We start from the raw sequence: 57,671 nt of genomic DNA, 5'->3' as shown, positions 1-57,671 counted from the left end.
GCATGTTGTCTCTGTTATTTTAGATGGTGAAAATGCTTGGGAATATTATCCCGAAAACGCAAACCATTTTTTAAGTGCTTTATATGACAAACTATCTAGTCACCCACATATTGAAATGACAACCTTTTCAGAGTCATTAGAGAAAGGAGCTAAAGTTCGTCATTTACCTGTGCTTAAAGCCGGTAGTTGGGTGTATGGTTCTTTTTCTACCTGGATTGGTGACGAAGATAAGAATAAAGGTTGGGATTTACTGGTTGAAGCAAAACAGTGTTTTGACGAGGTGCTGGCAACAGGTGAATTAACTGCAGAAGAGTGCAAACAAGCAACAGAGCAATTAGCAATTTGTGAAGGCTCAGACTGGTTTTGGTGGTTTGGTGGATATAACCCATCAGACAGCGTGCAAGACTTTGATAAGCTTTACCGAAGACACTTAACTCGTTTATATGACCTATTAAAACAAACACCACCTGTGAGTTTAGATGTTCCAATCTCTTATGGCGGTGGCGAGATGGAAAACTCAGGAACTATGCGTCGTAATTGATGTTGAGTTGACCATGAAACTAATTAAACCGGCTGTAGAGTTGAGTTCTTTGTTTCGTGGTGAAGCTTTTAAATATATAGAGAAGAGATAACTGTGTGAATAAAAGACAAGCAGGTGTGTTACTTCATCCAACTTCATTACCAAATGAAAATGGTTTGCCAGGCCAATTAAATGACCAGGCCTGGTTGTTTTTAGACTGGATGCAAACTGCTGGATTGTCTATATGGCAAATGCTTCCACTCACTCAGCCACATGATGATCTTTCGCCTTATCAGTCTGTTTCGGCGTTTGCATTAAATCCAGCATTACTTCCTGAAAATTGGTCTGCTAATTTTGATGAAGTTGGTTTTGCTGATTATTTAAGCCAACCACCACACTGGCTTGAAGACTACGCACTATTTATGGCGATTAGAGAGAGTCAACAACACGCTTCTTGGGTCTCTTGGCCGCATAGTTTAAAGTACAGAGAAACAGAGGCTTTAACCGAATTTGCAAAGACATATCATGTACAGTTAACTGAACTCAAAAAACAACAATTTGTCCTTAAAATGTTGTGGAAAAAATTGAAACAAGATGCCAATCAAAGAGGGATAAAACTATTCGGTGATATGCCGATTTTTGTGGCTTTTGACAGTGCTGACGTGTGGGCAAATCCAGAGCAATTTAAGTTAGATGAGCACTTGAACCCAACTGTTGTAACGGGGGTACCACCAGACTATTTTTCAGAAACCGGTCAGCGTTGGGGAAACCCGCATTACAACTGGCCAGTTATGCAAACAGACGGTTTTAGTTGGTGGCGTAAACGGGTTGCAGATGCATTAGAGCAGTTTGATTTAGTAAGAATCGACCATTTTAGAGGTTTAGAAGCTTCCTGGGAAATTGACTCTAAAGAAGAAACGGCGATTAATGGTAATTGGGTAAAAACCCCTGGTGATGAATTGTTAAATGCATTGAAAACGGATTTTCCTGATTTACCTTTAGTTGCAGAAGATTTAGGGATTATTACAGATGAAGTGGTCGCTCTAAAAGAAAAGTATGACTTGCCAGGTATGTCCGTTTTACAGTTTGGCTTTAATGGCTTGCCAGATAACCCGCATTCTTTAAACGAACAGGTAGAACATTCCATTGCTTATACAGGTACTCATGATAACGATACCTCTTTAGGTTGGTTTCAAAGTGAAAACCCTGGTACTCAAGATTGGGTTTTACAACAATTAATGCCATTGGTTGAGCATAAACTGGCTGAAACTTCACTGGATGAAGAGTATGCTAATCCTATGCCTTGGCCGTTGATTATTGCCGCATTTGATTCTGTTGCTCAACGAGTGATTGTGCCAATGCAAGATTTTTTAAAGTTGAATGGTGAACACCGTATGAATGTACCTGGTGTTTGTGAAGGTAATTGGCAGTGGCAATTTGATTGGACACAAGTGCCGCAGGACTTGGCACAAAACATTCATATATTATTAGAAGCCTCTGGCCGTTTAAATAAATAACGTAAAAAAATCAGATAATTACATAAACTAGAATAGAGGCAAATTGCCTGTTTTTTATTTAGAATTCTGCAGAATTTTTGAGTAGAAATAATACATAAAGTTGGTAAAACGTAGATGCAAATAAGTTGGCAAACACTTGGTAAATTGTTACAAACAAATATTCGGGTACTGGCTGAAGGTCGACACCATGATCCTTTTCACTTTTTAGGTTGCCATCCTGTTGACCCGGCTGAAAAAGATATCCATAAAGAAAATGGTTGGACATTAACCGCTTGGTTACCTACCGCAGAAAAGGCAAGTATTGAAGGGATTGAACTACATCGTGTTGAAGGCTCTGATATGTTTATGGCCTTTATTACCGATAAGCAAAAAGAGGCCTTGCCAAAACATTTCTCGGTTAAGTGGATTGAAGACGATAACTCAGAGCATACAGCGGTTTCGCCGTACACTTTTTTACCTCAATTAGGCGAGTTAGATTTACATCTGTTTTCAGAAGGCCAGCATTGGCGTTTATATGATGTTTTAGGAGCTCACCCTAAAAAAGTCGATGGTATTGCTGGTGTGCAATTTGCCGTTTGGGCTCCAGCCGCTGAGCGTGTTTCTGTGGTTGGTGACTTTAATGGTTGGCATGGTCTTCGTCACCCAATGCGTGTAAACGGTGGGTCTGGTGTTTGGGAGTTGTTTATCCCTGGTTTGCAGGCTGGTGATATTTATAAGTTTGAAATACGTAATCGCCAATCAGGTCAAAGCTTTACCAAGACTGATCCTTACGCCGTTTCTATGGAATATAGACCAAAAACAGGTTGTATTGTTTATGACTCTGAATATACATGGAAAGACCAGGCCTGGAGAAAAAACTTATCTGAATTTGATTGGCAAAAATCACCAATAAACATCTATGAGGTGCATTTAGGTTCCTGGCAGAGAGGTGATGATGGTGGTTTTTTAAACTACCGAGAGATAGCTCATCGTTTGGTTGAATATGTGAAGTGGATGGGTTACACCCATATAGAGTTACTGCCAATTTCAGAGCACCCATTAGATGAATCTTGGGGTTACCAAACTACCGGGTATTTTTCGCCAACCAGTCGTTTTGGAACACCAGATGATTTTCGTTATTTTGTAGATCATTGTCATCAAAATGAAATAGGCGTATTTTTAGATTGGGTACCCGCTCACTTTCCTAAAGATGAATTTGCAATTGGTCGTTTTGACGGTAGTGCTCTTTACGAACATGAAGATCCTCGAAAAGGAGAGCATCAAGACTGGGGAACGTACATCTTTAATTTTGGCCGCAATGAAGTGCGTAACTTTTTAATCAGTAATGCTCTTTATTGGCTTAAAGAATTACATATTGATGGCTTGCGTGTAGATGCGGTTGCTTCAATGCTGTATTTAGATTATTCACGCGAAAATGGCGAGTGGGTACCCAATGAATATGGTGGGCGCGAAAATATAGAAGCCATAGATTTTTTACGTGCTTTAAATGAACAAGTACACGCTCAATGCCCTGGTGCTGTGGTGATGGCAGAAGAATCCACTTCTTGGCCAATGGTTTCTAGACCAACTTGGATGGGTGGGTTAGGTTTTTCAATGAAATGGAATATGGGGTGGATGAATGACACTCTAGACTATTTTGAAAAAGCTCCAATTTTTAGGCCTTATCACCACAATCAACTGACGTTTAGTCAAATGTATGCATACACTGAAAACTTTGTTTTACCACTGTCTCATGACGAAGTGGTGCATTTAAAAGGTTCTTTAATCGCCAAAATGCCAGGTGATAACTGGCAAAAAGCGGCTAATTTACGTTTATTGTTGGCTTATCAAGCATTGCACCCAGGTAAAAAACTATTGTTTATGGGGTGTGAATTTGCTCAATGGGGTGAATGGAGTGAGTCTCGCTCTTTAGACTGGTATTTATGTGATCAGCCGTTAAATAGAGGCATACAGTTATTGGCTAAATCAGTGAATGAGTTGTATAAATCACACCCAGCACTTTATGAACGAGATTTTGAATCTAGTGGCTTTGAATGGGTTGATTGCCATGATTATCAACAATCTATTTTGAGTTTTATACGTCATTCAGATAACCAAAAAGTCATCTGTGTCTTTAATTTTACTCCTGTGCCTAGAGAGCATTACAGAATTGGATTACCACAAGCGGGTAATTACATTGAAGTTTTAAACTCAGACTCTGAAATCTTTGGCGGAGCAAATATTGGTAATGCAGGGCTAGTGGTGAGTGAAGAACAACCTTGGATGAATCAGCCATATTCAGCTGAACTAACCTTGCCACCGTTAAGTGTTTTGGTTTTAAGGCTTGAGTAAGTTAAGCAAAGCTAAATCAGAATAAAAAATAGTTACGTTTATACTTCAATATATAAAATTTTAAGAATTAGGAAACTGCATGAAAATTCTTTTTGCCTCATCTGAAGCCCATCCTTTTGTTAAAACAGGTGGTTTAGCAGATGTTTCGGGTAGCTTGCCCAATGCATTAGTGGCGTTAAAGCATAAAGCTCGTTTGGTGTTACCAGCATACCAATCAGTATTAAAAAAAATCCCACCAAAATCCCTTAAAAAGGTGGCGAAGTTAAGTGTTCAAGGTTGTGGAAAGGTTTTAAATGTACAAATTTTGCAACTGAAAGTAGGTGCAATTAAAGGTGTTGATTTTCCTGTTTGGCTAGTGGATATTCCAGAACTTTTTGATAGGCCTGGTAATCCATATTTAGCTGCAGATGGAACCGACTGGTGGGATAACGGAGAACGTTTTGCAGTATTTTCAGCGGTGGTAACTGAAATTGCTATGGATCGTTTAGGGTTAAAATGGAAGCCAGATGTTGTTAACGCAAATGATTGGCAAACAGGTTTAGTTCCAGCACTGTTAAGTTTAGAAAAAGAAGCCCCAAAAACTGTTTTTACAGTTCACAATATGGCATATCCAGGTAACTTCCCTAAATCTTTATTTGATAGTTTACGTTTACCTTGGTCGCTTTGGGATGTTGAAGGCGTTGAGTTTTATGGCCATTTTTCAATGCTCAAGGCGGGCTTAATTAAAGCGGATTGGGTCTCTACGGTAAGCCCAACTTATGCAAAGGAAATCTGTTATCCAGAGTTTGCTTATGGGCTTGAAGGCGTATTGCAAAAACGTTATGAAGAAGGGCGTTTGGTTGGTATTATTAATGGTATTGATGATCATGTTTGGAACCCGGAAACAGATAACTTAATTGTGCAAAATTATTCGGTTAAAAAAGGCCGAATAGCAGGAAAACTAGCCAATAAAGAAGCCTTGCTGAGCGAGTTATGTTTGTTAAGAGGTGAGAAAGAGAAAAAGTCAACGGCTCGTTTAGCCAACTGTTTAGATAAACCCTTAATTGGATTTGTAGGTCGAATGGTTAGCCAAAAAGGCATGGATTTAGTCTTAGATGTCATGCCCGAAATTATTCAGCAAACCAATGCAAACTTTGTGATAGTAGGGACGGGTGAAAAGAGTTATGAAGCCCAAGTTAAACTATTAGCACAAAAGTTCCCTAGCCGTATTTGGGCATTTATAGGGTATTCAGAATCATTAGCACACAGGGTTGAAGCGGGAGCAGATATGTTTTTAATGCCGTCTCGTTTTGAGCCTTGTGGTTTAAATCAAATGTATAGCTTAGCGTATGGCACGCCTCCGATTGTCCACCATACGGGTGGACTGGCTGACACCGTTGTTAATGCCACGGATGAAAATATCAAAGCAGGAACGGCAACCGGGTTTGTGTTTTATGACCCAAGTCGTCACGCTCTTAAATCAACCATCTTGCATGCTTTGCACCTTTTTGGCAAGAAACGTACCTGGCAAAAAATTCAAAAAACAGGTATGGAACAGTCATTAGATTGGAAACATAGTGCAAAAAAATATGTAGAAATGTATTCGGAGAAAAAGTAAATGCCTACGCAGACAGAAGCAAAAAGAATGGACGTCATAATTGATATGTTGCAGCATATTGGTATGGAAAAAGAAGATATTGAAAGTGATTTTTTACGCTACCTATGTCACACATTAGGAAGAAATATCACTTCTGATGATTATTACCTTTATAAGGCATTGTCTTATACCATGCGAGATAGATTAATGACGCATTGGAAAAAGACGTGGGAAGCTTACAATGATAAAAAATTAAAGAAAGCCTATTACCTTTCTATGGAGTTTTTGATTGGTCGCTCTTTAACAAATAACTTGCTAAATTTGGGTGTGGAGTCTGAAACCCAACAAGCGATGTATGACCTAGGCATAGATTTAGAAGAGCTTGAAGAAGCAGAACGCGATGCAGGTTTAGGTAATGGTGGTTTAGGACGATTAGCGGCTTGTTTTATGGATAGTTGTGCCACCTTACAGTTACCTGTTATGGGATATGGTCTACGTTATGAATATGGAATGTTTCGCCAATTAATTCAAAACGGTTATCAAATTGAAGAGCCAGACCATTGGTTAGGTGTTGGCCCATATCCGTGGGAGATTGAGCGAGCCGAATATACCAGAGTGATTAAGTTTGGGGGTGAAACGCGTGAGTATATTGATCCTCATAACGGTCAGCTTATTGTGCATTGGGAGCATGCCGAAGTGGTTGAAGCGGTGCCGTTTGATGTGCCTATTCCAGGGTTTAAAAATAATACGGTAAATACACTTAGACTTTGGTCTGCACAGGCTCAAGAAGGATTTAATTTATCAGAGTTTAATGCTGGTTCATATCATGAAGCTGTGGCAGAAAAAGCTGAAGCAGAAAATATAACTATGGTGTTATATCCAAATGACAGCAGTGAAAATGGTAAAGAGTTACGCTTGAAACAACAATACTTTTTGGTTTCAGCCAGTCTGCAAGATGTTGTTGAGCAATGGAAGCTAAAGTACAGTAATTTTACCGACTTTGCCAAATATAATGCTTTTCAGCTTAACGATACTCACCCAAGTTTAGCTGTGGCTGAATTGATGCGTCTTTTGGTTGATAAAGAGGGCATAGAGTGGGACGAAGCTTGGACAATAACAACTCAAACGATGGCTTATACGAACCATACATTGTTACCTGAAGCTTTAGAAAAATGGTCTGTTGGCTTGTTTGAAAAGCTATTGCCACGCCCATTAGAAATTATTTATGAAATCAATCACCGTTTCCTAAGTCAAGTTTCTATGAAATGGCCAGCAGATGTTGATAGACAGCGTCGTATGTCGATTATTGATGAGCATAATAATGTTTGTATGGCTTATTTAGCGATAGTAGGTAGCCATTCTGTAAATGGAGTTGCGGCTCTGCATTCAGAGTTATTAAAAGAAGGTTTGTTTAATGATTTTTATCAGTTGTGGCCTGAAAAATTTAATAACAAAACCAATGGTGTTACTCAGCGTCGCTGGCTAGCAGGTTGTAATCCAGAGTTAAGAGCCTTGTTAAAAGAAAAGATTGGTGAGAATTGGATTACCGAACTTACTGAACTTGAAAAAATTGAACCTTTGGCAACAGATGCAAAATTTCAGCAGGCCTGGTATCAAGTTAAGCAAAATAATAAACAACGTTTAGCCGAGATGGTTGCCAAAGAAACAGGGGTTAAATTGGATATTGAATCAATGTTTGATGTCCAAGTGAAACGTATTCATGAATACAAGCGACAATTATTAAATGTATTGCATGTAATTCACCTGTACGCACGCATTAAAAGTGGTGATACCCACAACTGGACAAACCGTAGTGTGATTTTTGGTGGTAAAGCTGCGCCAGGTTACGCAATGGCAAAAAATATTATTAAGCTAATTAACAATGTTGCACAAATCGTTAATGCCGATCCAGATGTGGGCAATAAATTAAAAGTGGTGTTCTTCCCTAATTATCGAGTGTCTGCAATGGAAGTAATTTGTCCCGGTACAGATTTATCTGAACAGATTTCTACCGCGGGTAAAGAAGCTTCTGGCACGGGGAATATGAAGTTTATGATGAATGGGGCTTTAACTATTGGTACTTTAGATGGTGCTAATGTAGAGATTCGGGATGCGGTAGGTGATGAGAACTTTTTCTTGTTTGGCCTACAAACTCCAGAAGTCGAAGAGTTACGCCACCATTATCAGCCGCAAAATTACATCAATGAAAGTCATGCGTTGCAGTCAGTAATGTCTCTATTAGAGTCTGGTCATTTTAATCAATTTGAACCAGGCATCTTTAACGATATGATCAATTCAATCAAAAGCCCAAGTGATCCTTGGATGACATTAGCAGATTTCCAAAGCTATATTGAAATTCAAGAGCAAGCGGCACAGGCCTATCAAAATCGTAGTAACTGGACAAGAATGAGTATTGTTAACTCAGCTCGTAGTGGTATTTTTTCAACAGATAGAACCATGAAAGAATATAACGACGATATTTGGAAACTGGAGCCCATTACCATTAAATCTTAAACTCAGTTTTTAAAATTTTTTTGCACCTTAATTTTGCTAAGGACTCATTAAAATGCCGTCAATTTAAGTTAATCACTTACTTTGGTGGCATTTTTTTATTAGTTATTTTTTATAAAAATCACTAATTTTGAATAAAATATCTTATTGTGTTAGATTAAATGCGTATCCATGCTGACTTAAATCAAGGGGAAAGTATGTTACGAATGCAATCTGGATTCACTTTAGTAGAGTTAAGTATTGTACTTGCCATTATTGGGTTGTTATTCGGCGCAGTCTTAAAAGCACAGGCAATAATTGAAAACGCTGAGATACATGATGATATTAAAAAGCTCAAAGAATTTGAGATAATCACTCTTCTATATAAAGATAAGTTGTCTAAAATTCCTGGTGAAGATGCTAATAAGCCTGGAAGACTCAAAACGGTTCTATCTTCAGATGCTTCTCCAACAGAAGGTTTTTTCTACGATATTTATCAAGCAGGCTTTACCAAAAATGTAAATCCAATGCCATCAATAGGGACCGCCTTTAAAGCTACTTGGGGAGGCAGTAGTGGTGCAAACTATGGATTGATTGCAGGTGAAAATCAGTTGTGTATTACTGATATTGATGTGAATTTAGCCAAGGCAATAGAATCGCAATTAGATGAAGGCTCAAGATCAAGCGGAGATATTGAATACACATTAAATGGTTCACAACTTTGTATGAAGTTAGAATGATAAAGCAAGTTTTTATCTAAAAAAGCACACATTTTTTGAAAAAAGTTTTGTTTAAGTTTTCATAAATTTTCCTAAATATTCACAAAGTATCTATGTGTTGTTTACGTAATTCCCATCATTATTTCTAATTAGTTTTCTATAAACAATAACCAGGTAATGTTATAATTCGCGTCTTAATTATTGATGAATTAGTAGATGTTTTATGTGCGGAATTGTTTGTGGTGTAGCAGAAAGAAATATTGTTCCCATTCTTTTAGAAGGACTTAAACGTCTTGAATACCGTGGTTATGACTCTTCTGGTATTGCTCTTTTAGATTCTCATGGACATATTCAACGAGTCCGCTCACTTGGTAAGATTGTTAATCTTGAGAAAAATATCAAATCTCAAACGAATGAGTTTAGCGGCAGTATTGGAATAGCACATACCCGTTGGGCAACACATGGTGTTCCTGCCGAAAATAACGCCCATCCTCATATTTGTAATAATCAAGTCGCTGTTGTTCATAACGGAATTATTGAGAACTACCAAAGTTTAAAAGCCTCTCAAATTGAAGAAGGCTATCGTTTTACCTCTGAGACTGATACTGAAGTTGTTGCTCACTCTATTCACGGTCAACTTCAATCAGCAAGCTCACTATTTGATGCTGTTCAAAAAGCAGTTGCCCATTTTGATGGAGCTTATGCATTAGGAGTGGTGTCACCAGAGTTTCCAGAAACGCTGATTGCCGCAAGAAAGGGCAGCCCATTAGTCATTGGAGTCGGGATTGGTGAGCACTTTATTGCCTCTGATGTCTCAGCTCTATTGCCAGTTACCCAAAATTTTATCTTTTTAGAAGAGGGTGATATTGCAGAAATCACTCGTGAAAGTGTCAAAATTTACGATGTAAATGGGGATTTGGTAGAGCGACCAATTAAACAATCACAATTATCTGCTAATTCAGTAGAGCTTGGCGAACATCGCCACTATATGCATAAAGAGATTTTTGAGCAACCACAAGCGGTAATGGATACTCTTGAAGGGCGAATTACAAAAGAGGCTGTATTAACTTCTGCTTTTGGTCATAATGCCAAAGCAATTTTTAAAACGATTAAACAAATTCAAATTATTGCGTGTGGAACCTCTTATCACTCTGGTTTAGTCGCAAAGTATTGGTTTGAAGATATTATTGGCTTGCCGTGTCAGGTAGAGGTCGCTAGTGAGTATCGCTACCGAAATCCAGTAGTTCAAGACAATACCTTGTTTGTCACAATCAGCCAGTCAGGTGAAACAGCCGATACCCTTGCAGCACTGCAACAAATTAAACAACTTAAAAAGACAAGCAACGTCCCAACATTGACCATCTGTAATGTTCCAGAATCGAGTTTAACCAGAGAGAGTGATTTAACTTTTTTAACTCATGCGGGTCCAGAGATTGGTGTTGCATCGACCAAAGCCTTTACCACTCAATTAGTAGCGTTATCTTTATTGCTAACTTCTGTTGGTAAAACGTTGGGATTAATGGATAAAGAACAAGAGCAAAAAATTGTCCACGGTTTAATCAAATTACCAGGCCTGGTAACTAGTGCTTTAGAGCATGAAGATCAAATCAAAGAGATTGCTAATACGTTTGCAGATAAAAACAATGCATTGTTTTTAGGGCGTGGAACAATGTATCCAATTGCGATGGAAGGAGCCTTAAAGCTAAAAGAAATTAGCTATATTCACGCCGAAGCTTACCCGGCAGGTGAACTAAAGCATGGCCCGCTAGCTCTTATTGATGAGCTTATTCCCGTTGTCGCGATTGCACCAAAAGATGATCTATTAGAAAAGTTAAAATCCAATCTACAAGAAGTTAAAGCCCGCGGTGGTCAAATGATTGTCTTTGAAGATGAAGAATCCGATATCAGTTCAGACAAAGACTTTAAAGTAGTAAAAACCACCACAAACGTAGGCCGAATCACCGCCCCGATTACCTTTAATATACCGCTACAATTATTGAGTTATCATGTAGCTTTGATTAAAGGTACAGATGTGGACCAACCAAGAAATTTAGCAAAATCAGTTACAGTAGAATAAATATGAAAAAGAAAGCATTAATCACAGGTGTAACCGGCCAAGACGGCTCTTACTTAGCCGAATTTTTATTAGAAAAAGGCTATGAAGTTCACGGCATTAAAAGACGTGCTTCTTTGTTTAACACTCAACGTGTTGACCATATCTACCAAGATCCCCACGTCGACAATAAAAACTTTATTCTGCATTACGGTGATTTAACCGACTCCTCCAACCTAACGCGTATTTTGCAAGAAGTGCAACCTGATGAAGTTTATAACTTAGGTGCTCAATCTCACGTAGCCGTATCGTTTGAATCACCAGAATATACCGCTGATGTCGATGGTATGGGAACTTTACGTTTATTAGAAGCAATTCGTCTTTTAGGGCTAGAAAAGAAAACAAAATTCTACCAGGCCTCTACCTCCGAATTGTATGGTGAAGTACAAGAAATCCCTCAAAAAGAAACCACCCCTTTTTACCCACGTTCACCTTATGCGGTTGCAAAAATGTACGCATATTGGATTGTTGTAAACTACCGTGAATCTTATGGTATGTATGCCTGTAACGGTATTTTGTTTAACCATGAATCACCTCGTCGTGGTGAAACCTTTGTAACCCGTAAAATCACCCGTGGTTTAGCCAATATCGCCCAAGGTTTAGAACAATGCTTATATATGGGTAATATTGATGCCTTACGTGACTGGGGGCATGCAAAAGACTACGTGCGTATGCAGTGGATGATGTTGCAACAAGATAAAGCTGATGATTTTGTGATTGCAACGGGTGTGCAATATTCGGTTCGTCAGTTTATCTCTTGGTCTGCAGAAGAGTTAGGCATTACCTTAGAATTTACCGGTGAAGGTATTGATGAAATTGGAACCATTACTGCGATTAAAGGCGATAAAGCCCCAGCCCTAAAAGTGGGTGATGTAATTGTTAAAATTGACCCAAGATATTTCCGCCCTGCAGAAGTTGAAACCTTATTAGGTGACCCATCTAAAGCCAAAGCCAAACTGGGTTGGACACCAGAAATTACCGTACAAGAAATGTGTGCTGAAATGGTCGCCGCAGATTTAAAAGTAGCACAACGCCATGCGTTACTTAAAGAACACGGGCATGATGTCCCGGTGTCTGTGGAGTAAGCAATGAGTTCACCTGCTCAATCAAATAGCAAACGTATTTATGTTGCAGGCCATAGAGGAATGGTAGGCTCTGCTATTGTCCGTCAATTACAGCAAGATGCTAATAATACGATTATTACCGCTACCCGTTTTGAATTGGATTTAACCAATCAACAAGCGGTAAACCGTTTTTTTGCCGAAAACAACATTGACCAAGTTTATTTAGCCGCCGCTAAAGTGGGCGGTATTCATGCTAACAACGAATACCCTGCAGAATTCATTTATGAAAATCTGATGATGGAAGCCAATATTATTAATGCGGCACACTTAAATAATGTTCAGCAACTGCTGTTTTTAGGGTCGTCTTGTATTTACCCAAAGCTAGCCCCACAGCCAATGAAAGAAGATGCGTTATTAACGGGTGAGTTGGAATGTACTAATGAACCTTATGCCATTGCTAAGATTGCGGGGATAAAATTGTGTGAAAGTTATAACCGCCAATATAGTCGTGATTATCGCTCCGTGATGCCTACCAACCTGTATGGTGAGAATGATAACTTTCATCCAGAGAATTCGCACGTAATCCCTGCATTATTAAGACGTTTTCATGAAGCGAAGCTGAATAATGATCCTGTTGTCATGGCTTGGGGTTCAGGTAAACCAATGCGCGAATTTTTACATGTCGATGATATGGCTCAAGCCTCTATCTTTGTGATGAACTTAGATAATGTAACCTATCAACAAAAAACCTCACCCATGCTGTCTCACATTAACGTAGGAACAGGTGTGGATTGCACCATTAAAGAGTTAACGGAAACGGTGGCTAAAGTAGTAGGCTATCAAGGCAAAATTGAATGGGATACCAGTAAACCCGATGGTGCACCAAGAAAGCTTATGGATGTCTCTAGATTAGAGCGTTTAGGCTGGAAAGCAAACACCAGTTTAGAAGCAGGTTTAACTGCGACTTATGAATGGTTTTTAGCTCATCAAGATGACTACAGAAAATAATTTTTGTCTTTAGATGAATTATTTGAGTGGATAAAATATTAAAAGGTTTTTAATGAATGAATAATAACAGATTAACCCATCTTAGAAAACTTGAAGCAGAATCCATTCATATTATGCGAGAAGTGATTGCAGAGTTTGAAAATCCTGCAATGCTTTATAGTGTAGGAAAGGATTCATCGGTTATGCTACATTTGGCTCAAAAAGCCTTTTATCCTGCGCCACCTCCTTTTCCTTTAGTGCATGTTGATACTACATGGAAGTTCAAAGAGATGATTGAGTTCCGTGACCAACGGGCTAAAGATGTTGGCATGGAATTAATTGTGCATATCAATCCTAAAGGGGAAGACTTAGATATATCTCCATTTACCCACGGATCTGCTATGCATACCGACATCATGAAGACTGAAGGGCTTCGTCAGATGTTGGATATTTATAAGTATGATGCAGTATTTGGTGGAGCACGTCGTGATGAAGAGAAATCACGTGCAAAAGAACGTATCTACTCTTTTCGTGATAAGAATCATCGTTGGGATCCAAAGAATCAACGTCCAGAATTGTGGGAAATCTATAATGGCCGCCATCAAAAAGGCGAATCAATCCGAGTCTTTCCTCTATCAAACTGGACAGAGCTTGATATTTGGCAGTATATCTATTTAGAAAGAGTCCCAATTCCAGACTTATACTTTTCTAAAGAACGTCCAGTGGTTGAGTATGGTGGTACAAAGATTATGGTCGATGATGACCGTATGCCAGAAGAACTTCGTAAAACTGCTAAAATGGAAAAAGTGCGTTTTAGAACTCTAGGTTGTTACCCATTAACAGGGGCTGTGCCTTCTGAAGCCGCAACGCTTCCAGAAATCATTCAAGAAATGCTTCTTACCAAAGTCTCAGAAAGACAAGGTCGCCTAATTGATCATGATGAAGCAGGCTCAATGGAAAAGAAAAAAATTGAAGGGTACTTCTAAAGGATTACGGTTATGGCAGTAGAGAAAACAGATTTATTAGAAACCGATATCGAAGCGTATCTTAAGCAACATGAGAATAAAGAATTATTGCGCTTTATCACTTGCGGAAGTGTGGATGATGGTAAAAGTACTTTGATAGGTCGTTTACTGCATGACAGCAAAATGATCTTTGAAGATCAATTAGCGGCAATCAATAAGGATTCTAAAAAACATGGTACGACAGGTGAAGACGTTGATTTGGCATTATTAGTTGACGGTCTTCAATCTGAGCGTGAACAAGGTATTACCATTGACGTCGCCTACCGCTTCTTTGCAACCGATAAACGCAAGTTCATCATTGCCGATACTCCAGGTCATGAACAATACACTCGCAATATGGCAACAGGTGCTTCTACTGCTGATTTAGCTATTATTTTGATTGATGCACGCTATGGTGTTCAGACTCAAACTCGTCGACACAGCTATATCACTAGCTTACTAGGCATTAAAAATATAGTGGTGGCAGTTAATAAAATGGACTTGGTCGATTTTAGTGAACAGCGTTTTAATGAAATTAGAGCAGAATACTCTGAGTTTGCCAAAGAGCTTGGTATTGAAAATCCAATCTTCAGTCCTGTATCAGCCTTAACGGGTGATAACGTTGTAAACCCAAGTGAAAATATGCCTTGGTTTAAAGAAGCACCCCTAATGCAATTGCTCGATACGATCGAAATCGGAGATTCAATTGACCATGAACACTTCCGTTTTCCTGTTCAGTATGTTAACCGACCTCACTTAGACTTTCGTGGATTCTGCGGCACCATTGCCGCGGGGAGTATTGCTGTAGGTGATGGGATTACGGTTTTACCTTCAATGAAAACATCAACTATTAAACAAGTTATACAGCCAGCAGTTTCAAAGGACACAATGGAAGTAGAAACAGCATTTGCACCCATGGCAATAACGTTAACTCTAAATGATGAGGTTGATATCAGTCGTGGTGACATGATTGTTAAGAGTTCTGATATACCTGAGGTTGCGGATAATTTAGAGGTCATGTTGGTATGGATGGATGAAGTTGCCATGCGTCCTGGAACAGATTACCTTATTAAACGTGCAACCAATGTCACCACGGGGCGTTTTAGTGAAATTGACTTTAAAGTCGATGTGAACACCTTGGAAAGAGGAGCTGCTGAAACTTTAGAGCTTAATGAAATTGCTCAGTGTCAATTGTGTTTGAATCAAATAATTTCTTTTGATCCGTACTCGGCAATTAAAGGCACGGGCTCTTTTATCGTGATTGATAAATACACCAATGCCACTTTAGCAGCGGGTATGATTGTTAAGAAATCACAAGATGTCACATTAAATGCAGCAAGTCGTGAATACACGCCTTTTGAAAAAGACTTAAACTCATTGATTCGACAGCACTTTCCTGAATGGGAATGTAAGTCGATTAACGATGTATTAAATGCTTGATTAATATTGTGACGACTTGGTTAGTATTTGGATCACTCATCGCCTTGCTCGCATTATTGGCAAGAGGGAAAACACAAGCTTTTAAATTGTTTGGTGGATTAGTATTTATCTACTACCTAACGGGTTTAATTAGTTTGGAAAGCTTACTTGGTAACTTTGTAAATCCAGCTTTAATCACGCTTATAGCCTTGTTGCTGGTGAGTTTTGTCTTAGAGAGAACAAGTTGGATTAACGTAATCTCAAAGTTACTTTTTGTTAAAAGCGAAAAACACTCCTATTTACGAATGGGAGCCTTAGTTGGATTAAGTTCCGCTTTTTTAAACAATACGGCTGTTGTCGCTACGCTACTATCATCGGTTAAAAATAACTCATATCATACTGCGTCAAAGTTATTAATCCCCCTATCCTATATTGCGATATTGGGTGGAACATTAACGTTAGTCGGTACATCAACAAATCTAATCATTAATGGTTTTGTTGTTCAAGCAGGTCTGCCAGAGTTAGGATTGTTTGATTTCCTTTATGTTGGGTTACCTTTGCTACTAATTGGTATCCTTGTTATTGCCTTTGTAAGTAGTCGATTTTTACCAGAGATAGAGGTGAAGCAAGCTATTGCCGAACAGTACTTTATTGAATCAAAAATAGTGCTTGATTCAAAAATGATTGGTAAGACAATACAGCAGGCGGGTTTAAGGGAATTGGGTAGCCTGTTTTTAGTGCAAATTTATCGAAACGGAAACTTAATTAGCCCAGTGGGTCCCGAGCAAGTAATTGAAGTCCAAGATCGACTATTGTTTACGGGGGATATAAAAGAAGCTCCTGAGTTATTACAGCAAGCAGGGCTTGCTTTAGCAGGAGGCAGTAGCAATATACAGCAACCTAACTTAGTTGAAGTGATATTAGCACACACCTCAAGCCTGATTGGTAGCACCATCAAAGAAGCCGGATTTAGAAATAAATTTGATGCAGCTGTGGTGGCGATTAAACGGGGTGGCGACCAGTTAAATAAAAGATTGGCTGATATTGAGTTACAACCAGGCGATACCTTAGTGCTGGCAACTGGGAGTGATTTTTATAAACGTGAAAACCTAAAACAAAACTTTTATTTTTATTCACAAATAAAATCCTTTGCCTCACTAAGTAACCTACAAAGCTTATTGGTTGGTGGCGGTTTCATTACAGTATTAAGTTTGGCTGCATTGAGTATAATTCCCTTGTTAAAAGGGTTAATGATACTGCTGGCGGGTTTATTTGCTTTTAAACTCATTACTTTTGCAGAGGTTAAAAGACGTTTTCCCTACGAACTCATGATTGTAATTGGTTCTGCCTTAGGTATTGCCAGTGTGATGATGAGTACAGGCGTATCTGAAATGATTGCGGGTTGGGTCATGAGCCTATTCTCTGCTTGGGGTGTGATGGGGAGTTTAATAGGCGTGTTTTTACTGACATTGTTATTAACCGAAATCATTACCAATAATGCCTCTGCAGCAATTGGCTTTCCAATCGCTTTAGCAACCGCAGAAATTTTAAGTGTAAGTCCATGGCCATTTATTATGGTCGTGGCTTATGCGGCCAGTGCAAGTTTTATGACACCTTATGGTTATCAAACAAATCTAATGGTATATGGACCTGGAAATTACAAGTTTAAACACTATATACAAGCAGGTTTGCCTTTGACCATTTTGTATTCTTTAATAGTGTTGGCTCTAGTTCCCATGTTTTTTCCGTTTTAAGTAAGATTGAATAAAAATGAATGAAAATATAGTGTGGCATGACCATCACATTACTCAAAAAGAAAGAGCCCAGCTTAAAAAGCAAACTCCTTGTATTCTCTGGTTTACAGGATTAAGTGGTAGCGGAAAATCTACGGTAGCTAATGCCGTTGAAAACCTTCTGTTTAAAATGAACAAGCATACCTATCTTCTAGATGGCGATAATGTTCGTCATGGCTTAAATAAAGGGCTGGGGTTTTCAGAAGAAGATCGTGTTGAGAATATTCGTCGTGTCGGTGAAGTAGCTAAACTCTTTTGTGATTCTGGTTTAATTGTTCTAACCGCTTTTATCTCCCCTTTTGAAGTGGACAGGAATATGGTGAGGAAAATATCCAGGCCTGGTGAGTTTATTGAGGTGTTTATTGATACGCCTTTAAGTACGTGTGAACAACGAGACCCTAAAGGTTTATATAAAAAAGCACGTGCAGGTGAGATTAAAGACTTTACTGGAATTGACTCGCCTTACGAAGTGCCGAGTAAGCCTGAAGTTCACATAAAGAATGATGGCATTACCATTGAGGCCGCCGCCCAAAATGTCATCAACTACTTACAACAACATAATTATATTTAAAGAAAAATGTTCATAATGCTCAATAAAATTAACATACAAGATATTGTCACTCTAGCGAAGATAGCGGGCGAAGCCATTATAGCTGTCTACGAAAAAGATTTTGACGTCGAATTCAAAGCTGATGAGTCTCCTTTGACTGAAGCCGATAAAGCAGCTCACTATATTATTGAAGCAGGCCTGCTAAAACTTGATCAGCAAAACGGTACTCAAATTCCAATTCTTTCTGAAGAAGGTAAGGACATTCCCTACCAAGTGAGAAAAAACTGGGAATACTTTTGGTTGGTTGATCCTGTTGATGGTACGAAGGAATTTGTTAAGAAGAATGGTGAGTTTACTGTCAATATTGCACTTATACACAAAGATACGCCTGTGTTAGGCGTTGTCTATGCACCTGCGTTAAATACTACCTATTGGGCAAAACAAGGTGAAGGTGCGTTTAAGGATGGTCAAAGACTGCCTTTAAAAACAGAACAAGAGCGTAAGTCGTATAAAATCGTAGCTAGTCGCTCGCATATGTCAGACGAAACCAAAGCCTTTATTGATGCGATTGAAACCAATAAAGAGAAGGAGCTAGTCTCAATAGGGAGTTCACTTAAAATCTGTTTAGTGGCCGAAGGTGAAGCGGATATTTATCCACGACTGGGGCCAACCATGGAATGGGACACGGGTGCGGCGCATGCCATTGTAAAAGAGGCAGGAATGCACTTGCAACAGTATGAGTATGGAGGGTATTCATCTCATATTTATAATAAAGAAAAACTTCTCAATAGTTGGTTTGTTGTCAAATGAATAATAATCAAGCCAAGACTATTATTGTAACTGGTGGAGCAGGTTTTATTGGTTCTGCTGTTGTCAGGGAGCTGATTAACAGCACTAATCATAACGTCGTCAATGTAGATAAGTTAACTTACGCTGGTAACCTAGAGTCTCTCACGACAATCGATCAAAATCCCCGTTACAAGTTTGAAAAATTTGATATTTGTGATATCCAAGGGATTAAGCAAATTTTTGAAAAGTATCAACCAGACATTGTTATGCACCTAGCAGCAGAATCTCATGTGGACCGTTCTATTGATGGACCTGGTGAGTTTATTCAAACCAATATCGTAGGAACTTATACTTTGCTGGAACAGGCAAGAGCTTACTGGAATCAGCTTGATGGTGATAAAAAAGCCAATTTTCGCTTTCATCATGTCTCTACGGATGAAGTGTATGGTGATTTACCTCATCCCGATGAAGTATTAGACTCAGAGCAAGGTATATTACCTATGTTTACTGAGGAAACTGCTTATGAACCAAGTTCTCCTTATTCAGCGAGTAAGGCCGGAAGTGATCATTTAGTAAGAGCATGGCAAAGGACTTTTGGCCTACCAACATTAGTTACCAACTGCTCAAATAACTATGGTCCCTATCACTTTCCAGAAAAGTTAATTCCGTTGGTAATACTAAATGCACTAGAGGACAAGCCACTTCCAGTCTATGGTCAAGGTAATCAAATACGTGATTGGCTGTATGTTGAAGACCACGCAAGAGCATTGATTAAAGTAGCAACTAACGGTCAAGTTGGAGAAACTTATAATATTGGCGGTCATAATGAAAAACAAAATATCGACGTTGTAAAAACAATTTGTAAAATCCTCGACAAAGTAAAGCCGAAAGAAACCAAGTATGAAGATCAAATTACATATGTAGCTGATCGTCCTGGTCATGATATGCGTTATGCGATTGACGCGAGTAAAATTCAAAAAGAACTAGGTTGGACACCGCAAGAAACTTTTGAATCAGGTATTAAAAAGACTGTTGAATGGTATCTGGATAACCAGGCCTGGTGTAAGCATGTGCAAGATGGAAGTTATCAAAGAGAAAGATTAGGGAATAAATAATGAAAGGGATTATTTTAGCTGGCGGTTCTGGAACACGTTTATACCCAATCACCAAAGGGGTATCTAAACAGTTATTGCCTGTTTATGACAAGCCGATGATTTATTATCCGTTGTCTGTTTTAATGCTTGCAGGTATTCAAGATATATTGATTATCACCACGCCAGAAGATCAAGAGGGTTTTGTTCGGATGCTTGGTGATGGTTCTGAGTTTGGGGTTAATCTATCTTATGCTGTTCAGCCAACACCAGATGGTTTAGCTCAAGCATTTATTATTGGCGAAGAGTTTATCGGTAAGGATAGTGTCTGTTTAGTTTTAGGCGACAATATCTTTTGGGGTCATGGATTTACGCCGATTTTAAAACGTGCGGCATCAAGAAAGGAAGGAGCTAGTGTCTTCGGTTACCAAGTAAAAGATCCAGAACGATTCGGAGTTGTTACTTTTGACGAGAGTAAAAAAGCGATAAGTATTGAAGAGAAACCAGAGAAACCACAATCAAACTTCGCTGTAACTGGACTTTACTTTTATGACAACCAGGTTATAGAAATGGCTAAACAAGTTCAACCATCCAAAAGGGGTGAGTTAGAAATTACTACAATTAACCAAATGTATATGGAACGCGGTAGCCTCAATGTCGAATTGCTTGGTAGAGGTTTTGCCTGGCTTGACACGGGTACTCATGAAAGTTTATTAGAAGCGGCTATGTTCGTAGAAACTATTGAAAAACGTCAAGGTTATAAAATTGCCTGTTTGGAAGAGATTGCTTGGCGGAATGGTTGGCTTAGTGATGAACAAGTATTAGAGACAGCAAAAGCACTCTCCAAAAACAGTTATGGTGAGTATTTAGTAGGTTTATTAAAGGATAGTATCTAGTGATTCCTGTCACCAAGCCTTATTTACCGAATAAAGAAAAATATAAAGCTTATATAGATGAGGTGTTTGAGAGTGGTTGGTTGACCAATAACGGACCATTGCTACAAAAACTAGAACAACGGTTAGCTGAGTATTTGGGTGTAAAAAATCTAATTCTGGTTGCCAATGGTTCTTTTGCTTTGCAATTGGCGTATAAAGCATTGGATTTAAAGGGTGAGGTCATTACTACCCCCTTTAGCTTTGTGGCAACGACCAGTACTTTGGCGTGGGAAGGATTAAAACCAGTATTCGCTGATATTAATCAAGAGAGCTTTAATCTTGATCCTGCAAATATTGAAGCATTAATCAATGATAATACCTGCGCGATAGTGCCGGTGCATGTGTTTGGTAATCCCTGTGAGGTTGAAGTTATCCAATCCATTGCGGATAAGCACAACCTAAAAGTAATTTACGATGCTGCCCATGCGTTTGGCACAGAATATAAAGGCCAAAGTGTTTTAAATTATGGTGATATTAGTACCGTAAGTTTCCACGCAACCAAACTCTTCCATACCATTGAAGGTGGCGCGGTTATTACTAATGATGATGAGATGGCAAAAAAAATCCGCTTACTGATTAACTTCGGTATCACCAGCCCAACTACAATAGATTTTGTTGGAACCAATGCCAAGATGAACGAGTTTGAAGCGGCAATGGGCTTGTCTGTTTTGGATGAAATAGATGTCATCAAACAACAACGTAGAAATGTATGGCAAAACTATTCTGAAAAACTACCAGGCCTGGTAGCTTTTCAGAAGTGGAGTAAAAACAGTAATAATAATTATGCTTATGCACCTGTTTTGTTTGAATCAGAAGACCAGTTACTAGAAGCTGAAGCGGCGCTTAAAGAACATGAAATTATTTCACGGCGCTATTTTTACCCAAGTTTAGATGCTTTGGAGTATCTGGGAGCGGATCAGGTTTGTAATGTATCAAGAGATATAGCTAGCCGAATCCTTTGTCTACCGATGTATCCAGGTTTAGCCCAGTCAGCGACTGTAAAAGTAACCAATATAATTAAAGGTGCTTTATGAAAGTAGCTATTATGCAACCATATCTATTCCCATATATAGGTTATTGGCAATTAATAAATGCAGTTGAACAATTTGTGATTTTTGATGATGTAAATTTCATTAAAAAAGGATTTATTAATAGAAATAACATTTTAGTTGATGCTGAGCCCAAACGATTTACGTTGCAATTAGTAAAAGCAAGTCAAAATAAATTAATTAATGAAACTGAAGTTGGTGAAAACGCCAGCGAAATCTTAAAATTAATAGAAATAAATTATCAGAACGCGCCTTACTATCAAGATGTTTTCCCTATTTTAAAAGATATTCTTATGCAGAATGAAAAAAACTTAGCAAGGTTCATAGGTTATTCTTTATTTAAATTATCTGAATATATGGGAATTTATACTCATTTTATTTATTCGAGTCAGATTGAGAAAAACAACACTCTTAAATCACAAGATAAGATTATTGAGATATGTAAAAAAATGCAGGCAACAGAGTATGTTAATGCAATAGGGGGAAGGTCTCTTTACGAAAGTGGAGCTTTCCGACAGAATGGATTAGAGCTTTATTTTTTAGAGTCGCTTAAAATAGAATACAAACAGTTTCAAAATGAATTTGTACCAAATTTGTCTATTATTGATATCTTGATGTTTAATGATAAATCAAACATTAAACATGCTCTAAATAACTATTCGTTAACTAATTAAATGACCTTTTTGGAGGGTGTGTGGCTAAAGTAATTATCTTTGGGATAGGGCAGATAGCTGAGATTGCCCACTTCTACCTAGAAAATGACAGTGTGCATGATGTTGTAGGGTTTACGGTAGATGCAGCATTTATGAGCGAGGATTCTTTTTCTGGGTTGCCAGTTGTAGCCTATGAGGACATTATTGAGAATTATCCTCCGGACGAATATTCACTTTTTATTCCAATAAGTTATGCAAAAGTAAATAAAGCACGCAAAGAAAAATTTTTAGACGCGAAGTCTAAAGGCTATAGCCTGGTTAGTTATATCAGCTCAAAGGCAACATACTATGGAACACCTGTAGGGGAAAATTGTTTTATTTTTGAAAACAATGTAATTCAGCCGTTTACTAAGATTGGTGATAATTGTATTTTGTGGAGTGGGAATCATATAGGGCATCATTCAAAGATTGAAGATCACTGTTTTATTGCCTCCCATGCAGTTATTTCGGGCAGTGTAACTTTAGGTAGTCTTAGCTTTGTTGGAGTTAATGCAACGATTAGGGACAATGTTCAAATTGGCGAAGAGAATGTGATTGGTGCAGGGTCTTTGATTTTAAGTAATACAGAGGATAGGGCTGTTTTTTCACCTAGTGAAACAGAGAAGTCTCGGGTTCCTAGTAATAGATTGAGAGGGATATAAATTGAATTGGTTAAAACAAGGTAAAGTATTTTGTGCAAATGGTGAGAGTTCAAAGATGTTTTCACATGCTCAAATTCCATTTATATATAAATCAGGAGATGGAGCCGTTCAAAGAATTTATTTTTCAGCGAGAGATGAAGACGGAAAGACTTATCCATTTTATTTAGATTATGATTTTGATTCAAGACGTGTTGTGTATGTAGAAAAGACTCCATTACTAGAGCACGGTGCGCTTGGCACTTTTGATGATAGTGGTATTATGCCGTCAAGTATAGTGGAGGTGGGTGAAAGTCTATACATGTACTATATCGCATGGAATCCTCAAGTAACCGTTTCATATAGATTGTCAATTGGATTGGCAATAAGTGTTGATAGGGGGAGAACTTTTAAGAAGTATTCAGAGGGTCCTTTACTTGATAGGGGACTTGATGAAATATATTTTAATACCGCTCCATGCGTTATCAGAGATGAAGAAATATTTAAAATGTGGTATGTATCGTGTACGGGGTGGACTATTGTTGAAGGTAAACCTGAACCCTTGTATTTGATACGGTATGCAGAATCTATTGATGGAATCCACTGGAGTAAAACAACGGCACCTGTAATTGACTATAAATTTGAAGGGGAGGCTATTGGGCGACCTTGGGTCGTAAAAGAAAATGGTTTGTATCATATGTGGTATTCAACTCGAGGTAGTATTAACTATCGTTCAAAAGATGGGGAACACTACACTATAGGCTATGCGATATCTCAAGATGGCATAAACTGGACGAGAGATGATGAAAAAGAAGGTATTTCTACATCTGAAGAAGGCTGGGATTCAGAAATGATTGAATATTGCTCAATAACAAGGCTTTCCGATGATAAGTTTGTGATGTTGTATAACGGAAACTCTTTTGGTGCTAGTGGTTTCGGAATTGCAGTAAGGAGTAATTGTGCTTAATTATTTACATATAGGAATGCCTAAAAATCTATCATCAACATTGCAAGAGTATTATTTTTCAAAACACCAAGATATATATCATTTAGGAGTCGGCAATGGCTCCTTAATCGACTATATCGACGATGACATTAATGTACTGTTTGAAAACTACTTACTTTATTCAAGAGATTATGAATATTCTATAAGCGAGCAGAAGTTCAGAGGTATTATTAAAAAGCATAAAGATAAGGCCACAAAGAATGGCTCCGTGGCTTTTGGTGCTTCATTAGAATTACTTTCTTTTACCTTTACACCAGATATGATTGATATAACAACTAAGGCAAGACGCTTGAGGTTGTTGTTTGGTGATGATACAAAGATACTAATGGTTATTAGAAATCAAGCAGATCTAATAAAGTCGATGTATAGAGAATTCATAAAGATAGGATATCCAGGCACTTATAGGGAATATATTGACTATCTGTTTTTATATAAAAGCAGAAGCTTCTTTTATGATTTTAGTTATAAAAATTTATATCAAGTGTTTGCACAAGAATTTGGTTCGAAAAATATTGAAATAATTATTGCTGAAGAAATAAGAGATGAAACAGGGGCGCTTTGTACGAAGGATGGCTACCCTGAACTCTTAAGTAAATTGGACTCAATTTTGAAGGTAAAGCCTAGAATAAAAGATTTGGGCCATAGTAACGCACCTTTAACTTCTTCGGAACTATATCATAAACAACATCTAAACAAGAAATACCCTCATGATTTGGGGGGTTCTATGTTTGAATTTGCAGATAATCATCGTTTGAATAAATATTTTTCTAAATTTAGACATGTTCAAGTTGCAGATTCGTTTTTTGATATTAGGATAAAGAGGTTGCTCACTACAAAAGCTCAGCAATTAGCTAAATTAAATCCTGTAAAAATTTCTTATGATGCCGATTTGGTTTATTTGAAAGAAATGAAGATATTTTATGAATCTGAAAATGCTGATTTTTCTAAAATGGTAGGACTAGATTTGCCTAAACAATATTATAATTTAGAGTTATGATTCTATAAATGAGTAGTCTTCGCAAAAATATTCTGCCAATTATTTAGGCCAATCATATGTTGTTATGTATTGGTATTGTCATTACCCCACTGTATTTACAATACCTAAACGGAGAAGCTTATGGTTGAGTCGGTTTTGAATTTATTGGATTTAGGTTTGAGTCCAATGCTTGGACGGCAGGTTGCTTATACAGGGGGTCAAGTCAATGACTATGGTTTTTTACGCCCGTTGAAAAGTTTTGAAGTCATTTTCTTTGGCTTGACTCTCCTGGTTGTTGCGGTTATTTATTTCGTGAGTGGATTGCACAAATTTGGATTAAATCTGAAACAATCCCCCGACTTTGTGGCCGAGATCATTAACTGATAGAATGCGGCCATTTTGAGGTCGATATGCGTAAAGAGCGGATTCAATTTCCAGTGTAGAGTAATCTGCATAAATAGGCCTTTAAGGATAGGGTTAGGCTGTTGAGCGGTGTGAGTGATGGCTGTTTCCCCACAATAACGGTGTAAACTAGCCCTAAAACATTTGAGTGCCTTCTGGTCCGGCTTGATGAATGGAGAAGTGGCAAGTGTAGAAAAAACTCCATTGAAGAATTCTGGGGATTTAATAATGGGGAACAAGTTCTGTTGCAGTATATTGAATTTTAAGAAAAATATAGGAACTTTAACTATTTCAACACGAAAACATTAAAACAAATATAGAAGATGAAATAAAGAAAATATTTAGTTTTTTTGGTCTTCCTTGTTCAGAACAAACAAAAAAAACTAATCGAGTCTTAAAGTAAAAACGTGATATTTAAATGGAAAATAATTTAGATGTTGAGGTTCAGAAAGTAATCAGATTCGAATGTAAAACGTCCTTAGAAAGGTTTTAGATGAATAATAGTGACAAATAATAAGATCCTTAAAAATTTAATTTGGCTTTTTTTTGATAAAGGCATAAGGATATTTGGTGGTCTATTTATAGGTATTTGGATCGCAAGGTATCTAGGGCCAAGTGATTTTGGGGTATTGAACTACGCTTTGGCATATACGGCGTTTTTTTTGCTTTTTGTAAAGCTAGGGCTTGACCAAATTATAGTAAGAGAAATTGTTAGAAAACCAAAGCTCACAAGCTACTTTCTGGGTACTGCTTTTGGTCTTAAGTTGATTGGGTCTGTTGTCTCCATATTTAGTATATATGTGTCGCTTTTTTTTGTTGAGGCTGATTCAACTACAAAAATAGTTATATTTATCATTAGTGCCGGGTTTGTTTTTCAGTCGCTTGATGTGATAGATTATTTTTATCAGTCTAAAGTCCTCTCAAAGTATGTTGTTATAGCTAGAAACAGTGCTTTTATATTAAGTAGCTTGCTAAATGTTTATTTATTGGTTTATGAGTATGATGTGATTTATTTCGCCTTGGCAAACACCATAAATTTGGCACTTTCCGGAGCTTTTTTAGTATTTGTTTATAAAAAAACAGGTGGGAGCATACGCAAGTGGAGATTTAGTAAGAAAATAGCCATAAGGCTTTTGAAATTTTCTTGGCCGTTAGCTTTAAGTGTATTTCTTATATCTATTCATATGAAAATAGACCAAGTTATGATAGGAAATATGCTAGATACTGAGCAAGTAGGAATATATAGTGTCGCAGTAAGACTTGCTGAGTTTTGGATATTTATCCCCGCTATTTTGGTAAGTACTCTGATGCCATATTTTGTCAATTTACGCGAGACAAGTAGCGAGTCATATCATCGTAGATTAATACAACTTTATTCGCTGATGTTCTGGATGGGTGTAGCTGTCGGACTGGTTACTATAATATTTGGAGAGGATATTATACAGCTTCTTTTTGGTGAGGATTATATTGGAGCTTATGGGGCTTTAGTCTTTAATATATGGAATGGCATCTTTATATCTCAGGCATTAGCTCGAGGGATATGGATGGTAAGCGAAGATTTACAAAAATATAGATTGTATAACAATATTATTGCAGTGATATTAAATGTAACTGTAAACATATTGCTTATACCAACGCTAGGTATCACAGGGGCAGCCATAGCAACTCTTTCTGCCCAAGCCTTGAGTACATGGGTATTTTCGTTTCTCTGGCGGCCACTTCGAACTAGTACATGGGCGATGATAAGATCAGTGAATCCAATATATTTGTTGAATTTTAAAAAGGGGGAGGGGTGGAATTAGTACCGATTGGAATAAGTACATATAGTAGGCTTAACCATTTAAAGCAAACTATAAAAGCTCTACAGGGAAACACTTTAGCAAAGGAAAGTGAGCTGTATGTTTTTTCTGATGCTCCCAAGCCAGGAGACGAAGAAAAAGTATTGGCGGTGCGTAGTTACCTGAAAGAGATTGATGGATTTAAGTCGGTTCATGTGTTTGAGCGGGATACGAATGATCGTATTGTTAATAACCGCTCTGGCATGGACGATGTCCTTAGAATTTGTGGAAAAATGATTTTTCTAGAAGAGGATATTGTCACGGCTCCAGGTTTTTTACGGTTCATGAATGATGCTCTTGATTTTTATGAGAATGATGAAGAAATATTAAGTATTACGGGATATTGTCCGCCTATAAGAATAATAAATACATACAATAAGGATTTTTTTGTGTTGCCACGAAATTGTGCTTGGGGGATGGGGCTGTATCGAAGAACGCTCGATGTGATTAATAGACCCATTGATAAAGCTGAATTTGAACGAGTATCAAAACAGAAAAGAATGTATGTTGCAGGCAGTGATGTAATGCGGATGGTACAGCAAGAGGTTGTAGGCTCATTGCAAGCAGGCGATGTAAGGTGTATGTATCATCAGTTGTTGAACTCTCAGTATACCGTTTACCCTCGCTACTCTCTTGTTCAAAATATTGGTCATGATGGAAGTGGTGAACATTGTGGAAGAAGTAGTAAATTTCATCATATGAAGTTATGGGGCAAGACTGAGGGTTTTGTATTTGAAAAAAAACCTAAAGTAAACGAACAAATTAGAAAGGCAAATTTTAAGTTCAGAAGTGGTAGTTTAAAAAGTCAGTTCACCGAGCTTTCTAGAAAGGCTGGTATCTATCCTATGCTCAAATCATTAAAAGATAAAATTAAATGAAATCCCCTATATTTCTATTCTCTTTACCTCGTTCTGGTTCAACGCTATTACAACGTGTATTAATGTCTCACTCGGAAATTGCAAGTGTAGCAGAACCTTGGATAATGCTCCCGTTTAGTTATGCCTATAAACCAAATGGGGTGTTAACGGAATATAGCCATAATGTATCCTTTTCAGCTATAGAAGACTTTATTGATAACCTGCCGAATAAGGAGGGCGATTATTATGAAGCTGTCGGAGAATTTGCAAGTACTCTTTATAGAAAACAGTGCAAAAATAATGAACTTTACTTTCTAGATAAAACACCAAGATATTATTTGATTATTCCTGAGATATTAAAAGTGTTTCCTGATGCTAAATTCATTTTTTTATTTCGTAACCCTATTCATGTAATGAGTTCAATGATGCAGACATGGAGTAATGGTGGCTTCAATAAAATGTATGCATATGATACGGATTTAAACGAGGGGCCTAAATTATTGTCAGAAGGTTATCAAGTGTTAGGAGGTAATGCATTTGGTATTCAGTATGAAAAATTTGTAGAAGATCCGACTTTTTATACGAGTGAAATTTGTAAATATTTAGATTTAAGTTTTGAAGAAGAGATGCTAAAAGATTTTTCTATTCAAAATACGGGTGGTCGAATGGGGGATCCTACAGGTGTTAAAGTCTATAACACGGTTAGCAAAGATTCCCTACAGAAATGGAAAATTACATTTTCAACAAGATTAAGAAGAAAAATTGCATTTGATTATTTATCGAGTATTGATGAGAGTGTCTTAAAAATTCAGGGTTATACAAAACTGGAATTATTGGACGAGGTTGAAAAGATTAATATTAAATGTAAGTTGAAGTTATCGATAGTGGATGGTATTCATCTATTGTATTTGTTTCTAGTTAGAAAGCTTAAAGCAAATATCTTTTTTGCTAAAAAACTAAAGTCATGGACAAGAACAAAATATTTGTCTTAGTTTAAACTTGAATTAGGAAGTTAATTCAATAAGGTAAGCGTGAAAGTGAAATTTACAATTATTACTCCAGTCTTTAATGGAGAGAAATTATTAACTGAGACTATAGAATCCATTAAAAACCAATCCTATCACAATATTGAATACATTATTATTGACGGCGGTTCTACTGATGGAACTATTGATTTAATAAAAAAATATCCGCAAACAGTTAATTATTTTATCTCTGAAAAAGATAATGGAATGTATGATGCCTTAGCCAAGGGGCTAGAGTTGGCTACTGGTGATATTATTGGTTATCTAAATGCTGGTGATCTTTTGTATGAAAATGCTTTAGAAGTTGTTTCAGATGTTATGTCAAAAAATAATGTGGACTGGCTAACGGGTTATAGAAGTGTTTGTAATGACCATAATATTATTACAAGAGTTGAACTTCCTTTTCGTTATAAACGCGGATTGGTTTCAAAAGGAGTATACGGGAAATTACTACCTTACATACAACAGGAATCAACCTTTTGGTCAAGGGAGTTGAACTCAACAATAAATTTAGCAAAGTTACGGCAGTTAAAGCTTGCAGGTGATTATTTCCTTTGGTTCAGCTTTTCTAAACGTGCAACTTTAGAAATAGTTAAATCTCCTCTAGGAATTTTTAAAGTCCATGAGGGACAACAGTCTGAACATATAAATGATTATTGGAATGAATTAAGTGGTTTTGTCGATAGAAAGAGTATATTTACTTGTTTTGAAGTGATTTACGAATTATTCTTTTGGGGGTTGGATGCGAATTTAAGGAGTAAGTTCTTTAAAAATATATGGTTTTATGACTTGAAAAAAAAGAATTGGACATTAGGTAAACGCTAAATGAAGCCCCCCAAAATATCAATTATTACAGTTTGTTTTAATTCTTCTCGTTTTATAAAGTCAGCACTCGAATCTGTATTGAACCAATCATATCCTCATATTGAATATATTATCATTGATGGGGCCTCTACTGACCAAACGATTTCAATCATAAACGAGTATAGGGGAGCTGTTTCTCATATTATTTCCGAACCAGATAAGGGGATATATGATGCGATGAATAAAGGTTTGGCTTTGGCTTCGGGGGATGTGATTGGGATTTTAAACTCGGATGACTTTTATCCAAACTCCTTCGTTATTTCAGATGTAGTGGAAGCTTTTGAAGCGAATCCAGATGTTGATATGGTTTTAGGGAATGTGGATTTTGTTCATCCCTATAATTTAGACTGGCCAGTAAGGTTTTATTCTTCGTTTCATTTTAAACCGTGGAAAATGCGTTTTGGATTTATGCCTGCACATCCAGGGGCATTTATAAAACGTTCGGCTTATGAAAAAGTAGGGCTTTATAAGTTAGGATATCAAATCGGCGCGGATTTTGAATGGTTTGTACGTGCGTTTTTAGTACATAAGTCGTTGTATGTTAAGTTGAATAAAACACTTGTGCGAATGCGTGAAGGAGGGGTAAGTACTTCTGGGGTGAAAAGTTACTGGGTGTCGTCTAAGGAGCAAGTTCGTGCATTAAGAGTAAATGGTATTTACTCAAATATGCTTGTTATCCTGACTCGCTTGCCGATTAAGTTCATCCATAAAGTATTTCGCAAATGTAAGTGATGATTTTAGTGACAGGTAAAGTGGGGCATATTGTAGCGGGTGGCGGGTTTACAGGGGGTTGAGTTAGATTGCTACATCGCGCTGACACTCTTCGCAATGACAATATAGCGACATTACTCAAATTCCTACGCCGTTTCCAGCTTCATTGGATAATCTTTAGTTTTCGTCTCTACAGCCGAGTTCTTTGTGTCGCGGAAAAGTCTCTTAATAGTACTTGCTAGGTATACGTTACAGCGTACAATTTGTTTTATTTATTTAAGGAGTTTAAAGATGACTTCACTTAATTCAACAGTAGCACGTACAAATTTCTATGGATTGATTGCCCAGGTAAACGAATCTCATAAACCTATTACAATAACAGGCAAAAAGGGCAAGCAGTGCTTATTTCTGAAGACGATTGGAGTTCCATTAATGAAACTTTGTTTTTGTTGAATATGCCTGGGATGCGTGAATCGATTGTTGAAGGGTGTAAACACGCCTGCGAATGAACGTGTTACTGAGTTAGATTGGTAAACGCATGGCTTGGAATCTGGTTTATACCAAGCAAGAATTAAAAGATGCAAAAAAATTGAATGCGAGCGGGTTAAAGCCTAAAACGAAAGCACTTCTTTATTTAATTCAAGCAGCTCCTTTTATTTCTCCGTCACGCTACGAAAAATTGGTAGGTGACTTAAATGGTACCTATTCAAGGCGCATTAATATCCAGCACCGTATTGTTTACCAGGTAATAGAGCAAGACAAAGTAATCAAAATTATTCGTCTTTGGAGTCATTATGAATAGCCATTGTCTATTTAGAGTTATTTGTGCCGTGCGAAGATATCTAACGACTTCGTGTTCTGCAGTAATCTCTTACGAAAAGTTAATCTATTAAGGTATTTTAATGAAGGTATTTTTGACAGGTTCAACAGGCTTTGTGGGTACGACATTGTTGCAGCGATTTGTAGCGGATGGGATTGAAGCTGTGGCTTTGGTTCGCAATGGATCGGTTGGTTTGCCAGATGGGGTTGAGTCAGTGGTGGGGGATTTGAATTCATTGGTTGTTGCGGATAGATTGCCACGTCGCTCCGCTTCTCGCAATGACGGTGATAACGTGAATTTCTGTGCTTCACTCGAATTGATGTTAGAGAATATTGATGTGATTGCGCATGCCGCTGCGCGGGCGCATATTATGCGTGAGGCTGCGGAAGATCCTTTGGCGGAGTATCGTAAAGTAAACCGAGATGCGACTTTAGCTTTGGCTCGCTTGGCGGCAGAATCTGGTGTTAAGCGTTTTGTTTTTTTAAGCTCAATTGGTGTTCATGGTAATAGCAATGTTAAGCCGTTTACAGAACAAGATGAGCCCGCTCCTCATGACTTATATGCGATATCTAAATTAGAGGCTGAGCATGGCTTGTTGGATATTGCTAAAGAAACAGGCATGGAGGTGGTGATTGTTCGCCCTCCATTGGTTTATGCTCCTAATGCCCCTGGTAATTTTGGCAGTTTGGTTAAATGGGTTAAAAAAGGTGTTCCTCTACCTTTTGGTTCTATTCATAACCAACGCTCCTTAGTGGCATTAGATAACTTGGTGGATTTTATTGCTTTGTGTGCGGATAGAGAAAAATCACCAAAAGCGGCGAATCAGATTTTTTTGATTTCTGATGGTGAGGATGTTTCTACTACTCAGTTATTAAAAAAAGTGGCTAAAGCGTTTAACAAAAAAGCAATGTTACTTCCTATACCTGTTGGCATAATGACTTTTATGGCAAAGTTATTAGGTAAAGGCGATGTGGCTAATCGACTGTTTGGTTCTTTGCAGGTGGATAGCTCTAAAGCTCGTGATCTACTTGGCTGGAAGCCTGTCACGTCGATGGATGAGCAATTAAAGAAAACCGCTCAAGCTTACATAAGTGAAAAGAAATAAATGAAAAGAATTTTTGATATTTTTTTGGCTCTCATTGCCTTTAGCCTGTTAATTGTTCCCGCTGTGATTGTGGCATTATTGGTTAAACTGACTTCAAAAGGGCCTGTTTTATATTGGTCTGATCGGGTTGGTATAAATAATACAATTTTTAAAATGCCTAAGTTTCGTAGTATGAAAATTGATACTCCTGCCGTAGCGACCCATCTTTTACAAGATCCTAAAAGTGTATTGACTCCAATTGGTAACTTTTTACGTAAATCGAGTTTAGATGAGTTGCCACAACTTTGGTGTATTTTAAAAGGTGATATGAGTTTTGTGGGGCCACGCCCAGCGTTGTTTAATCAAGATGATTTAATAGAATTAAGAACTCAGCAAGGTGTGCATGAATTAATTCCTGGGTTAACAGGTTGGGCACAGGTTAATGGTCGTGATGAATTGCCGATTCCTGAAAAAGTCGCTTTAGATGTTGAATATATGTCTAAGCAAGGTTTTTGGTTTGATATTTATATTATTTGGCTTACTTTTTTAAAAGTCGTTAAGCGTGATGGAGTTTCACACTAATGTTTAGTTTTGATTGGTTAATTCCATTACCGCGTTGGCAAAAAAGAGTGATTTCTGTAGCAACGGATTTTGTTAGCCTTATTTTGATCTCTTTAATAGCGGTGTGGTTACGTTTAGGCACAATAGATTTGCCACACCAATTTGCTTTGGCTATTGTTGTTTTGCCTTTTTTAGCCTTGCCAGTTTTTATTCGATTAGGGCTTTATCGAGCTGTTGTTCGTTACATTACACACCGTTTTGTCTTTACTGTATTCACTGCGGTATCGTTAAGTTTTTTGATTTGGTCAACGGCGATTTTAATGTTGGATTTAGCTTACCCGCGTTCTGCGTTAATTATTGCTTGGTTAATGGCCATATTGTATATAACGGGTTCTCGTCTAATCATTAGATGGTTCTTGCTCAGATTAAATGGCGAAAGTGAGCAATCTGAATCCATTGTGATTTTTGGTGCAGGTGATGCTGGTCGTCAATTAATGCAGGCTCTTTCTGGAATTGCCCATAAAAAAGTGGTGGCTTTTATTGATGATGATAAGAGTTTATACCAGCAAAAAATTGGTGCTATTAAGGTCTATCAACGTACGGATTTACAAGAATTAATTAATCGTTTTCAAGTTAAAGAGATATTGCTTGCTACGCCGGGTATGAACTCTAAACAGCGTAAAGTGGTATTAAATTGGTTGGCTCCATTTCCTATTAAAGTGTCTACGCTTCCAAGTATGGAAGAAATTGTTGATGGAACCGTCTCTTTTTCTGATGTTAGAGAAGTGAGCATTGAAGACCTTTTAGGTAGAGATGCCGTGCCGGCACAAGACAACTTATTAAGCCAATGTATTACCGATAAAGTCGTTATGGTAACAGGGGGCGGTGGTTCAATTGGTTCAGAGCTTTGTCGACAAATTATTCGACACAAACCACAAAAGTTAATTATTTTTGAGTTGAGTGAATTTGCTTTGTATTCAATTCAGCAGGAGCTGAATCAACTCAATGCTATAGCTAATCAACGGATAGAGTTAATCACGATATTAGGCGATATTAAAAATAAGGCTAAGTTAGAAAGCTTGGTTAAACAATACCAAGTTGAAACGATTTATCATGCGGCCGCTTATAAACATGTGCCATTGGTTGAGCATAATATTGCTGAAGGTATATACAACAATAGTTTTGGTACCTTAACCGTAGCAGAAGTGGCGGCAGAAAATAGTGTTAAAAACTTTGTCTTGGTCTCTACCGATAAAGCGGTACGTCCCACCAATTTTATGGGAGCAAGTAAACGTTTGGCAGAGCTAAGTTTGCAGGCTTTACAAGATGAATATCCACATACACGTTTTGTGATGGTGAGATTTGGTAATGTTTTAGGGTCTTCTGGCTCAGTTATTCCGTTGTTTAAACAACAAATTGCCAATGGTGGTCCTGTAACGGTGACTCATAAAGAGATTACTCGTTATTTTATGACGATTCCTGAAGCGGCTTCATTAGTCATTCAGGCTGGTTCAATGGGTGTTGGTGGCGATGTGTTTGTTTTAGATATGGGTGAGCCAGTCAAAATAGCAGATCTAGCTGAAAAGTTGATTAAACTTTCTGGACTTGAAATTATAGATTCTGAAGGGCATGGCGATATTGAGATTCAATACACCGGCCTGCGTCCTGGTGAGAAGTTGTTTGAAGAGTTATTGATTGGTGAAAATGTCGATGGTACCGATCATCCTAGAATTATGAAAGCACATGAGGATTATATTGATTATCAGGCTTTAAAACTGGAATTGGATTTAATCTCTAAGCTTCTAGTAAATCATGAGTATAGCAGCGTGTCTAAAAAGTTAGAGCAGCTGGTTTCTGGGTTTAAACACACGTCAGGAATTGTGGATTATATTCAGTAGTAGGTTTCTTTATATGCTTACATGGGTGTAAAAAATACTTAAATTATAATTTGGTTATGTTATTCTCTTTTTTAGCCTCTGTTTTATCAATGTTTTAGTTGTGTTTGTAAACATGGGCTTATGTAAGTTTTTATTTAAAAACATTGGAGAATATTAAAATGATTAAGAATTTAACGTCAGCTTTTGTATTAACGTTTTTATCTCTAGCGAGCTTTGCCACGTTTGCATCGCCTGTTAATGTCAATAAAGCCTCACCAGAGGAGATCTCTTCTGCACTTTCTGGTATTGGGCCTTCTAAAGCTAAGGCTATTTCTGAATACTGCAAAAAATCAAAATGTACTAAACCAGAAGATTTATTGACTGTAAAAGGGATTGGTGAAAAAACATTGGCTAAAATTTCTGCTGATGTAAGATTTAAAGATAGTAAATAAAGACAATAAATCGAGACGAACACAGATGTCTTTGTTTACAATGCTTGCAAAGAATAATAACTCTACAGGCCTGGTAAAATTGCCAGGCTTTTTTGTTTTTGGACTTTTAATTTTGTTCAGTTTTATTTTTATCTCTCAGCCTGCAAAAGCCCAAGATAAAGCCGAAGATAAAACCGAGCCACAAGATAAACTCGTTAATTCCACCGCTCCCAATTTAATGCTTTTAAAAACATATCAGCCTAATCAGGATATAACGGGTTGGCTAATGAGTGAAAAGTTGGACGGTGTGCGTGCTTATTGGGATGGTAAACATCTCATTAGTCGTCAAGGTAATGTTTTTAATACACCAAAGTGGTTTATCCAAAATTTTCCGCCTTTTGAGTTGGATGGTGAGCTTTGGTTGGCGAGAGGTAGGTTTCAAGAAGCGGTGTCGATTGTTCGTCAACAAACGCCAGATAATCGCTGGAAGCAGATTACTTATAATATTTTTGAAGTACCCAATCAACAGGGTGGTTTGTTGAAAAGATTATCGATACTTAAAGGCTTTTTAAAACACACGCCAAATTCCTTTATTAAAATCATAGAGCAGAAACACATTCAGTCTAATCAAGATGTAGAGCAAAAGCTTAAGCAAATATTGGCATTAGGTGGCGAAGGCTTAGTTGTGAGAAATCCAACCACGGCATACAAAACAGGGCGTTTATCAACCGCCTTAAAAATTAAACAAAAGCAAGATGCGGAATGCATTGTGAAATCTTACACAAAAGGACTTGGTAAATTTACAGGCCTGGTAGGAGCAATTCAGTGTGAATTAATTCCAGAGCAGGTAATAAGACTATTTCCTAAGTTGAATACGTTGAATACAAAAAAGCTACCAATCATTAAAGTGGGTAGCGGTTTAAGTAATTATCAAAGGTTACATCCACCCAAAATTGGCAGTGTGATTACTTTTCAGTATATGGGGTTAACACAAAAAGGCTTGCCACGTTTTCCTGTATTTTTAAGAGTACGGAACGGTTATAAAGATGATAAAGCGGATAGAGACTAGAGTTTTAAATTAAACAGGCCTGGTAAATCAATAAATTACCAGGCCTGTAAAAGTGTAAAGTCGTGTTGAGAAATAAATTTAATATTTTAAACTAAGAGTTCATAAATGCTTCAACACGATCAATGGCATTAATTAAGTTTTCCATGCTAGTAGCAAATGAGAAACGCATATGTTTATCAGCACCAAATGCTGAACCGGGAACTGCGGCGACTAATTGTTGTTCAAGAATGGCTTCAACAAATTCCGCATCCGTTTCATAACCTTTCATCTCCATCGCCTTAGAGATATCCATAAACGCATAAAATGCTCCGTCTGCATGAATACATTCGAAACCAGGCAAAGAATTAATGCGCTCAACCACATATAAGTGACGTTTTTTAAACTCAACCAACATCGTTTGAATGCACTCTTGTGAACCATTTAAGGCTTCTACCGCGGCAGCTTGAGAAATTGAACAAGGGTTAGATGTACTTTGCGATTGTACCTTACGCATACCAGTAATAAGGTCAGCTGGACCAGCAGCATAGCCAATTCGCCAGCCTGTCATTGAATACGCTTTAGAAACACCGTTCATTACAACTGTTCTGTCATATAGCTCTGGGCAAACTTCTAAGATATTCGTAAATTTGGCATCACTTAGCATGATGTGCTCGTACATGTCATCAGAAGCAATAATGATATTAGGATGTTTAACTAACACATCACCAATCGCTTTAAGCTCGTCAGCAGTATAAACCGCTCCTGTTGGGTTAGATGGGCTATTTAAAACAAGCATTTTTGTTTTAGAAGTAATTGCAGTTTCTAACTGAGCTGCGGTAATTTTAAAGCCTTGTTCAATACCCGCTTCAATAATAATTGGCTCTCCACCTGCTAGCAATGCCATATCAGGATAAGAAACCCAATAAGGCGCGGGAATAATGACTTCATCACCATCATTTAACAGAGCTTGGCAAAGATTATAAAAACTTTGTTTACCACCTGAAGAGACCAGGATTTGATTCATTTGGTAGTCTAGCCCGTTATCACGTTTAAACTTGGCAATGATCGCTTCTTTTAAATCTGCGGTTCCATCGACTGCGGTATAACGCGTTTGACCATTTTGGATAGCTGCAATCCCCGCGGCTTTGATGTGATCGGGTGTATCAAAGTCTGGTTCACCGGCACCCAGGCTAATAATATCTTTCCCAGCACGCTTTAATTCTTGGGATTTGGCAGTGATTACAAGCGTAAGTGAGGGTTTTACACGATTTACACGGTCAGATAAGATGGCCATTGATTGAATTTCTCCACAGGTGGTTGAGCGGGTATAATAGTGGGCTAATTACCCAAAAGTTGTTACTCTCCATTCTACTGGATTTTATAGGTGTTTTTAAAGGAAAAAATGTGTCAAAAGCGTTTCAATTAGTTTCACAGTATGAACCCAATGGTGACCAACCAACTGCCATTGCACAATTGGTTGAAGGAATCCAGGATGGAGAGGCCTATCAAACCCTTTTAGGAGTTACTGGTTCGGGTAAAACATTTACGATAGCAAACGTTATTAAAACCGTGCAAAGACCCACCATTATTCTGGCACATAACAAAACGCTAGCAGCCCAGTTGTATGGTGAAATGAAAGGGTTTTTTCCTAATAACGCGGTAGAGTATTTTGTCTCATACTATGATTATTATCAGCCAGAGGCTTATGTTCCTGCATCCGATACCTATATCTCAAAAGATTCATCTGTTAATGAACAGATAGAACAATTGCGTTTATCAGCCACTAAAGCGTTATTAGAACGTGAAGATGTGATTCTGATTGCCACCGTTTCTGCAATTTACGGTTTGGGTGATCCTGAAATGTATCTCAAGATGATATTACAGCTTCGTTTGGGAGATAAAATTACTCAACGTGATATTTTGACCCGCTTAACGTCTATGCAATACAACCGCAATGATATTGAACTATGGCGTGGTAACTTTAGAGTGCGTGGCGATGTTATTGATATTTTTCCAGCTGAAGCGGAAGAATATGCCGTACGAATAGAATTGTTTGATGATGAAGTTGAGAGTATTTCTTGGTTTGATCCCTTAACCGGAGAGGTGTTAACTCGTCCAACTCGGGTAACGGTTTATCCAAAATCGCACTATGTTACGCCAAAAGAACGTGTTCTTGAAATGGTTGAAAAAGTTAAGGTTGAGTTGAAAGAACGTCTTGAAGAGCTTCGTTCAATGAATAAATTAGTTGAAGCTCAACGTTTAGAAGAGAGAACTAAACTTGATATTGAGATGATGGTTGAACTTGGCTATTGCACGGGGATTGAAAACTATTCACGATATTTATCGGGCAGAGAAGCAGGGCAACCGCCACCAACTTTAATGGACTATTTTCCAAAGAATTCATTACTGATTATTGATGAAAGTCATGTGACCATTCCGCAAATTGGCGGTATGTATAAAGGTGATCGTTCAAGAAAAGAGAACTTGGTGGGATATGGTTTCCGCTTACCATCCGCTTTAGACAATCGCCCCATGATGTTTGAAGAGTTTGAACGTGCTATGCCGCAAAGTATTTTTGTTTCTGCCACGCCAGGTAAATACGAAGCCGAACACTGTTCTACTATGGTAGAGCAAGTTGTACGACCAACTGGTTTATTAGACCCAATTATTGAAGTAAGGCCTGCTAGCACTCAGGTGGATGATTTATTGGGTGAAATTAAGTGGCGTGCTGATTTAGGGCAAAGAATTTTGGTCACAACCTTAACCAAACGCATGGCCGAAAACCTAACCGAATACTTTGAGGATCATAATGTTCGCGTGCGTTATATGCACTCAGATATTGATACCGTTGAACGTATTGAGATTATTCGTGATTTACGTTTGGGTGAATTTGATGTCTTAATTGGGATTAACTTACTGCGAGAAGGTTTGGATATTCCTGAAGTAGCGTTAGTGGCCATTTTGGATGCCGATAAAGAAGGTTTTTTACGTTCCGAACGTTCATTGATTCAGACTATTGGTCGTGCAGCTCGAAATGTTGAAGGTAAAGCTATTTTGTACGCCGATAAAATCACCAAGTCCATGAAAACGGCTATTGATGAAACAGAGCGCCGCAGAGCCAAACAGATTGAATATAACTTAGAACGTGGAATTACGCCAAGAGGTCTCAATAAAAAAGTTAGCGATATTTTAGAAGATTCACCTTATGCGGCTAAATCAACCAGGCCTGGTAAATCTCAAAAAGTAGCTGAAGAAAATGCTGAATATACTCCGCAAAAAAGGCTTTCTCCTGCAGAACAGGCGTCGCGAATTAAAAAACTAGAAAAACAAATGTATAAAGCGGCTAAAGAGCTAGATTTTGAAATGGCGGCAAAATTACGTGATGAGGTAAAAACATTAAAAACAAATATGGTTGGTATCGGTGATTTACGCTAAAATACTACGTCTTTTTTAAAATTTAAAACATAGTTTAAATTGGTTTTTATGCATCAAATACACACACATACAGCTTTTACAATTAAAAAGGTTTTGCAGCTCTGTATTATGGCTGTTGGTTTATTAGTCGTTAGTTTGTCGGTATCGGCCAATGATGCAGATAAAAAACGTTTAGCGGAGCAAGCTGAACAGTTTCAGCAAGGTTTAACTTTGGCACAAAAAGGCTCTTTTGAGCAAGCCTTAAAAATTTGGAATACACTTGATGAATCAGGTGAATTAGTGCCAGAATTAAAACGTGCTATAGAAAATAATATTGCCGTTATTTACATGAAACAAAACCAATATGAAAATGCAAAAAAACGATTAGATTCCGCACTTCAGGCAGACCCTCAAGTTGCCATTACCTTAGATAATCTTAATCAAATTTATGCATACGATGCTCAAAAAGCGTATCAAAAAATCTTTAAAGATACGCCTGTTAATCAACCCAAAACAAAATGGTTATATTTTGATGTTAAGCAGGCTAGCCTGCCAACAGATAATGTCATTACTGATGTTAAAAATGCAGATTCAGTACGTTTGGTTAAAAAATCTATTGAACAGTGGCGTCAAGCTTGGGTAAGTCAAGATGTAAAGTCATACTTGTCATTTTATGATAAAGCCAATTTTATTCCCAAAGATGGCATGAGATATTCTACTTGGGAAAAAAGTCGTTACCGTAGTTTACAAAACCCTAAATTTATTAAAATCTTTTTAGATGATATTCAAATAACACCAATTTCAGATAAGATGATTCGTACCCGCTTTTTACAAAGATATCATTCAGACCGTTTTAAAGATGATGTTTATAAAGTATTGCTTTGGAATAAAAAAGACGGAGTTTGGAAGATTGTTCAAGAGGTTGTAATGTATGACCAAAAATAAGAACCCATCAATGCCATTATTGCCGCGAGCAAAGTTTAAAAAATCATTGGTCGCTATAACTGTGGGCATGAGTCTCTCTGTTGCATCAGGTGTGTTTAATAATGCTATGGCTGATGAAGTTATTAAAGCGGAACAAAAGCTACTAGCTAGCTTAAATGATATTCATAATTTGCAGCTTGATAATGCGTTATCTAATATCTCTGAGCTTGAAAAAGAACATCCAAAATATAAGCTAGCCCAATTAATAAAAGCAGATTTATTGGCCGCTAAAACTGGTCAAACTGGCCTGCAAAAACAGATTTATGATAAATACCCAAATTCAATTGAGCGTTTACTTTCAGAGGCTGAAGTACGTTGGCAGTTTTCTAAAGAAAGCCTTAAGAATACGGCAAACTTTGATGATTTTGTTTTAAAAACAGCTCATCAAAAAAATATTGTACTAGTGTCTTTAGAGGAAAGTCGTTTATATCTTTTTGAACGAAATAGTAAAGGTAAGATGGAACGTGTTGCCGACTATTACGTCACAATGGGTCGTAAAGGTAGTGGCAAGCAAAAAGAGGGCGATATGAGAACGCCTGTTGGTGTATATCATATAGTTGATCTATTACCTGACTCTTCTTTGCCTGATTTATATGGTGTAGGTGCTCTACCACTTAATTATCCAAATGATTGGGATAAAAAGCACGGTAAAACAGGCTCTGGTATTTGGTTACATGGTGTACCAAGTGATACTTATATTCGTGCCCCTAGAGCAAGCCGTGGTTGTGTTGTTTTAAACAACACCGCTATGAAGCGTTTACTTGCAGATTATCAGCTCCCATATTCTACCCCAGTACTTATTGTTGACCGTAAACATACCAACTCTGGTTTTGTAGAGAGCAAACAAAAACTATTGCAAGATGTAAAAGGTTGGTTAGCTGATAATCAATATTTAGTAAATTGGCAAGATGTTAGTGTTTATCGTTATCCGGATGAAGAGAATCTTTTTTACATTACCTTTCCAGGAACTGAAAAAAATACATTGGTACAACAGTATTGGAAACGAGATGCAGAGGGAGATTGGAGAGTTGTAGTACAGTCTAAAAATAGTATTCAGGTTGCTACCAAATAAGATTAAAGTAATTATCGTAGTCAATAAAAAGCCCAGTTAGAAGTCTTAAAAAGATAGCTAACTGGGCTTTTTTATTTGTATTAATTTTTTACTTTGAAGGTATCAGTAACTTACCTTTATTGTCTTAAATGTCTCAATTCTGTGTCATGCCTTTTGGTACTGGGTTGGTTTTGTTATATGCCTGCTGAACCGTTTTGTCATCTAGACCTTGGATTTTAGTCATAGTCCATTTTTCAACATCTTGCCACATAGTAAAAATCTCTTTTTGACTAGGCATTGAACCCGCAGAACGTAGCTCTAAGGTTAACACAGGTATATTTAAATATTCCCCTGCATAACGACCTAATGATCCAGGATAAGTTCCTAATTCCCTGTGTTTTAAACCACCAATTTTATTGGGTACGGCATGATCTGGCCCGTCATAATCCAATAGGCCGTATGGAGCATGAATAGAGATAATGGCATCCGGCTTAAATTCTTGAATGGTTCTAACTAACCATTGAGTTTCTGGTTCGGAATTAGCGGCTGGTCCAGGGTATCTTCTTTTGTTTTTCTTATAGTATTTCTTCCAATAGTCTATGGCTAATTCATCCCAATCAGGTGACGGAAAGTTTCGGTTTAAATCAACATTATCTGCATTAATTCGTGTGGCAGGATTACGAAATAACCCGTCTGGATTCACTAAAGGAAAAAATAGCCAATGTTGACGAGTCTGATCTTGATTATTGACCATATTTTGCATCCATAAATAGGTCATGCTTATAGCCGAATATTCATCTCCGTGAATACCACTAATAAATAGAATACGTCCTTTAGGAAGGTCTTTAAATTTTCTATCCGGCTTAAAGTGTCGTTCAGTTAATATCCTGCCTTGAACACTTTTGAACCCTGTTGGTTTTAAACCAAGCTCTAAACACCCTTTGTATTTAACGGTGCGGAGTTTCTTTGACAAGTCACGGCAATAGGATTTTATTGCTTGATTTGTGTTGGATTGTTTATCTATTGTTATTGGCAGTTGGCTATTGCTCTGTGTTGCCGCTGAGGCATAAAAAAAGCAGGCCTGGTAAGTGGCTAAAATAAATAGCCAAAAAGTTTTTGAAAGCATGTACATTCTTTATTAAGTTAATTGAAGCTTAAGCAACTGACCAAAAACAAATTAAAACGGCAAATGCTTTTATGGTATTTGCTGGGTTTTAACAAGTTTTTAAGCTTTTTACGGAGTTTAATTTAACGGCTCTCGCGTGTGCAAAATTTTCTAATTGTTATCTTGTTTTAAGCTAAATGAAATAGCGTCTGAAGCTAAGTCACTTTCCTCATCTTGGGGTTGTGGCAGTTTACTATTTAATTTGATATTTAGGCGTAAATCATTCATAGAATCGGCACCTCTAAGTGCGTCTTTGTAGGTAATTAAGCCATTTTCATACAGATCAAATAGAGCTTGGTCAAAGGTTTGCATTCCCAACGCACTTGAGTTTTGCATGAGTTGTTTGATTTCATTTACTTTACCGCTAAAAATCAGTTCTGCAATACGTGGAGTATTGATTAAAACTTCTACTGCAGCAATTTGGCCTCCACCGATTTTAGGAATCAATCTTTGTGATACGATTGCTTTAAGGTTAAGCGATAAATCCATCAATATATGCTGACGTTGGTCAGCAGGGAAGAAGTTAATAATTCGGTCTAAGGTTTGGTTAGTGTTGTTGGCATGCAAAGTAGATAAACACAAGTGACCCGTTTCAGAGAAAGCAATGGCGTGTTCCATGGTGTCTCGACTTCGAATCTCACCAATTAAGATAACATCGGGTGCTTGTCTTAGTGTGTTTTTAAGAGCACTGTCGTAACTGTCGGTATCTACGCCTACTTCGCGTTGAGTCACAATACTCTTTTTATGGCTGTGCATAAATTCAATTGGGTCTTCAATGGTAATGATATGACCATCTCGGGTTGAGTTTCGTACATCAACCAAACTAGCAAGAGTGGTTGATTTACCAGAACCTGTACCCCCAACGATTAACACTAAGCCGTGTTTATCCATAATGACTTCTTTCAATATGGCCGGTAAGTTTAAGTCTTCAAATTTAGGGATTTCGGTATGTACCGAACGAATGACCATGCCTGGTGTTCCACGTTGCATAAATACATTTACACGGTAGCGAGCAATCCCACTGATATGGTAGGCAAAGTTACTTTCTTGTGTGTTTTGAAAGGTTGCAAGCTGATCATGATTCATAATCTGGTAAGCTAAAGCTTGTGAAGCTTCTGCTGTCAGTCTATCTTCTGTTAGCGAAATTAACTTGCCGTCTTTTTTCATTGTCGCTGGACGACCTGCTGTAATGAACAGATCAGAGCCACCTTTTTGACTAAAAAAGACGAGCAGTTTTTGAAGTTCGGTCAAGTTTTCTTGCTGGTTCATCATTGAATACCACTTATTTGATTGTTGCTTAACATCCGTTTTTTGTGCTGCTTTTTTTTTTGGAGGTTGTCTAAACGCGTTTGGCTGCCTTAATGTTTTTTATTGAAAGAGTGTTTTATTCACTGCTTTGGAGCGAGCGTCATCGCGAGAAATTAAGTTGCGAGCCACTAAATCTTGAAGATTTTGGTCAATGGTTTGCATGCCAATTGCCTTTGACGTTTGAATAACAGAGTACATTTGAGGTATTTTTGCCTCACGAATTAGATTACGTATGGCTGAATTAACCAACATTATTTCATGTGCGGCAATACGCCCACCGCCAGTCTTTTTAAGAAGGGCTTGAGAGATAACCGCTTGCAAAGATTCAGACAGCATGGCACGAACCATTTCTTTTTCTTCAGCAGGGAAAACATCAATAATACGGTCAATGGTTTTGGCCGCAGAACTGGTATGTAAAGTACCAAATACCAAGTGACCCGTTTCAGCTGCAGTAAGGGCTAAACGAATGGTTTCAAGGTCACGCATCTCACCAACTAGAATAACATCGGGGTCTTCACGAAGCGCCGAGCGTAAAGCGTTGGTAAAACTTTTGGTATCACGATGTACTTCACGTTGGTTAATCAAGCAGCGAATGGGTTTGTGAACAAATTCGATTGGATCTTCTACCGTTAGAATATGAGCTGCATCTCGGTTATTGATATAGTCAATCATGGCGGCCAAGGTTGTTGATTTACCAGACCCGGTAGGGCCAGTAACTAAAACCAAACCACGAGGAAAGCTAGAGATTGCTTTAAAAATCTCAGGAGCTTCAAGTTGTTCTAGCGTGATGATTTTACTTGGAATGGTACGAAAAACGGCACCTATACCACGGTTATGGATAAATACGTTTGCTCTGAATCGAGCAATACCAGGAAGTTCAAATGAGAAATCGGATTCAAGTTCCGATTCAAAACCACGACGTTGTTCATCATTCATAATGTCGTAAATCATGGTTTGTAATTGTTCTGGTTCTAAGTCGGGGGCTTCAATACGTTGTACATCACCATCAATACGAATAATAGGGGGCTGGCCTGTAGAAAGGTGTAAATCCGAGGCCCCTTGCTGCACACTAAATTCAAGTAATTGGGTAATATCCATGAAAATTTGACTCCAGAGCAATATAAATAATGAAAAAACAAAAGCTAAATACGTATAACTATATAGACAATTTGAATTTCTATCATAATGTAGAGAGTGGATTTAGGCTATGTTTTTTTGTTTAAAAACAATTTACCCTATGCTTAAAAAGCATAGTCGACCACAGGGAATACCAGGCCTGGTAAATTGTGAGTTAAATTGAGTATTTAATGATTTATAAATGATTAATTTAAGTATTTATTAAATTTTGTGAATAGTGGGTTCAATTCCAGCTTGTTTGTATGTTTTCCAACGTTCTCGACCCATTTTGATTAAATAGTCCGACTGGTCAAGTATCTCTATGGTTCTTTGATATTGACTGTGAATAGTTGGGAATTCTGGATGCAAATTAATAAGCACATCTTTGCATTTCGGTTGAACATCCTCACCAAATAGTTGGATGGGAGCTTTTACATTGTTTTCTACACCATGGTGAATAAAACTTTGTGGTTTAGCATCCCATAACGTTAAATCATATCGTTGTGCATCTTGTAGGTTTGCAAAACGCACATCACATAATCGCTGTTGTTTCCAAATTGTATTAAGTAGTTTGCTTAAAAAAGCCTCTCTAGCTTGAGGCTCAGTGGTGCTTAATACATAAAACAGCACATCAGCATTTTGAGTTGCTTCAGGCTGTGCTGTTTTATCTTGTTCTGGTTGCGTATTGTTCATTTAAAAACCATTAAGCTTTTTGAGTTTCGTTTAGCAAAAACTCCACTAATGCAGGTACAGGTCGTCCAGTAGCTCCTTTATTAGCACCACTTACCCAAGCGGTTCCGGCAATGTCTAAATGAGCCCAATCTACCTCTTTGGTGAAGCGTGCTAAAAACTGAGCAGCAGTAATTGAACCACCAGCACGACCACCAATGTTTGCCATATCAGCAAAATTAGATTTTAGTTGTTCATCCCACTCTTCACCTAAAGGCATCTGCCAAAAGCGGTCATAGGTATTTTCTCCAGCGGTAATCAAATCAGTGACTAATTGTTGATTGTTACCCATGACGGCAGAAACGTGATGACCTAAAGCAATAATACAAGCACCCGTTAAAGTAGCCATATCCACAATTTTTGCTGGTTGATAAGTTTGTTGTGTGTAGGTTAAGGCATCACATAAAATCAAACGACCTTCAGCATCGGTATTTAAAATCTCAATCGTTTGACCAGAAAGAGAGGTGACGACATCGCCTGGTTTAATGGCGTTGGCAGAAGGCATGTTTTCTGTTGCTGGAATAACCCCAACCACATTTAGGTTAGGTTTGAGTTCACCAATTGCTTTAAATACACCTAAAACGGTGGCCGCACCGCCCATGTCATATTTCATTTCATCCATGGCTTCACCAGGTTTAAGAGAGATACCTCCTGTGTCAAAGGTTACCCCTTTACCAACTAATGCTATTGGTGCATCTTCTGCATTACCGCCTTTATAAGACAAACAAATCATTTTAGGTGGAGTAATGCTTCCTTGAGCGACTGCCATAAATGAACCCATGCCCATTTCAGTCATCTGTTGACGATCTAAAATATTGACTTCAAAACCGTAATCTTCAGCAAGTTGAATAGCAGTTTCAGCAAGGTAAGCTGGAGTACAAAAATTACTTGGCATATTTGCAAGGTCTTGAGTTAGAGCCATACCTAAAGCAGAAGCTTGGCCTTGTTCAACCGATTCGCTTTGCTCAGCACATGGAAATACCATGCTTTCTAGTTTAGGCTCTTTGGCTGAGTGCTCACCACGGCTTTCATGGCAGTAATCATAAAAACTTCTTTGAAAAACTTGTGCGTTTTGCATAGCTGACCAGGCCTGGCTATTTGTACCAATGGTATTAGGGGCAACAAATACTAAGGCGTTAACGGTAGCAATGGTTCCACAGTGGTCAAGAGCATCGGCCGCCGCTTTAAGTGCGGTTAAATAGCTTTTAGTTGAAAGCTTATCGAGTTCTCCAATTCCCACTAAAATTAGGCGTTTAACATTAAGCTCTTTTGGCTTTACCAGTAATAGGGTTTTACCCACTTTTCCAGAGAAATCTCCGGCTTGATATAACTCTTCTGTAAGTGACTCAAGTTGAGGTAAAAAAGGAATATTTTCAATGCCTTCTGGTAAAGTGCCATTAGAGGTTACAGGAAGAATTAGAGTATCGATTGAATCAAGCTGGGTTGCAAAAGAGAATTGAATAGATTTCATAGATATGTTGCCTTTTTACCTGTTGTAAGAGTTTTTGATTATTTATGCCTATAAACCCTGGTCGGGTATAATGGCTGGCAATAAAAAACATTTAATGTTGCATGATTTACTAATGATTAGTATTGATAAATATTGGAATTATTAAATCATTTTAATGGAGTGGATGAGTTTTTGCGAATTCTAGATAAATATATTTTTAAAGAACTGCTATTTACTTTTATTGCGGTTCTTTTGGTATTGCTGTTAATTACTTTTGGTAGTGAAGCAACAAAGTTACTAGCAGATGCAATGAAAGGTGAAGTACCAGCTTCTGTGGTATTACAGCTGTTGATGTTAAAGATTCCTGCGGCTTTAGAAATCATTTTGCCATTAGTCGCATTGTTATCGGTTATGTTGGCAATGGGGCGTTTGTATCAAGATCAAGAGATGGTGGTGTTGAACAGTTGTGCGATAGGCCCACGCTATTTTAAAAAAATGACCTTTACTTTTTTATTGCCAGTGGCATTAATCACCGCTTGGATTAGCTTGTTTTTAACCCCTTGGAGTTACCAGCAAGAACGTGAAATTATTTCTCAAGCTCAAACCATATCGCCTATTGTGGGTTTAGTACCAGGTAAGTTTAACTCTTTACCCAATAAACAAGGTGTGTTGTACGCTAAGTCAATTGATGAAAACGGTCAAATGAAAGCAATATGGTTAAAGTATCAATCTAAAGACAATGACTTACTTTTGGTTGCCCCGCAAGGACAGTTTGAATGGGTTAATAACAGAGTCGTTTTAGTTTTAAAAAATGGTTATAGCTACAGCGGATTACATGGTGACAAGGATGTTACGGTACAAAAGTATGAGCGTTTTGAAGGTTATTTACCTGAGTTAACCCCGGCAAAAATGCATGCTAAGATTTTTGAAAAACCCACTCTGGAACTATTTGGCTCCGAAGATTTAAAAGAACAATCCATGTTGCAGTGGCGTTTAATCACTCCTTTAGGCATTATTGTATTAGGTTTATTAGGACTGAAAATGAGTAAGTCAGGGCCAAGAGAAGGGCGTTTTGGCAAGATATTTTTTGCGTTGGTCATGTATATTTTGTACAACCAGTTATTAGTAGTTGGACGAGATGGCATCTCTAACGGCGGTTGGCCAGTGTGGTTAGGTTTATGGCCTGTTGCGGTATTATTTACTTGGTTTGCATTGACGGATTTTAAAAACCTAAATATTAAAAAGCTAATTCCATTAAGGAGTAAGCCATTATGAATCGCATAGAGCGTTATTTGGGTAGTGTTGTACTCAGTTACACTTTATTAGTGTTGTTGGTTCTGATGGTGATATTTTCTTTTTTTGAATTTATGAACCAGGTTGGTAAATTAACCGATACCTATACCTTAACCTTAGGAGCTTTTTATACCCTATTAAAAGTGCCTGTTTATAGTTATGAAGTTTTTCCTATTGCGCTATTAATTGGTACTTTAATGGGCTTAGGTAGCTTAGCTAATCAGTCTGAACTTACCGTTCTAAGGGTAACAGGCTGGTCTATAAGACGTATTTTATGGGCAGTTTTAAAAACGGCATTTTTAATGTGGTTGGTTATGGCATTAATTGGTGAGTTTGTGGCACCAAATAGTGAAGCCTACGCCAAGAAAATGCGAGCAGAAGCCTTAAATCAAACCTTTTCTATAGGCTCTTCAGATGGCTTGTGGATTAGAGATGATGCTCAATATATCCATGTTGGTCGTATTATCTCAAGTACCGAGTTAAGAGATATTGAAGTATATGCACTTGATAATGGCAGAGTGCAAAGTTTGCTGCAGGCACAAAATGCTAACTTTGATGGTGTTTGGAAGTTTCATAAAGTAAAACAAGTTGATCTGGGTTTAATTGCTCAGCCAGAAAGTGGTTTAAATAAACTCAATTATGCCAGTAAGCAGTTTGATGAAATTAGTCAATCATTTCCTCTTAAACCTGAAGACTTGACTAACTTAGATATTGAAACTCGTTATTTAAGTGGCTGGGATCTTTATCATTACATCTCTTTCTTAAAAGCCAATGGGTTAGATGCGAGTGCGTATTTGCTTTCATTCTGGCGAAAAGTAGCGACTCCTTTAATGGTGTTAGCCATGATTATGGTGGTGTTTCCACTAATCTTTGGGTCTATGCGTCAGGTAAGTGTTGGGCAACGTATTTTCTTAGGTGTGATGATTGGTATGGGCTTTCATTTAATCAATCAGCTTATAGGTAATGTAGCGGTGGTTTACCAGTTACCTGTGGTGTTAGCAGCAGTAGGGCCATCGTTAATTTTATTATTGATATCTTGGTTTTGGTTACGCAAAGTCGATTAGTTATTGTGGCTAATAAACAATCAATTAATGAGTTAGCAATTTCACAGTTTAAAAATAAAAAAGGCTTAATGAATATTAAGCCTTTTTACGTTTAACACTGCTTAAAAGCAGCGTTTAAAGATTGTTTTCTATAAATTATTCACTATAAATAATCGCCTCAATATCTTTAACTTTTTGGGCAACCAGTTCTGCATCACCGCGAGATTCGATATTTAAACGCAGTAAAGGTTCAGTGTTTGATAAACGAATATTCATACGCCATTCTGCAAACTCTAAGCTCACACCATCGGTTTCATCTAAAACTGGGTTTTCGGCACGGTATTTTTCTTGCACAGCCGCTAAAATTTTAGCACTGTCATTTACTTTGTAATTTAACTCGCCACTGCAAGGGTAGGCTTGCATTCTCTCTTTAATTAAATCAGATAAGCTTTTGCCCGTTGTTCGCATCAGTTCGGCAATTAATAACCAAGGAATCATACCGCTATCACAGTAGGCAAAGTCTTTAAAGTAATGGTGTGCAGACATTTCACCACCGTAAATAGCATCTTCTTTACGCATGCGTTCTTTAATAAAAGCATGCCCTGTTTTAGATTGAATAGGTACTCCACCCGCTTTTTTCACTTGGTCAATCGTGTTCCAAGTTAAACGTGGGTCATGCACAATTTTTTCACCAGGATGTTTCTTTAAAAGCGTTTCTGCAAGTAAACCAACTAGGTAATAACCTTCAATAAAGTTACCCTCTTTATCAAATAAAAAACAACGGTCAAAGTCACCATCCCAAGCGACACCAAAATCGGCATTGTTGGCTAAAATGGTCTCAGAAGTAATGGCTCGGTTTTCAACAATCATTGGGTTAGGTACGCCATGTGGAAAGTTGCCATCGGCTTCGTGGTGTAATCTAATGATGTTGAAAGGTAGCTTTTCAGCCAGCTGGTCAAACGTTGGCCCTGCGGCTCCGTTACCTGCGTTCACCACAATGGTAAAATCTGGTAATTTATCAACTTCAATATAGCTTAATAGGTGTTCAATATAAGCTGTTTTGTCTGTTTTAGAATGCATAGAACCTTTTTGTTCTGCAAGGGCAATGTAATCATCATTCAGTATACGGCTCTCAATAGCCTTTAAACCAGAGTCTCCACTGATTGGTTGTGAGCCTTTTGAGACCATTTTCATGCCGTTATGGCCTTTTGGATTATGGCTGGCGGTAACCATGATTCCGCCATCAGTCTCATAGTGCGAGGTGCCAAAATAAACTTCTTCGGTACCACATAAACCTAAATGAAAAATATCTACGCCAGAATCCATTAAACCATTGCATAAAGCTTCAGAAAGTTCTGGGCTTTCTAAACGGATATCGTGACCAATTACTATGGTTTTAGGAGTGAATTCACTGGCAAAAGCTCGGCCAATTTTATAGGCCAACTCAGTATTTAAATCTTGTGGCACTATGCCTCGAATGTCGTAGGCTTTAAAAGCAGGAAGTTTTTTCATAGCAATAATTTCTTAAGATAGGTTTGATTAGATTAATAATGAATTTATAAGGCCTGGTGATAAGGTCGATAATTACCAGGCCTGGTAAAAATAAAAATGTCTTTAACGACCAACGCCATAATAAGCAAATTGATTGTCTTCAACCCAATATTTATTGTAGAGATTACGTCCATCTAAAAGAATGTGGGTTTTCATGTTTTCTTTTAGCTGAGTTAAATCAGGCGACCAAAAGGCTTTATATTCGGTTAGCACACAAAGTGCATCTGAATTATGGGTTGCATCGTACATTTCAGTGTGAAAAGAGACTTTATGTTGATCATGTGGCGATAAGTGTTTGTGAACCCAAGTTTTAACCGCATCTAATGCAAAAGGGTCATGTAATTTAAGAGAACAACCCTGGCTAATAAAGGCTTTGATTAGCGTTAAACTGGCTGAACTTTGAATTGAGGTGGTATTCGGTTTGTAACCCAAGCCCCAAAGAGAGATGGTTTTACCTTGTAAATCACAATCAAAATGTTGCCATAGTTTTCTAAAAAACAGCTCTTTTTGATTTTCATTAATTTCAATGACCGACTGCAATAAACTCTGCCCACCATTTTGATGTGCTTGAGGTAAGAGTAATTGAATACGCTCCAAATCACGGGTGAAATTATCTCCACCAAAACCAATCCCTGGGTAGAGATAAGCGCGTCCAATACGTTTGTCAGCTCCTAAACCTAAACGAACTTCTTCAATATCCGCACCAATATTTTCAGAAATAGAGGCAAGTTCATTCATTAGAGATATACGCGTTGCCAGCATGGCATTGGTAGCATATTTGGTGAGCTCTGCTGAAGCGGGTGACATATTAATAATCACATCGCGATTACGGTTAAAAGGTGCATAAATTTGTCTAAGCTGTTCTTTAATTTTTTCGCTAGAGGTACCAATAATAATTCTATCAGGACGAGTAAAACGTTGAATTGCGTGGCCGTCAGCTGCAAAGTCGGGGTTTACCGCAAACTCTAACTTAGCCGTTTGCGAAAGTTCTTTGGCTAAGCCAATGGTAAAGTTACTACGAACTACCAAGGTGCTGTCTGGCAAAGCTTGTTGTGCTAGTTCGCGAGCAATGCGTCTGGCGTTATGACAGTCATCCGGTTCTAAAGCAATGATGTGACATTCTGCCTGTTCATCAAAAGAATCTGTAATGGTTAAACGCCCTGATTCTATTTGATTGTCTAATAATTCTACCAGGCCTGGTTCAGCTTGATCGCCAATGCGTTTTCCAATTAACGTAATGTTGTTACCTGTTTCAGCTAAACAACCGGCACTCACCATGGCACTGATCGTGTCTCCAAATACATTAATTTTCATTTTGTTTACTCCATATAGTCTCTAAAATTCCTTGAGTAGAGGAGTCTAGGTTTGACGAATCTTTAGCTTCAATCTTTTGCAAAATTTCTAAGGCGATTTTTTTACCGAGCTCTACACCCCATTGGTCAAATGGATTTATATCCCAAATAACAGATTGTACAAACACGCTGTGTTCGTATAGAGCGATTAACATTCCTAGGTGTTTGGCATCTAGCTTATCAAATAATAAGGTGTTTGAAACTTGACCACCTGGGTAGTCTTTGTGTGGGTCATCGCCTTTTTGTCCAACCATTAATGCACGACTCTGAGCAAGGCAGTTAGCCACATTTAAATTGTGGTGAAAAATATGTCTTTCGGTTTGACCATGTGCTTGAGCATAAAGAATAAAGTCCGCCATAACGCGTTCTGTACCTTGGTGCATCAATTGATAAAATGCATGTTGAGCGTTTGGTCCAACTTCACCCCATAAAATAGGGCAGGTTCGATAATCTACTTTTTCACCTTTACGATCCACGTGTTTACCGTTACTTTCCATTACCAATTGTTCTAAGTAACTCGCTAAATATTTTAAGCGTGAGTCATAAGGCAAAATTGCCTGGCCAGCTAAATCTAAAAAGTTAATATTCCAAACACTAATTAAACCAAGCATTACCGCAACATTGTCTTTAAAAGGGGTTTCTCTGAAATGAACATCCATTTCATTTGCACCTTTTAAAAAGGCATTAAAACCTTCCATCCCTTGCTGTAAAGCGATGGTTAAACCAATGGTTGACCATAAAGAAAAACGGCCACCAACCCAATCCCAAAACAGTAGTTGATGCTCAGGTAATAATCCCCATTCATTCATCATTGGAGCATTGGTAGATACACCAATAAAGTGTTGCATGGTACCAGCGTGGGTAGATGAGTATTCTTCAATCCATTCTTTGGCAGTAGTGGCTAAAGAAAGGGTATCGATAGTTGTAAACGATTTTGAAGCAACAATAAATAAAGTGGTTTCAGCAGATAGGGTTCTAAGAAGTCTTTGAAGTTGTTTACCGTCTAGAGTAGAGACAAAATGCAGTTCTGGTGCGTGTTGGGTTCTTTGTCCCTTTAAGGCATGAGTGACCATTAAAGGTCCTAAATCACTTCCACCAACCCCAATGTTAACAACATCAGTAATGGCTTTACCAGAGTAACCGCGTAGTTGTTTACTGTGAATACGCTCCACAATCTCTTGCATTTTTGCCCATTGCTGGCTTACTTCAGGCTTAGGATTTTGTATATCTCGTAATGCAGTATGGCCAGCAGCACGGCCTTCAGTTTGGTTTACTTTTTCGCCAGTAAAAAGCTTTTCAATCCACTCACTTAAGTGAGCTTCTTCAGCAAGTTTTATGAGGCTTTCTCTTTCTTCTGTTGTTATATTCTGCTTTGAATAATCCAGCACCAGGCCTGGTAATTTGACATTAAACTCAGAAAAACGATCTGTACCTTCAGTAAAAAGGCTGGCTAAGTGTCGTTTTTTAGCGGTAGTACTTAATGTATGTAAGGTGCTGTAAGAAGCTAATTTCTTCATAGGCTGTACTCTTTTAACCATGTTTTAAATTCTTCACCCAACTCTGGATGCTGAACAGCGAATTGAACTGTTGCTTTTAAATATCCTAGCTTATCACCACAGTCATAACTTTCGCCAGCTAAACAATAAGCATCCACTTCAGAAACTTCCATTAACTGAGCAATAGCATCCGTTAACTGAATTTCGTTACCAGCCCCTTTAGGGGTAACTTTAAGTAAATTTAAAATTTGATTTTCTAGGATGTAACGGCCAGTTACGGATAGATTAGATGGGGCTTCTTCAACTTTAGGCTTTTCAATAATCGCCGCCATTTTTGTTGTTTGGCTAGGTTTTAAATCTTCACCCATACAGTCTGCAATACCATATTTATCCACTTCTGATTTTGGAACTGGCTCAACCATGATTTGGCTATGACCTGTTTTTCTAAATGCGGTTGCCATACTTTTAAGGTCAACCGAATCATTATTTAAAATCACATCGGGTAGCATAACCGCAAAATCTTCATCGCCGATGATTGGTGCCGCACATAAAACAGCATGCCCCAAACCTAAAGCTTGAGGTTGGCGAACAGAAATAATGTTAGCTTCATCAGGCAATATATGGCCTACTTTTTCTAAAAGGGCAGTCTTGTTTTTAAATGCCAAAGTCTTTTCTAATTCAAAGTTATGATCAAAGTGATTTTCAATAGCACTCTTAGAAGAGTGGGTGACCAAAATGATATCGGTAAAACCAGCTGAAACAGCCTCTCTAACCACATATTGAATTAGAGGTTCATCGACTAAGGTAATCATCTCTTTTGGAATGGCTTTAGTAGCAGGCAAAAAACGAGTTCCAAGACCTGCGACGGGAATAACAACTTTACGAAGTGATGACATAGATAAATCCTAAGAATTTTATATTGAAAATTAAATAAGTAATGGCTCGTACTTTACTTTGATTTTACACTCAAAACAAATGACGTTTTGGTGAATCTTTCAGTAAAGCTATGTTTAAAAAAGTAACATTTGTTATTTCTATTGGTATAACTTGGTGCAAATAAATATGAGCCTTTTGATGTTGAAAATAGGAGCAATATGTAAGCCAGTGTAAATTCTAAATAAGATTTAACTCTTTAACCTTTTGAAAATATAGGCATAAATTGTTTTTTATTGATTTTTTTTGAAATGCTTTATCTTTCTAAAAATGAAAAGGATTCTAAGCATGAATGCTACCTATTGGTGCAATTAATGGCATTTTACTGGCCAACTTTTTATGTGATTGCATACCTAATTACAATATATAAATTAAGGTTAGAAGAGAGTTAAAGTTGAATAAAGCATTGTAAATAAAAATACATCAATCCTATTCAATATCGCAGGCTTAGCTAACTAATTGATTTATTTGTAGGTTATTTTTTATTAACTTGAAGATTAAAAAAAAATAAAAAAAATCTTGCACCATTAAAAAAACTCCCTATAATACGCACCCATACAGAGCACGCTCTGAGAACTATTCCCCAATAGTTCAGTTGGTAGAACACCGGACTGTTAATCCGTATGTCCCTGGTTCGAGTCCAGGTTGGGGAGCCAAATTCTAAAGCCCTAGTCGCAAGACTGGGGCTTTTTTGTTTCTGTCTAGTTTGTTTTAAAGCTTATAAAGCTTTTGTCTTTATTTTACCAGGCCTGGTAAATCTGAATATAAATCTAAAACCAAATCCGTGTCATAACGGGAGGAGCTTTCACGTTTAGCTGTTGAGGCTAGACAACGCTGTTGAAAGTATTTGTAAATATTTAATGCCATATGTGCATCCAAAACTTACAGCTTATGATGTTCAAGTAGCATCAATTGTTGGGTCTGATGAAATATCCGCTAGGCTTAAACGTGGCAGAGAAAGGGTGCTTAAGTTGAGCAACCATAATGATTTTATAAATGATGAGCTTGATAACTCCGAGTTGAATGTTAGTTTTCTAAAATAAGACTGTGAAAGCGTTTATTCATTAAAAATCTCATTGCGGTAGGTCGTAATTGGCAGAGCTTGAATACTCTGTACATCTTGCAAAGCAAAAAAATCTAGAATCTTTAGGCCTTTCCCCCTTATTCGCAAAATTTAAGCACTTTCTCATCGCTCAAAGGTAGGCAAAGTAATTGGTGCAGCGAGTCCAGTCCTTCCTTGTGCTCTCATCTCTTCTTCACGATGCACCTCCAATGATAAATACATCAAGGCTGCTCTTGCCAACTTCATAAGTCGCAGTGTTTTTGCAGATAGATCACTCAATGATAAATGACAAGCAACCTGTTCGAAAGAAGTACTATTTACGTGCTCATTAACATCGAGCCATATTTCATCATGAACCTTAAGAAACTTATGCTCAAGGTGGTTGCGTATACTTCTTAACCGATCCGCATCTGGTTCCATAGTTTGCCCCAATACCATGTCACTTTGCTTATCTTGCTCAACGAAATCTTTACTCAACCAATATAATTCTCGAAGAACAAGATTGGGATGTTCCAAAAAAAATCGGATTCAACTGACCTGTTGATTTACCTTTATTATTAAAAGTACACCAAACAGATTGAAAGTTAATACCTCTTTCTGGAATTTCTAATTCTTGTTCTTCTTGAGATATCTGGCTATCCATAAGGTTTATCGATTTAAGATTAAAAGCGTTTATAAAGTTTGTTGAAATTCGGCTAGTTAATAGTAGTAGGCAAGGTGTTGAATGCGTACCAGATTGACAGGAGGGCAGGAATAATTACTTTAGTAAATAATAGAGTTTTCTGGACTTTATTAAATACTTTTAATCTATTCGGCTCACTTTCAGGATGGTTTTTAAAGAACCAACTTAGTGCCCTCTTACGTATGAAATGGTTGCTTTCATTTGAGAAAAATAGGACTACAAAGTAACCAGTCATTGCATTTCCAAGAAAGAAAGTTAAGTTTT

Annotated in this window: 51 protein-coding genes and 1 tRNA gene (2 of these 52 running past the window's edge); 39 read left to right on the top strand and 13 right to left on the bottom strand. The window is 37.7% G+C overall.

What is annotated here, in order from left to right:
* The 33 genes from ACORJQ_RS11745 to ACORJQ_RS11585 form a co-directional block, all read left to right on the top strand.
* Nucleotides 1-541, top strand: the 3' portion of a protein-coding gene (locus ACORJQ_RS11745; protein WP_321324754.1) for a glycoside hydrolase family 57 protein. 1,178 nt of this gene lie to the left of the window's left edge; 541 of the gene's 1,719 nt are visible here — the last part of the coding sequence; its start codon lies off the left edge, out of view; it ends in the stop codon at nucleotides 539-541.
* A gap of 95 nt (nucleotides 542-636) precedes the next feature.
* Nucleotides 637-2,037 (top strand): 4-alpha-glucanotransferase, encoded by a 1,401-nt coding sequence (gene malQ / locus ACORJQ_RS11740; protein WP_321324751.1) that lies wholly within the window; start codon nucleotides 637-639, stop codon nucleotides 2,035-2,037.
* A gap of 114 nt (nucleotides 2,038-2,151) precedes the next feature.
* The gene (gene glgB / locus ACORJQ_RS11735) at nucleotides 2,152-4,368 is read left to right on the top strand and encodes a 1,4-alpha-glucan branching protein GlgB (RefSeq protein ID WP_321324750.1); all 2,217 of its coding nucleotides are present in this window, start codon (nucleotides 2,152-2,154) and stop codon (nucleotides 4,366-4,368) included.
* 79 nt (nucleotides 4,369-4,447) lie between these two features.
* Complete coding sequence (gene glgA / locus ACORJQ_RS11730) at nucleotides 4,448-5,965, top strand: glycogen synthase GlgA (protein ID WP_321324748.1); 1,518 nt, start codon at nucleotides 4,448-4,450, stop codon at nucleotides 5,963-5,965.
* The gene (locus tag ACORJQ_RS11725; RefSeq protein WP_321324747.1) at nucleotides 5,966-8,458 is read left to right on the top strand and encodes a glycogen/starch/alpha-glucan phosphorylase; all 2,493 of its coding nucleotides are present in this window, start codon (nucleotides 5,966-5,968) and stop codon (nucleotides 8,456-8,458) included.
* Nucleotides 8,459-8,652: 194 nt separating this feature from the next.
* Entirely contained in the window at nucleotides 8,653-9,174 is a 522-nt protein-coding gene (locus tag ACORJQ_RS11720) for a type II secretion system protein (protein WP_321324745.1), read from the top strand.
* Nucleotides 9,175-9,376: 202 nt separating this feature from the next.
* Nucleotides 9,377-11,230: a glutamine--fructose-6-phosphate transaminase (isomerizing) gene (glmS, locus tag ACORJQ_RS11715; RefSeq protein WP_321324743.1), complete on the top strand. Its 1,854-nt coding sequence runs from the start codon at nucleotides 9,377-9,379 to the stop codon at nucleotides 11,228-11,230.
* A gap of 2 nt (nucleotides 11,231-11,232) precedes the next feature.
* Complete coding sequence (gene gmd, locus ACORJQ_RS11710; RefSeq protein WP_321324741.1) at nucleotides 11,233-12,351, top strand: GDP-mannose 4,6-dehydratase; 1,119 nt, start codon at nucleotides 11,233-11,235, stop codon at nucleotides 12,349-12,351.
* A gap of 3 nt (nucleotides 12,352-12,354) precedes the next feature.
* Nucleotides 12,355-13,338, top strand: a complete 984-nt coding sequence (gene fcl / locus ACORJQ_RS11705) for a GDP-L-fucose synthase (protein WP_321324739.1) — start codon at nucleotides 12,355-12,357, stop codon at nucleotides 13,336-13,338.
* A gap of 56 nt (nucleotides 13,339-13,394) precedes the next feature.
* The gene (gene cysD, locus ACORJQ_RS11700) at nucleotides 13,395-14,303 is read left to right on the top strand and encodes a sulfate adenylyltransferase subunit CysD (protein ID WP_321324738.1); all 909 of its coding nucleotides are present in this window, start codon (nucleotides 13,395-13,397) and stop codon (nucleotides 14,301-14,303) included.
* A gap of 12 nt (nucleotides 14,304-14,315) precedes the next feature.
* On the top strand, nucleotides 14,316-15,761 hold the full coding sequence (gene cysN, locus ACORJQ_RS11695) for a sulfate adenylyltransferase subunit CysN (protein WP_321324737.1): 1,446 nt from the start codon (nucleotides 14,316-14,318) through the stop codon (nucleotides 15,759-15,761).
* Between the two features lie 8 nt (nucleotides 15,762-15,769).
* Nucleotides 15,770-17,494 (top strand): SLC13 family permease, encoded by a 1,725-nt coding sequence (locus ACORJQ_RS11690; RefSeq protein WP_321324735.1) that lies wholly within the window; start codon nucleotides 15,770-15,772, stop codon nucleotides 17,492-17,494.
* A gap of 16 nt (nucleotides 17,495-17,510) precedes the next feature.
* Nucleotides 17,511-18,104 (top strand): adenylyl-sulfate kinase, encoded by a 594-nt coding sequence (cysC, locus tag ACORJQ_RS11685; protein ID WP_321324734.1) that lies wholly within the window; start codon nucleotides 17,511-17,513, stop codon nucleotides 18,102-18,104.
* Nucleotides 18,105-18,119: 15 nt separating this feature from the next.
* A complete protein-coding gene (gene cysQ, locus ACORJQ_RS11680) occupies nucleotides 18,120-18,893 on the top strand; it encodes a 3'(2'),5'-bisphosphate nucleotidase CysQ (RefSeq protein WP_321324732.1) in 774 nt (257 codons plus the stop codon).
* Nucleotides 18,890-19,987, top strand: a complete 1,098-nt coding sequence (gene rfbB, locus ACORJQ_RS11675; RefSeq protein ID WP_321324730.1) for a dTDP-glucose 4,6-dehydratase — start codon at nucleotides 18,890-18,892, stop codon at nucleotides 19,985-19,987. Before cysQ ends, rfbB begins: the two co-directional genes overlap by 4 nt.
* Nucleotides 19,987-20,859 carry a glucose-1-phosphate thymidylyltransferase RfbA gene (rfbA, locus tag ACORJQ_RS11670; RefSeq protein WP_321324728.1) on the top strand — a complete coding sequence of 291 codons (873 nt, stop codon included), beginning with the start codon at nucleotides 19,987-19,989 and terminating at the stop codon, nucleotides 20,857-20,859. Before rfbB ends, rfbA begins: the two co-directional genes overlap by 1 nt.
* The gene (locus ACORJQ_RS11665) at nucleotides 20,859-21,932 is read left to right on the top strand and encodes a DegT/DnrJ/EryC1/StrS family aminotransferase (protein WP_321324726.1); all 1,074 of its coding nucleotides are present in this window, start codon (nucleotides 20,859-20,861) and stop codon (nucleotides 21,930-21,932) included. The genes rfbA and ACORJQ_RS11665 overlap by 1 nt, the downstream gene beginning before the upstream one ends.
* On the top strand, nucleotides 21,929-22,621 hold the full coding sequence (locus tag ACORJQ_RS11660; RefSeq protein ID WP_321324725.1) for a WbqC family protein: 693 nt from the start codon (nucleotides 21,929-21,931) through the stop codon (nucleotides 22,619-22,621). The genes ACORJQ_RS11665 and ACORJQ_RS11660 overlap by 4 nt, the downstream gene beginning before the upstream one ends.
* 20 nt (nucleotides 22,622-22,641) lie before the next feature.
* Nucleotides 22,642-23,301: an acetyltransferase gene (locus ACORJQ_RS11655; protein WP_321324724.1), complete on the top strand. Its 660-nt coding sequence runs from the start codon at nucleotides 22,642-22,644 to the stop codon at nucleotides 23,299-23,301.
* 1 nt (nucleotide 23,302) lies between these two features.
* Complete coding sequence (locus ACORJQ_RS11650; protein ID WP_321324723.1) at nucleotides 23,303-24,244, top strand: glycoside hydrolase family protein; 942 nt, start codon at nucleotides 23,303-23,305, stop codon at nucleotides 24,242-24,244.
* Nucleotides 24,237-25,280, top strand: a complete 1,044-nt coding sequence (locus ACORJQ_RS11645; protein WP_321324721.1) for a hypothetical protein — start codon at nucleotides 24,237-24,239, stop codon at nucleotides 25,278-25,280. Before ACORJQ_RS11650 ends, ACORJQ_RS11645 begins: the two co-directional genes overlap by 8 nt.
* Before the next feature lie 120 nt (nucleotides 25,281-25,400).
* Nucleotides 25,401-25,643 carry a hypothetical protein gene (locus ACORJQ_RS11640; protein ID WP_321324719.1) on the top strand — a complete coding sequence of 81 codons (243 nt, stop codon included), beginning with the start codon at nucleotides 25,401-25,403 and terminating at the stop codon, nucleotides 25,641-25,643.
* 521 nt (nucleotides 25,644-26,164) lie between these two features.
* Entirely contained in the window at nucleotides 26,165-27,463 is a 1,299-nt protein-coding gene (locus ACORJQ_RS11635; RefSeq protein WP_321324717.1) for a flippase, read from the top strand.
* Complete coding sequence (locus ACORJQ_RS11630) at nucleotides 27,454-28,377, top strand: glycosyltransferase family 2 protein (RefSeq protein ID WP_321324714.1); 924 nt, start codon at nucleotides 27,454-27,456, stop codon at nucleotides 28,375-28,377. Before ACORJQ_RS11635 ends, ACORJQ_RS11630 begins: the two co-directional genes overlap by 10 nt.
* Entirely contained in the window at nucleotides 28,374-29,348 is a 975-nt protein-coding gene (locus ACORJQ_RS11625) for a sulfotransferase family protein (protein ID WP_321324713.1), read from the top strand. The genes ACORJQ_RS11630 and ACORJQ_RS11625 overlap by 4 nt, the downstream gene beginning before the upstream one ends.
* Nucleotides 29,349-29,393: 45 nt before the next feature.
* Entirely contained in the window at nucleotides 29,394-30,206 is an 813-nt protein-coding gene (locus ACORJQ_RS11620; RefSeq protein WP_321324712.1) for a glycosyltransferase family 2 protein, read from the top strand.
* Nucleotides 30,207-30,977: a glycosyltransferase family 2 protein gene (locus ACORJQ_RS11615; RefSeq protein WP_321324710.1), complete on the top strand. Its 771-nt coding sequence runs from the start codon at nucleotides 30,207-30,209 to the stop codon at nucleotides 30,975-30,977.
* Nucleotides 30,978-31,494: 517 nt separating this feature from the next.
* Nucleotides 31,495-31,758: a Txe/YoeB family addiction module toxin gene (locus ACORJQ_RS11610; protein ID WP_321324709.1), complete on the top strand. Its 264-nt coding sequence runs from the start codon at nucleotides 31,495-31,497 to the stop codon at nucleotides 31,756-31,758.
* Nucleotides 31,759-31,858: 100 nt separating this feature from the next.
* A complete protein-coding gene (locus ACORJQ_RS11605; protein WP_321324707.1) occupies nucleotides 31,859-32,881 on the top strand; it encodes an NAD-dependent epimerase/dehydratase family protein in 1,023 nt (340 codons plus the stop codon).
* Complete coding sequence (locus ACORJQ_RS11600) at nucleotides 32,882-33,442, top strand: sugar transferase (RefSeq protein WP_321324705.1); 561 nt, start codon at nucleotides 32,882-32,884, stop codon at nucleotides 33,440-33,442. It abuts the gene before it with no gap.
* Nucleotides 33,442-35,319 (top strand): polysaccharide biosynthesis protein, encoded by a 1,878-nt coding sequence (locus ACORJQ_RS11595; RefSeq protein WP_321324703.1) that lies wholly within the window; start codon nucleotides 33,442-33,444, stop codon nucleotides 35,317-35,319. Before ACORJQ_RS11600 ends, ACORJQ_RS11595 begins: the two co-directional genes overlap by 1 nt.
* Nucleotides 35,320-35,477: 158 nt before the next feature.
* Entirely contained in the window at nucleotides 35,478-35,750 is a 273-nt protein-coding gene (locus ACORJQ_RS11590) for a ComEA family DNA-binding protein (protein WP_321324701.1), read from the top strand.
* Nucleotides 35,751-35,775: 25 nt separating this feature from the next.
* Nucleotides 35,776-36,798: a DNA ligase gene (locus ACORJQ_RS11585; RefSeq protein WP_321324699.1), complete on the top strand. Its 1,023-nt coding sequence runs from the start codon at nucleotides 35,776-35,778 to the stop codon at nucleotides 36,796-36,798.
* A gap of 91 nt (nucleotides 36,799-36,889) precedes the next feature.
* Here the strand turns inward: ACORJQ_RS11585 and ACORJQ_RS11580 are convergent, their stop codons facing one another.
* Nucleotides 36,890-38,071, bottom strand: a complete 1,182-nt coding sequence (locus ACORJQ_RS11580; protein ID WP_321324697.1) for a pyridoxal phosphate-dependent aminotransferase — start codon at nucleotides 38,069-38,071, stop codon at nucleotides 36,890-36,892.
* A 110-nt stretch (nucleotides 38,072-38,181) separates the two neighbouring features.
* On the opposite strand from ACORJQ_RS11580, the gene uvrB reads away from it, so the two are divergent.
* From uvrB to ACORJQ_RS11565, 3 genes are all read left to right on the top strand, one after another.
* Entirely contained in the window at nucleotides 38,182-40,212 is a 2,031-nt protein-coding gene (gene uvrB / locus ACORJQ_RS11575; RefSeq protein ID WP_321324695.1) for an excinuclease ABC subunit UvrB, read from the top strand.
* Nucleotides 40,213-40,320: 108 nt separating this feature from the next.
* Nucleotides 40,321-41,136: a L,D-transpeptidase Cds6 family protein gene (locus ACORJQ_RS11570; RefSeq protein ID WP_321324693.1), complete on the top strand. Its 816-nt coding sequence runs from the start codon at nucleotides 40,321-40,323 to the stop codon at nucleotides 41,134-41,136.
* Nucleotides 41,123-42,247, top strand: coding sequence for a L,D-transpeptidase family protein (locus tag ACORJQ_RS11565; RefSeq protein WP_321324692.1), 1,125 nt, complete (start codon nucleotides 41,123-41,125; stop codon nucleotides 42,245-42,247). Before ACORJQ_RS11570 ends, ACORJQ_RS11565 begins: the two co-directional genes overlap by 14 nt.
* A 133-nt stretch (nucleotides 42,248-42,380) precedes the next feature.
* Here the strand turns inward: ACORJQ_RS11565 and ACORJQ_RS11560 are convergent, their stop codons facing one another.
* The 5 genes from ACORJQ_RS11560 to ACORJQ_RS11540 form a co-directional block, all read right to left on the bottom strand.
* A complete protein-coding gene (locus ACORJQ_RS11560; RefSeq protein ID WP_321324690.1) occupies nucleotides 42,381-43,352 on the bottom strand; it encodes a DUF2817 domain-containing protein in 972 nt (323 codons plus the stop codon).
* Between the two features lie 150 nt (nucleotides 43,353-43,502).
* Complete coding sequence (locus tag ACORJQ_RS11555; RefSeq protein ID WP_420719583.1) at nucleotides 43,503-44,660, bottom strand: PilT/PilU family type 4a pilus ATPase; 1,158 nt, start codon at nucleotides 44,658-44,660, stop codon at nucleotides 43,503-43,505.
* A 99-nt stretch (nucleotides 44,661-44,759) separates the two neighbouring features.
* A complete protein-coding gene (locus ACORJQ_RS11550; RefSeq protein ID WP_321324686.1) occupies nucleotides 44,760-45,797 on the bottom strand; it encodes a type IV pilus twitching motility protein PilT in 1,038 nt (345 codons plus the stop codon).
* A gap of 240 nt (nucleotides 45,798-46,037) precedes the next feature.
* On the bottom strand, nucleotides 46,038-46,508 hold the full coding sequence (locus tag ACORJQ_RS11545; RefSeq protein WP_321324684.1) for a DNA polymerase III subunit chi: 471 nt from the start codon (nucleotides 46,506-46,508) through the stop codon (nucleotides 46,038-46,040).
* 10 nt (nucleotides 46,509-46,518) lie between these two features.
* Entirely contained in the window at nucleotides 46,519-48,015 is a 1,497-nt protein-coding gene (locus ACORJQ_RS11540) for a leucyl aminopeptidase (RefSeq protein ID WP_321324682.1), read from the bottom strand.
* A 132-nt stretch (nucleotides 48,016-48,147) separates the two neighbouring features.
* Here ACORJQ_RS11540 and lptF point away from each other — a divergent pair, with 132 nt between their 5' ends.
* Nucleotides 48,148-49,269 carry an LPS export ABC transporter permease LptF gene (lptF, locus tag ACORJQ_RS11535; protein WP_321324681.1) on the top strand — a complete coding sequence of 374 codons (1,122 nt, stop codon included), beginning with the start codon at nucleotides 48,148-48,150 and terminating at the stop codon, nucleotides 49,267-49,269.
* Nucleotides 49,266-50,351: an LPS export ABC transporter permease LptG gene (gene lptG, locus ACORJQ_RS11530; protein ID WP_321324679.1), complete on the top strand. Its 1,086-nt coding sequence runs from the start codon at nucleotides 49,266-49,268 to the stop codon at nucleotides 50,349-50,351. Before lptF ends, lptG begins: the two co-directional genes overlap by 4 nt.
* A gap of 135 nt (nucleotides 50,352-50,486) precedes the next feature.
* Here the strand turns inward: lptG and ACORJQ_RS11525 are convergent, their stop codons facing one another.
* The 4 genes from ACORJQ_RS11525 to galU form a co-directional block, all read right to left on the bottom strand.
* Nucleotides 50,487-51,842 carry a phosphohexomutase domain-containing protein gene (locus ACORJQ_RS11525; protein WP_321324676.1) on the bottom strand — a complete coding sequence of 452 codons (1,356 nt, stop codon included), beginning with the start codon at nucleotides 51,840-51,842 and terminating at the stop codon, nucleotides 50,487-50,489.
* A gap of 102 nt (nucleotides 51,843-51,944) precedes the next feature.
* Complete coding sequence (locus tag ACORJQ_RS11520) at nucleotides 51,945-53,195, bottom strand: UDP-glucose dehydrogenase family protein (RefSeq protein ID WP_321324674.1); 1,251 nt, start codon at nucleotides 53,193-53,195, stop codon at nucleotides 51,945-51,947.
* Nucleotides 53,185-54,750: a glucose-6-phosphate isomerase gene (gene pgi / locus ACORJQ_RS11515; protein ID WP_321324673.1), complete on the bottom strand. Its 1,566-nt coding sequence runs from the start codon at nucleotides 54,748-54,750 to the stop codon at nucleotides 53,185-53,187. Before pgi ends, ACORJQ_RS11520 begins: the two co-directional genes overlap by 11 nt.
* Nucleotides 54,747-55,625 carry a UTP--glucose-1-phosphate uridylyltransferase GalU gene (galU, locus tag ACORJQ_RS11510; protein WP_321324671.1) on the bottom strand — a complete coding sequence of 293 codons (879 nt, stop codon included), beginning with the start codon at nucleotides 55,623-55,625 and terminating at the stop codon, nucleotides 54,747-54,749. The genes pgi and galU overlap by 4 nt, the downstream gene beginning before the upstream one ends.
* Nucleotides 55,626-56,242: 617 nt before the next feature.
* Between galU and ACORJQ_RS11505 the strand changes: the two genes are divergently transcribed.
* Nucleotides 56,243-56,318 (top strand) — tRNA-Asn (locus tag ACORJQ_RS11505).
* 79 nt (nucleotides 56,319-56,397) lie between these two features.
* Here the strand turns inward: ACORJQ_RS11505 and ACORJQ_RS11500 are convergent.
* From ACORJQ_RS11500 to ACORJQ_RS11490, 3 genes are all read right to left on the bottom strand, one after another.
* Nucleotides 56,398-56,529: a hypothetical protein gene (locus ACORJQ_RS11500; protein WP_321324670.1), complete on the bottom strand. Its 132-nt coding sequence runs from the start codon at nucleotides 56,527-56,529 to the stop codon at nucleotides 56,398-56,400.
* A gap of 319 nt (nucleotides 56,530-56,848) precedes the next feature.
* Nucleotides 56,849-57,241: an LA2681 family HEPN domain-containing protein gene (locus ACORJQ_RS11495; protein WP_321324669.1), complete on the bottom strand. Its 393-nt coding sequence runs from the start codon at nucleotides 57,239-57,241 to the stop codon at nucleotides 56,849-56,851.
* A gap of 179 nt (nucleotides 57,242-57,420) precedes the next feature.
* On the bottom strand, nucleotides 57,421-57,671 hold the 3' end of the coding sequence (locus tag ACORJQ_RS11490) for a hypothetical protein (protein ID WP_321324667.1). The gene runs 919 nt beyond the window's last position; the window shows 251 of its 1,170 coding nt (coding positions 920-1,170); the start codon falls outside the window, past its right edge; it ends in the stop codon at nucleotides 57,421-57,423.

This window comes from Thiomicrorhabdus sp., from assembly GCF_963662555.1.
Classification (GTDB): domain Bacteria; phylum Pseudomonadota; class Gammaproteobacteria; order Thiomicrospirales; family Thiomicrospiraceae; genus Thiomicrorhabdus.
This window is presented reverse-complemented; position numbering and strand designations above follow the sequence as displayed.

Bases quoted from the DNA above. Each gene is read 5' to 3' on its own strand.
- glgB (WP_321324750.1), top strand. From the start codon at position 2,152: ATGCAAATAAGTTGGCAAACACTTGGTAAATTGTTACAAACAAATATT.
- glgA (WP_321324748.1), top strand. From the start codon at position 4,448: ATGAAAATTCTTTTTGCCTCATCTGAAGCCCATCCTTTTGTTAAAACA.
- ACORJQ_RS11725 (WP_321324747.1), top strand. From the start codon at position 5,966: ATGCCTACGCAGACAGAAGCAAAAAGAATGGACGTCATAATTGATATG.
- ACORJQ_RS11720 (WP_321324745.1), top strand. From the start codon at position 8,653: ATGTTACGAATGCAATCTGGATTCACTTTAGTAGAGTTAAGTATTGTA.
- glmS (WP_321324743.1), top strand. From the start codon at position 9,377: ATGTGCGGAATTGTTTGTGGTGTAGCAGAAAGAAATATTGTTCCCATT.
- gmd (WP_321324741.1), top strand. From the start codon at position 11,233: ATGAAAAAGAAAGCATTAATCACAGGTGTAACCGGCCAAGACGGCTCT.
- fcl (WP_321324739.1), top strand. From the start codon at position 12,355: ATGAGTTCACCTGCTCAATCAAATAGCAAACGTATTTATGTTGCAGGC.
- cysD (WP_321324738.1), top strand. From the start codon at position 13,395: ATGAATAATAACAGATTAACCCATCTTAGAAAACTTGAAGCAGAATCC.
- cysN (WP_321324737.1), top strand. From the start codon at position 14,316: ATGGCAGTAGAGAAAACAGATTTATTAGAAACCGATATCGAAGCGTAT.
- cysC (WP_321324734.1), top strand. From the start codon at position 17,511: ATGAATGAAAATATAGTGTGGCATGACCATCACATTACTCAAAAAGAA.
- cysQ (WP_321324732.1), top strand. From the start codon at position 18,120: ATGCTCAATAAAATTAACATACAAGATATTGTCACTCTAGCGAAGATA.
- rfbB (WP_321324730.1), top strand. From the start codon at position 18,890: ATGAATAATAATCAAGCCAAGACTATTATTGTAACTGGTGGAGCAGGT.
- rfbA (WP_321324728.1), top strand. From the start codon at position 19,987: ATGAAAGGGATTATTTTAGCTGGCGGTTCTGGAACACGTTTATACCCA.
- ACORJQ_RS11660 (WP_321324725.1), top strand. From the start codon at position 21,929: ATGAAAGTAGCTATTATGCAACCATATCTATTCCCATATATAGGTTAT.
- ACORJQ_RS11640 (WP_321324719.1), top strand. From the start codon at position 25,401: ATGGTTGAGTCGGTTTTGAATTTATTGGATTTAGGTTTGAGTCCAATG.
- ACORJQ_RS11625 (WP_321324713.1), top strand. From the start codon at position 28,374: ATGAAATCCCCTATATTTCTATTCTCTTTACCTCGTTCTGGTTCAACG.
- ACORJQ_RS11615 (WP_321324710.1), top strand. From the start codon at position 30,207: ATGAAGCCCCCCAAAATATCAATTATTACAGTTTGTTTTAATTCTTCT.
- ACORJQ_RS11610 (WP_321324709.1), top strand. From the start codon at position 31,495: ATGGCTTGGAATCTGGTTTATACCAAGCAAGAATTAAAAGATGCAAAA.
- ACORJQ_RS11605 (WP_321324707.1), top strand. From the start codon at position 31,859: ATGAAGGTATTTTTGACAGGTTCAACAGGCTTTGTGGGTACGACATTG.
- ACORJQ_RS11600 (WP_321324705.1), top strand. From the start codon at position 32,882: ATGAAAAGAATTTTTGATATTTTTTTGGCTCTCATTGCCTTTAGCCTG.
- ACORJQ_RS11595 (WP_321324703.1), top strand. From the start codon at position 33,442: ATGTTTAGTTTTGATTGGTTAATTCCATTACCGCGTTGGCAAAAAAGA.
- ACORJQ_RS11590 (WP_321324701.1), top strand. From the start codon at position 35,478: ATGATTAAGAATTTAACGTCAGCTTTTGTATTAACGTTTTTATCTCTA.
- ACORJQ_RS11585 (WP_321324699.1), top strand. From the start codon at position 35,776: ATGTCTTTGTTTACAATGCTTGCAAAGAATAATAACTCTACAGGCCTG.
- ACORJQ_RS11580 (WP_321324697.1), bottom strand. From the start codon at position 38,071: ATGGCCATCTTATCTGACCGTGTAAATCGTGTAAAACCCTCACTTACG.
- ACORJQ_RS11570 (WP_321324693.1), top strand. From the start codon at position 40,321: ATGGCTGTTGGTTTATTAGTCGTTAGTTTGTCGGTATCGGCCAATGAT.
- ACORJQ_RS11565 (WP_321324692.1), top strand. From the start codon at position 41,123: ATGACCAAAAATAAGAACCCATCAATGCCATTATTGCCGCGAGCAAAG.
- ACORJQ_RS11560 (WP_321324690.1), bottom strand. From the start codon at position 43,352: ATGCTTTCAAAAACTTTTTGGCTATTTATTTTAGCCACTTACCAGGCC.
- ACORJQ_RS11555 (WP_420719583.1), bottom strand. From the start codon at position 44,660: ATGAACCAGCAAGAAAACTTGACCGAACTTCAAAAACTGCTCGTCTTT.
- ACORJQ_RS11550 (WP_321324686.1), bottom strand. From the start codon at position 45,797: ATGGATATTACCCAATTACTTGAATTTAGTGTGCAGCAAGGGGCCTCG.
- ACORJQ_RS11545 (WP_321324684.1), bottom strand. From the start codon at position 46,508: ATGAACAATACGCAACCAGAACAAGATAAAACAGCACAGCCTGAAGCA.
- ACORJQ_RS11540 (WP_321324682.1), bottom strand. From the start codon at position 48,015: ATGAAATCTATTCAATTCTCTTTTGCAACCCAGCTTGATTCAATCGAT.
- lptG (WP_321324679.1), top strand. From the start codon at position 49,266: ATGAATCGCATAGAGCGTTATTTGGGTAGTGTTGTACTCAGTTACACT.
- ACORJQ_RS11525 (WP_321324676.1), bottom strand. From the start codon at position 51,842: ATGAAAAAACTTCCTGCTTTTAAAGCCTACGACATTCGAGGCATAGTG.
- ACORJQ_RS11520 (WP_321324674.1), bottom strand. From the start codon at position 53,195: ATGAAAATTAATGTATTTGGAGACACGATCAGTGCCATGGTGAGTGCC.
- pgi (WP_321324673.1), bottom strand. From the start codon at position 54,750: ATGAAGAAATTAGCTTCTTACAGCACCTTACATACATTAAGTACTACC.
- galU (WP_321324671.1), bottom strand. From the start codon at position 55,625: ATGTCATCACTTCGTAAAGTTGTTATTCCCGTCGCAGGTCTTGGAACT.
- ACORJQ_RS11500 (WP_321324670.1), bottom strand. From the start codon at position 56,529: ATGGCATTAAATATTTACAAATACTTTCAACAGCGTTGTCTAGCCTCA.